Here is a 56408-nt window from a genome sequence, read left to right on the forward strand (position 1 = left end):
ATGACGTCGCCGGTGAGGTCGACGAACCAGGACACCTCCGGCGCCTGCAACACGATCGTCCGGCCCGGCCCGAGCAGTTCCCGCTTGCGCGGGTCGATCTCGAAGTGCTGGGGCAGGACGTCCAGCTCCATCCATTCGTCGAGGGAGGCTGCCGCGACGTCCTCGGCGACGGTGAACTCCACGCCGGCGGCGAGGCAGGCGTCGGCACGGTGGACGACCGTCTCGTGCGCGAAGCGGCGCGCGAGGAACTCCGACCGGTTGAAGTCGAACGGCCCCCAGGTGGGTGCGTCGGGGCCGGCGTCGCGCAGCGTTTCCGAGAGCCGGCGCGCTCCCTCCAGCAACCACTGCGTGGGCACTTCGCCGGCGTCGTCACCGTGGAGTTCGCGCAGCTGGTCGTCGGGCAGGTACTCGAGGCTGCGCGTCCGGACGATCTCCTCGGCCCAGCGGTGCCCGCCGCCGATGTGGCGCAGCAGCATGCCCAGCGTCCAGCCGGGGCACGACGGCACCGGCGCGCGCAGGTCCGCGCCTGCGATGCCGGCCGTGAGCAGCTCGGTCTGGGTGACGATCTCGGCGCGGAGCCGGTCGAAGTCCACGGTTTCCCCTTTCGTCGTCTGACACGGGGAGGTCGGAACCGCGACCGGCTTTTCGACATCGGGCCGCACTGGCTTCCGGCCGGTGGCGCGCCGACGTGCCCCCGACCGGGCACCGTGCACGGCGCACACCCACGAGGAAGCCGACCCTCAGCCCCGTTCCGCGTAGGCCCACGCCTCCAGCATCACGCGTGCGATCGACGAATTACCGGGCAGGATCAGTTCGCTCGTGCCGTCCAGGATGGGGACCGGGCGGCCCTTCGCCTCGAACGCCGCGCGCACCTCGGCCCGGGGCACCCACAGCGCGGCCTCGATCTCGCCGTCGGCCGGGACCAGTGGGCGGGACGCGTCCGCCTTCGCGGCGAAGCCGAGCATGATCGAGCGCGGGAACGGCCACGGCTGGCTGCCCAGGTACCGCACGTCGTGGACGTCCGCGCCGACCTCCTCGCGGATCTCCCGCACACAACAGCCCTCGAGCGACTCGCCGGCCTCGACGAAACCGGCCAGCACCGAGTACCGCCCCGGCGGCCACACCGGCTGCCGCGCCAGCAGGACGTGCGAGCCGTTGACGCCCTCCTCGTCGTGCACCAGGCAGATGATCGCCGGGTCCGTGCGCGGGTACTCCTCGCGGCCGCACGCCTCGCACTTCGACGCCCACCCGAACTGCACCAGGTGCGTCGGGCTGCCGTCGCGCACGCAGAACCGCGCCTGCCGGTGCCACACCCGCAACGCCTGCGCCGTGGTGAACAGCCCGGCGGCCGTGTCGTCCAGCTGGTCGCCGTGCGCCCGCAGCGTGACCCACAGCTCGCCGTCGACCCGCGGCGCCTCCTCGGGCATGCCCCAGCTGCCCGGGATCTCGACGATCTCCGGTTCGCCCTCCGGCTCGCCCGGCAGCGACCAGTAGTCGACGCCCTGCCACTCGCCGAGGAACACCGCGTCCGCGGGCGGTTCCTCGCCGAACGTCAGCGCCTTGCGGGTCGCCAGGACCGCCTCTCCCTCGCGCACCGGCGTGCGCAACTGCTTGTCCAGCAGCATGACCTGCGCGTCCGGCCACCGGGCGCGCAGGCGCTCCGGGTTGGTGCGCAACGTCTCCTGCCGGTCCACAGTGGACCGGGAGAGCGTCGGGAGGCGGCCCAGCGTGAACGGTGCGACGGTCACTTGCCGGGCTCCCCCACGGTGACCCCGCCGAGCGCGGTCAGCTGCGGCGCGAGCTTCTCGGCGTCGCCGACCACGACACCGGTGAACCGGGCCGGGGCGAAGAAGTCGAGCGCGGCCTGGGCGACCTCCTCCACGGTGACCGCGGCGACCCGCCGCGGGTGCTCGGCCAGCCACTCCACACCGAGGCCGGCCGCCGTCAGCGCGGCGAGCTGGCTGGCCAGCCCGGCCTGCGACGACGTCGCGGTGAGCAGCGAGCCGACGGCGTACTGGCGCACCGACTCGACCTCCTCGGCCGTCGGCGGCACGACCGCGAGCCTGCCCAGCTCGTAGCGGGTCTCCAGCAGCGCGGCCGCGGTGACCTCGTTCGCCGTGTCCGCGTCGACCCCGACGGTCGCCGTGGTGCCGGTGAACTCGAACCCGGAGTGCGCGCTGTAGGTGTAGCCCTTGTCCTCGCGGATGTTCTCCACCAGCCGCGAGGAGAAGTAGCCGCCGTAGGTCATGTTCGCCAGCTGCAGCGCGGCGTACCGCGGGTCCGTGCGCGGCAGCGACTGCGCGATGAGCCGGATCTGCGACTGCACCGCCCCGGCCCGCGGCACCAGCAGCAGGTCACCGCCGGTGACCTCGGGCAGGCCGGGCATCACGACCGCCGACGCGTCGGACGACCAGCCGCCCAGGACGCGCTCGACGTCGGCCGCGATCCGCTCCGGGTCGATGTCGCCGACGATCACCAGCACCGAACCACGCGGCAGCACCGCGGCGGTGTGCAGCGCGCGGACGGCCTCCGGCGTCACCTGTTCCACGTCGGCGGCCTGCGGCACCTCGCGGGTGGCCGGGTGGTCGCCGTAGACGTGCCTGAGCAGCGCCTCGCGGGCGATCACCCGCGGCTGCGTGCGCGACACCGCCAGCCGCTCGACCAGCCGGGCCGACTCGCGCGCCACCTCGTCATCCACATAGGACGCGCCGGTGAGCGCATCGGCGAGCACGTCCAGCAGCGTCGGCAGGCCGGTGGCCAGTCCGTTGCCGGAGATGGTCAGCCGCTCCGGGTCGACCACGGTGTCCAGCTCGCCGCCGATCAGCGCCAGCTCGGTGTCGATCTCGATCCGGTCCCGCCGCGCGGTGCCGGTGAGCATGGTCTCGGCGAGCACCTCGGCGGTGGCCGCGTGCAGCGGCGCGGTGCCGCCGAACGGGATCCGCAGCCGCAGCTCCACCAGCGGCACGGTCGGCTTGCGGACCGCGAGCAGGCGCAGGCCGTTGGACAGCGCGGTGTCCACGTGGGACAGATCCGCCGCGGCCTTCTGCGCGCCGAGCTCCGGGACCGGGCGCGGTCCGGTGGCGGTGCGGCCGATCTCCTCGGCGCTGCGGTGGTCGACGGAAGTCACTTCGCTCCCCCTTCGGGCTCGACGAGCAGGACCGCGCGCGAGTCGGGCCGCAGCGCCTTGGCGGCGGCGGCCACGTCCTCGCCGGTGACGGCCGCCATCCGGTCCGGCAGCCGGGACACCAGGGACGGGTCCCCGTAGAGCAGTTCGAACGCGCCGAGCGACAGCGTCCGGGACATCAGCCGGTCGTGCTCGGCGTGCAGGCTCGCGCTCCAGCGCGCGGTGACCTTGGCCAGTTCCTGGGCGTCGGGCGGCGTGGCGGCGAGCTTCTCCAGCTCCTCGTCGACCGCGGCCAGCACCCGGTCGGCCGGGACGTCCGGCGAGTGGATGGCGGTGATCGAGAAGGTGTCGGGGTCGCGCGCCTCGAACGGGCCGAACAGGCCCGCGCCCGCGCCGATGTCGGTGACCAGCGGCTCGCGGTGCACCAGCCGCTGCTGCAGCCGGGAGCCGTCGCCGTCGGTCAGCACACCGGCCAGCACCAGGTTCGCGAGGTAGGCGTCCAGCTCGCCGACCGGGTCCGGCATCCGGTAGCCCACCGCCAGCGCGGGCAGCGGCGCGTGCGGATCGGTGTGCTGGCCGCGGACCTCGCCGGCGGGCGGCGGCTCGGCGAACGAGCGCTTCGGCGGCGCCGGGCGGTGCGGCACGTCGCCGAAGTGCTTCTCGATCAGCTCGCGCGCCCGGTCCGGCTCGAAGTCGCCCGCGACGGTGAGCACCGCGTTGGCCGGCGAGTAGTAGGTGTCGAAGAAGGCCGCGCAGTCGTCCAGGCTGGCCTGCTCCAGGTCGGTGAAGTCGCCGTAGCCGTTGTGCGCGTTGGGGAACGTCGAGTAGAGCACCGGCGGCAGGAGGATCCACGGGAACCCGCCGTAGGGCCGGTTCAGCACGTTGAGGCGGATCTCCTCCTTCACCACGTCGATCTGGTTGGCGAGGTTCTCCTTCGTCAGCTTCGGCGCGCGCATGCGGTCGGCCTCGAGGAACAACGCGCGCTCCAGCGCCGCGGAGGGCAGCACCTCGTAGTAGTCGGTGTAGTCCGGGTGGGTCGACCCGTTGAAGGTGCCGCCGCTGGACTGCACGATCTTGAAGTGCGCGAGCTTCTCCAGGCTCTCGCTGCCCTGGAACATCAGGTGCTCGAACAGGTGCGCGAACCCGGTGCGCCCCTCCGGCTCGGAGCGGAAGCCCACGTCGTAGTGCACGGCGACGCCGACAACCGGAGCGGTCGGGTCCGGCGCGAGCATTACGCGCAGGCCGTTGTGCAGGGTGAAGCGGGAGGTCTCGGCCATGCGCCCCACCATACGGCCATCACGGGGACGGGGTCCGGCGACGGTCCTGCAGGGCAACGAGGAATTCACCGAGAGCGAACGCGGTGTCCGGCGCCGGCCGTCCGAGGGCCAGTGCGTAGGGCACGAAGCGGTCACCGGCGGGCAGTCCGGCCGGGTCGCGCAGGCGCCGGGCGAGGATGCGGCCGCGGCGGGTGCGATCCGGGAGGAACCGGGCGGCGAGCGCCAGTGCGAGCCCGGTGAGCGTGAGGATCACGCCGAGCTGCGCGTAGCCGGTGGTGAGCGCGAGGACGATCGTCAGGAACAGGCCGTAGCAGGTGATCCGGATGCCGGCCCGGCGCGCGCGGCCGGGTGGGCGGAGCCAGCCGCGGCGGATCGCGTCGGCTTCCAGGTCCTGGAGGGGGTCGTCGCCGGCGAGGACGCGGCGCTCGAAGCCGGTGAGCCGGTCGTCGGGCGGGTGGGCCGGTCCGGCGTCCGGCCCGAGGTAGCCGCGGATGGCCAGGTCGACGGCGGTGACGACCACCGGGTCCGTGCCGCGGAGCAGCGCGATGTGGCCGGGCAGGACGCCGTCCGGGGTGGCGAACGGTTCGGCGGTGAACCCGGCGGGCAGGGGCGGGCGTGGGCGGCGGGCGAGCAGGAGTGACACGGCCCCGGCGAGGAGCAGTAGCCCGAAGACGGCCCACGCCCACGCGACGGGTGCGGTGAGGACGAACGCGCCGGCCAGGGTCTTCGCCGGCTGGACGCGGGCGTTGGCGGGCACGGTGCCGGGTGGCAGGTCGACCGCGATGTCCAGCGTCTGCCCCGGTTCCAGGCGCTGGCCGGAGAAGCGGGTGAGGCCGGTCTGGTCGTTCTGCGCGGCCGTGCAGCCGGTGCAGCGGACGCCGATCGCGATGCGCGGCGCGGCGAAACTGGCGCGGACGAGGGTGCGGGCCGTGTCCCAGCCCTCCAGGGTCCAGGTCACCTCGAGGTGGTCACCCGCGTCCCGGACGGCACCGTCCACTGTGTACCGCAGGACGGAGGTGCCGGGGTTGAGGGTGACGGTGACGGCGTCCGCGCGCCGCTCGGCCGTGCCGGAGCCCTCGATGCCGAGGTCGCGGAGGGAGTGCACGCGGTCGCGGTGGTCGCCGGCCGGCGTGCGGAGCTCGATGGTCCGGGTGGTGCGCTGCTGCACGTCGACCGCCTCGACGACCGAGAGCGAGCCGTCGGGCTGGAGCCGCATCTCGATCTCGGCGCTGTCCGGCAGCGCCGGCAGCGGCGGGGTGACCAGCAGCAGGGCGGCGCACAGCCATCGCACTCGCGCAGGTTAGCGGGCGAGCAGTCGCGCGATGGCGGCGGTGATGTCGGCGGCGAGGCGGTCGTCGACCGGGGCGTGCCTGCTGAGCAGGCGGTACCACATGGTGCCGAACGCGAAGTCGACGACGAGCGGGAGCGGGACGTTCTCGGCGAGCTGTCCCGCCTCGACGCCCTGCCGCAGGAACCGGTGCAGGACGTCGCGCCGCGGGCCGATGACCGTGCCCTGCAACCGGTCCGACAGCGCCGGGTCGTTCTGGGCGTCGGCCATCAGGCCGACCAGCGCGCGCCCGGTCGACTCGTGGGTGAGCGCGAACGTGCGGGCGAGGATCCGCTCGATGTCGCGCAGGGCGTCGCCGGTGTCCTCGTCGAGCCGCGGTTCGCGTTCGCGGAGGTCGATGAGGGCGTCCAGCAGCACCTGCGCCTTGTCCGGCCACCAGCGGTAGACGGTCTGCCGCCCGACACCGGCCTCGTCGGCGATCGCCTTGATCGTGACCTGCGGGTAGCCGTCGCGGTGGCAGATGCGCAGCGCGGTGTCCAGGATCGCGCGCCGGGCCTCTTCGCTGCGGGGGCGTCCTCTCATGCGGGGCACTTTACAAGACACCGTGACTCGAATATGTTTTCAGTACACAGTGTCTCGAAATTGGAGGAGAGATCGTGACCGAACGAGTCGTGATCCTGGGTGGCACCTCGGGCATCGGGCTGGCGACCGCCCACCGCATGGCCGACAGCGGCCGGGAGGTGATCGTGACCGGGCGCGACGCCGGGAAGCTCGACGCCGCGCTGGCGAAGCTGGGCGACGCGCGGGGCGAGATTGTCGACGCGCGGGACTACGAGGCGCTGCAGTCGTTCTTCGCGTCGACCGGGCCGGTGGACCACCTGGTCGTCACAGTGACCGGGGCGCCGGGGACGACGGCCTTCCCCGACCTGACGATGGACGGCCTGCGCGAGGGCGTCGAGGGGAAGCTGGTGCCGCACACCGCCGCGGCGCGAGCGGCGCTGCCGGTGCTGCGGGGTTCGCTGACGTTCGTGACGGCGGCGTCGGCCGGAGCGGCGATGCCCGGGACGGCCGCGCTCGCCGCGGTGAACGCCGGGATCGAAGCGATGGTGCCGGTGCTGGCGGTGGAACTGGCGCCGGTACGGGTCAACGCGGTGTCGCCAGGCGTGATCGACACGGCCTGGTGGGATTTCCTGGACGCGGACGCCAAGGCGGAGACCTTCACCGCCATCGCGGCCGGGCTGCCGGCGCGCCGGGTGGGCACGCCGGACGACATCGCCTCGGCGATCGCGTTCCTGACGGACAACACCTACACGACCGGAGTGGTGCTCCGGGTGGACGGCGGCGGACGGCTGGCGTCGGCGGCCTGATCCGGGAGCGCGACGGTCGCCGCGGCGGTGGGATCGCCTGGCGCCTGCGGTGGCGGGACTGCCGTTGCCCCTGTGGGTTGGCGGCAGCTCGCGAAACCCGGCTTGATCCGGGATCACCGCGCGAATCGCCGCGGCAACGGCGAGAGCGCGCGGCAGCGGCGGGAGCGCGCGGCAGCGGCGGGAGCGCGCGGCAGCGGCGGGAGCGCGCGGCAGCGGCGGGAGCGCGTGGCAGCGGCGGGAGCGCGTGGCAGCGGCGGGAGCGCGTGGCAGCGGCGGCTGTGCCGGCAGCCCGATCCGGCCGGCGATCAGCTCGGCGGAGCGAACCCCCGCGGCGGCGTCGGCTCCCCCGGCTCCGCTGTCGGCGGCGGGGCCACCGGCGCAGCGGCGACCGGCGCACCCGGCGCACCCACCTGGGGTGCGCCCACCTGCCGCGCTGGCGCCTGTGGCGCCCCCACCTCCGGCGGGGGTGCCACCACCGGCGGCGCCGCCATTTGCTGTGCCCCCACCTGCGGCGAGGGTGGCGCCACCGGCGACGCGCCCGCCTGCTGCGCCGCCATCTGCTGCGCCCCCACCGGCGCCCAGCCGGGCGTGCCCACGTATCCCCCGGCCCGGCGCCGCCGCTCGGCCAGTACCGCTTGCAGGTACGCCCACGGCGGCACGCCCCACGGGGGCGGCGCGCCGATGCGAGCCGCGACGTCCTGCACCAGCTGGTGGCCCAACGGGTCCCGCGCGCGGTCGCTCAGTTCGGCGTACCGCGCCAGGTACTGGCGCGCCATCAGGGCCAGCTCGTCGCTCAGCCCGGTCAGGTCGAGCTGCGCCGCCCAGCCCGCCAGCGCCGGCGGCATCGTGATGTGCGGCGCGACCGTCCGCGGCGCCCGCTCCCTGATCACCACCGTGCCGGCCAGGTAGTCGCCGACCCGCTTGGACCGCGGCGAGAACAGCGACACGAACAACGCGACCGCGCTCCACGCCAGCACCGGTCCGAAGTCGACGATCGCGCCGGCCAGCGCCCGCGTCAGGGCCTGCCGGAAGCGGACCGGGCCGCCGTCGTCGCGCACCACGCGCAGCCCCATCGCCATCTTGCCGAGCGTGATCCCCCGGCCGAGCGTCTCGAACAGCACCGAGTACCCGACCCGCACCAGCACGAAGAAACTGAGCGCCAGCGCGGCCAGCAACGCCTCGTCGGTCACCCCGGACACGGTGAGCGCCAGCATGAACAGCAGGAGCGCCCCGGCCTGGACCGCAACGTCGATCGCGAACGCCGCGGCCCGGCTCGCGACCTGCGCTATCGGCAGCTCCAGCACGACGGCCTCGCCGGTCACCAGATCGGGTTCGCCTGTCACCGCCCCACTGTAATCTGCCCCCATGGACGTGGACCTGTTCGTCGCGGCCCACCGCGCCGAATGGGCCCGGCTGGACCAGCTGCTGGCCACCCGCAGGCTGACCGGTCCGGAGGCCGACGAGCTGGTCACCCTGTACCAGCGGGCCGCGACGCACCTGTCCGTGGTGCGGTCGTCGGCGCCGGACCCGGCGCTGCTGTCCTGGCTGTCGTCGCTGGTCACGCGTGCCCGCTCGGCCGTCACCGGGTCGCACAACCCGGCCTGGCGCGAGGTCGGGCTGTTCTTCGCGCAACGCTTCCCGGCCGCGGTCTACACGACGGTCCGGTGGTGGCTGCCCGCCGCGCTGGTGTCGGTACTCGTGGGCGGGCTGATCGGGGCGTGGATCGCGGGCGACCCGCAGGTGCAGGCGAGCATCGCCGCGCCGGAGGACATCCGGGCGCTCACCGAACCGGGCGGGCAGTTCGAGACCTACTACTCCAGCAACCCGGCCGCCTCGTTCGCCGCGCAGGTGTGGACGAACAACGCCTGGGTCGCGGCGACCTGCCTGTTCTTCGGGGTGCTGCTGGGGATCCCGGTGCTGGTCGCGTTGTGGCAGAACGTGCTCAACGTCGGCCTGTCGGCCGGGTTCATGGCGGCGGCCGGGCGGCTGGACGTCTTCTTCGGCCTGATCACCCCGCACGGGCTGCTGGAGCTGACCGCGGTGTTCGTCGCGGCGGGCACCGGGCTCCGTCTCGGTTGGACGGTCATCAACCCCGGTCGGCGGTCCCGAGCGGCGGCGCTCGCGCAGGAAGGCCGGGCGGCGGCGGGGATGGCGCTGGGGCTGGCGTGCGTGCTGCTGGTGTCGGGCGTGATCGAGGCGTTCGTGACGCCGTCCGGGCTGCCGACGTGGGCGCGGATCGCGATCGGGGTGGCCGCCGAGGTGCTGTTCCTGGTGTACGTGTTCGTGCTGGGGCGGCGCGCCGTCCGGGCCAGGGTCACCGGGGACGTGGACTTCCGGCATCGCGGTGACCTGCTGCCCGAGGCCGGTTGACACGCCGCTGCCCGGGATTGTCGGTGGCCGGCTCTATGGTGATGGGCATGCGGCTGGAGCTTTCCGATGACACGTACGCGCAGGTGACGGCCCTCGCCGAGGCGGCGGGGCAGTCCGTGGGCGAGTGGGTCCGGGCTGCCGTGGAGCGCGAGGCGTACCGGCAGCTGTGCGAGCAGCAGGCGCGGTGGAACGCCGAGCACCCCGAGCAGGTGCGCGCCGCCGCGGACGACTGGCGTGCCCGTGGCTCTTCGGCCGCGTAGAGGACAGATCTGGGCGGTGTCCGGCGGCTCGCGGCGGGTGCTGGTCTTCTCGGGCAACATGCTGAACGACATCGACGACGAGCACGTGGTGACGATGGAGGTCATCGAGCACGCCGTGCCGCTCAGCGTGGCCACCGGAGCGGGCGGCTGGGTGCGGTACACGTGGCTGGACCACGTGCCGAAGGAGTCGCTGACGCGGCAGCTCGGCGAGGTGCCGGAGGAGCTGATGCAGCGGCTGAGCACGCGCCTGTTCATGGTGATCGCCACCGACTGACGTCGCCGGCCGGCTCGCGCGCCTGGCGGTGGAACTTGCGCGGCTGAGCGAGCGTGGGACTCACGGCGAGCGCGATGCGGCGGGCGCGAGGCCGTGGGTGCCGGCGCGGGCGCGAAGCCGGCGGGTGCGAGGTCTGCGATCCCGGGGGCGCTTTCTGCGCTCGCGGACGCGAGTCCCGCGTTTACCGGCGCGAGGCCGGCGAGTGCGGGTGCGAGGCCGGCGGCCGCGAGGCGGGATCGGCGGGGGTGCGGCCCTACAACCGGCCCGCGGCCTTCAGGGCCAGGTACCGGTCCGCGAGCGCGGGAGCCAGCTCGTCCGGCACCGCGTCCACCACCTCGACCCCGCGCTGCGCCAGCAAACCAGTCACGTGGCGACGCTCCGCCAGCGTCCGTTCGGCGGCCGCCGCCTCGTAGACCGCTTCCGCGTCGCCGCGGGCGCGGGCCATCGCCGCGACCCGGGGGTCCGCCACGCCCGCCACCAGCAACTGGTGCCGCCCCACCACGGACGGCAGCACCGGCAACAGGCCCTCCTCCAGCGGCGCCGCGTCCAGCCCGGTCAGCAGCACCACCAGCGACCGCCGCCGGACGCGGCGCAGCACCTCGGCCACCATGCCGCGCGCGTCGGTCTCCACCAGGCTCGCTTCGAGTGGCGCCATCGCGTTCACCAGTCCCGGCAGCAACTCCCCCGCCGCCAGCCCGCGCACGTCCGCCCGCACCTGCCGGTCGTAGGCGAGGAAATCCACCCGGTCCCCCGCCCGCGAAGCCAGCACCGCCAGCAACAGCGCGGCGTCCATCGCGGCGTCGAGGCGTGGCGCGTCCCCGACCCGGCCCGCCGACGTCCGCCCCGTGTCCAGCACCAGCAGCACCCGCCGGTCCCGCTCGGGACGCCACGTCCGCACCATCACATCCGCCGCCCGCGCCGACGCGCGCCAGTCGATCGACCGCACGTCGTCGCCGATCACGTACTCCCGCAGCGAGTCGAACTCCGTGCCCTCGCCGCGCACCAGCGCCGCCTGCCGCCCGTCGAGCTGCTGCAGCCGCGCCAGCCGCGACGGCAGGTGCCTGCGGCTGCGGAACGGCGGCAGCACCCGGACACTGCCCGGCACCCGGTGCGAACCCTGCCGCCCGGCCAGCCCGAGCGGTCCCAGCGCGCGCACGGTCACCCGCGCCGAGGACCGGTCGCCGCGCCGCACCGGCGTCATCCGCACCACGACCGACCGCCGCTCCCCGGGCGGCACCGCGATCCGGAACCGGTCCTGCTCCACACCCGCGCTCGGCGGCCACGCGTCCCGCAGCAACCCGCGCAGCGCACGGGAACCGGGGTTGGTCACCGACAGCGTCACCTCGACCGGCTCGCCGAGCCGCACCGACGTCGCCCCGGACCGCGCGAACACCAGCCGCCGCACGGACGCCGCGAGCAGCAGGTCCACGGCCACCAGCAACGCGATCACGCCGAGCACCGCGAGCACACCGGTCCACGACGGCACCCCGAGCGCCACCACGACGATGCCCACGAGCGCCAGCAGGCCGGCCCGGCCGGTGATCGCCATGTCAGCGCGGGACGGGGACGGTGGCCAGCACGCGCTCGATGACGCCGTCCGCGGTCGCGCCCTCCAGCTCGGCCTCCGGCCGCAGGTCCAGCCGGTGCCGCAGCGCGGGCCGCGCAAGCGCTTTCACGTCGTCCGGCGTCGCGAACCCGCGGCCGGACAGCCAGGCCCACGCCCGCGTCGCGGCGAGCAGCGCCGTGGCGCCACGCGGGGACACGCCGATCCGCACCGACGGCATCGCGCGCGTCGCCCGGCACAGGTCGACGATGTAGCCGAGCACCTCCGGCCCGACCGTCACCCCGGCGACCGCGGCTCGCGCGACGGCGAGCTGCTCCGCACCCGCGACCGGCCGCACCCCGGCGGCGGACAGGTCGCGCGGGTCGAACCCCTGCGCGTGCCGGGCCAGCACGCCGATCTCGTCCTCGCGCGTCGGCAGCGGCACGGTGAGCTTGAGCAGGAACCGGTCCAGCTGCGCCTCCGGCAGCGGGTAGGTGCCCTCGTACTCCACCGGGTTCTGGGTGGCGATGACGGTGAACGGGTCCGGCAGCGGTCGCGGCCGCCCGTCGACCGACACCTGCCGCTCCTCCATCGCCTCCAGCAGCGCGGACTGGGTCTTCGGCGGGGTGCGGTTGATCTCGTCGGCGAGCAGCAGGTTCGTGAACACCGGCCCCTCGCGGAAGGAGAACTCGGCCGAGCGCGAGTCGTAGACGATCGAGCCGGTGACGTCGCCCGGCATCAGGTCGGGAGTGAACTGGATGCGCGTGGTGTCCAGGTCCAGCGCGGTCGCCAGGGCCCGCACCAGCAGCGTCTTCGCCACCCCCGGCACGCCCTCGACGAGCACGTGCCCGCGGCACAGCAGCGCGATGATGAGCCCGGTGACCGCGGCGTCGTTGCCGACCACCGCCTTCCCGACCTCGGCGCGCAACGCGACCAACGCGTTCCGGGCGTCCGAAGTGGTGTCCGTGCTGGTCAACTGATCTCCCTCTCGATGCGGTCCAGCTCGTCGGCGAGGCGGACCAGACCGGCGTCGTCCCCCGGCGCCGGACCGTACAGAAGCTCCCCGACGGCCGCGGCGGGCCGTCCGGTGCGGGCCGCGACCGCGGCGACGACGGCCGCCGGTTCCGCGCCCGCGCCGAGGCCGAGCAGCGGGCGCACGCGGTCGATCGCCGCCTGCCGCAGCGTAGCCGCGGCATGGTCGGCCGCACCGGCGCGGCGGTAGAGCCGGGCGCGGCCCTCGGTGGTTTCGGCGGCGCGGACGACGACCGGCAGCCGTTCCGCCACGACCGGCCCGAGCCGCCGGGCCCGCCACAGCGCGAACAGCACCGCGGCCACGCCGAGCTGGACCGCGCCGAACAGCCACGGGCGCGGAATGAGGTCGGTGAACGACCGCGCCACGATCCCGGCGCCCGCGTCACCCGGCGTCGGCACATACCAGACCAGCGTCGCGTGTCGGCCGAGCAGGCGCATGGTCAGCGCCGCGTCGCCGGCCTCGTCGAGCCGGTCGTTGGTCATCGGCGCGCCGCCACCCAGGACCGTGGTGGTGCCGCGGTCGCCGGGCAGCTGCAGCAGCGTGCCGTCGTAGCAGCCGCGCGCCCGGCCGTGCGCCTCGTAGGTGAAACCGCCCAGCACCGCGTTGCCCGCGGCGACCGCGCCGGCCACCGTGCACCCCGGCTCGCGCGCGTCGGGCTCGACCTCACCGCTGACAACCACGCCGGGCGCCAGGATGTCGAGCACCGGATCGTCGGGGCCGACCAGCACCGCGTCCGTGGCGCGGGACCGCAGCGCGGCGAGCCGGCCCGGTTCGACGCGGCCGGGGGCGGTCACGAGCAGGGTGGCGTCGCCCTGCAGCGCCGCCTCGGCCTCGGCGTAGGTCCGCGCGGGGACGATCCGCACGCCTTCCCGTTCGAGCAGCCGCGCCAGCGCGCGCGAGCCGCCGGGGGCGGCCGAGTCCGGGTCGAGCGACCCGCGCTGCTCGCCTGCCGAGCTCAGCAGCACGATCACCGCGCCGATGAACACGATCACCGCGATCACCAGGGGCGCGCGAGCCGCCCGCCAGATCCGGCGGGAGTCGGGGGACACGCTGGTCACGCCGGCACCTCAGGACGGGTCCGGCGGACCAGCTCGTCGAGCTCGGCCAGATGCCGGTAGCCCTCGGCGGTGGCCGGGCGGCCGCCGTAGTGCACGGCGTCGAACAGCTCCGCGCCCTTCCGCAGGGCCTCGCGGGCGGTCGGCAGTGGACCGGCCGCCTCGCGGGCCGCCTCGTCCGCGGTGCGCCCGGCCCGTTCGTCGAGCACCCCGCGCTCCTCCAGCGTCCGGACCACGGCGCGGAACCGGTCGCGGACCGCCGCGTCCAGCTCGCCCGCCGCGAAGGCCCGCTCGGCCCCGTCGCGGTAGTCCTGCGCGGTGCGCGACCGGTCCGCGAAGACCACGGCGGGCCGTCGCGCGGACCGGGCGAGCGGCCCGACCCGCAGCCGCACCACCACGATCACCAGCACCAGCACCGCGATGAGCACCAGCACGCCGAAGCCGCCGCCGGGCACCAGACCCGACGCGCTGGTGAACAGGTCGGATATGCGTTCGGCGAGCCACCCGATCGCCCGGTCGAACCAGCTCGGCTGCGCCAGGGCGTAGGCGGGGTCGGACAGCTCGGCCTCGGCGGCGCGGCGCGCGTCGTCGGCGTCGACGACGACCGGGACGTCGGCGAGCCGGATCAAGCGGTGCCCGCCGCCCGCGCCAGCTGGAGGTCCATGCCCTCCTTGCGCATGCGCTGGTCGATGTAGAGCAGGGCGGTGGTGTTCGCGACGAACGGCTGCACGATCGTCTGGGCGATCACCTGTCCGACCGCGACGAGCAGCAGGGCGCCCCAGCCGGCCGGGACGGCCTCACCGGTCAGCACGTCGGTGCCGCCGGCGCCGAGGCTGAACGGGATGTCCACGAGGTACTGCAGCACGGTCGCGATCACGCCGGCCAGCAGCAGGATGCCGAAGCACCGCCACCACGAGCCGGACACCAGCTGCCGGGACCGGGACAGCGCCTGCCCGACCTTGGCGCGCTCCAGCACGAGCGCGGGCGTGGTGAGGCCGAACAGCGTGTAGAGCCAGATGCCCGGGATCAGGCACAGCACCGAACCGGCGGCGACCAGCAGGACGTAGACGATCGTGGCGCCGAGCAGCGGCAGGAACCGGGGCTTCGCCTCGGCCATCGCCTCCGCGAAGGTCACCGGCTTGCCCAGCACCGCCTTGCCGATGACCACGGTCAGGAAACCGGACAGGAAGGTCTGGGTGAGCACGGTGATGATCACCGCGACGCCGGTGATCAGCGCCGTGTCGCCGAGCACGTCCAGCGCGGCGTCCTGGATCTGCTGGTCGGTGGCGGCCGGGCCGAGGTTCTGCAGCGTCTGGACGTCCGGCAGCAGGTAGCGGCTGGCCAGCAGCTGCAGCACCGCGCCGATCACCGCGACGACCGCCGACGAGCCGAACACCAGCGCCGGGTGGCGGCGCATGGTCGTGATGGCGCCGTCGAGGATCTCGCCGACCGTCAGCGGGCGCAGCGGGATCACGCCGGGCTTGCCGTAGCCGGGGCGCGGTCCCCAGCCCTGCTGCTGGTAGGGCGCGCCCGGCGGGGGCGGCGCGGGCGGCATCGGGTTGCCGGCGGGAGGCGTCGGGTCTTCGGGCCGGTCCTTGGGATCGGGGCCGGTCCAGCCTCCGGTGTCGCTCATCGGGTGTTCTCCAACTCGCTGCGGGTCGCTTCGCCGCCCACTCTCGCAGAGCGGTCCGGCACCGGCCACGGGTGGCACGCGGCCGCCGCCGAGTCGTGATCTCACTCGCGCGGCACGCGCGCTGACTATGCTGGCGCCCGATGACGCCTCCGCCGCAGCGCCCACGGGAACCGTTGCCGCCGCCCTCCTCCGCGCCGCGGCACCGGGCACAGCGTCGTTCCTCGCGACCGGTCACGGCGTTCGTGCTGAGCGCGGTCGCGGTGCTGCTGGCCGGGCTGGTGGTGTTCATCGCGGTCGGCAACGGCACGGACCCGTCGTCGCCGACCGTGGCGGCGCCGACGACCACCGCGGTGAGCGGCGGCAACGCGGCGGGCGCGGCGACCGGCTCGGTGGACGGCGAGAAGATCCTGGAGCTGGCGAACCACCCGATCCTGCGCAACCCGGACGACGGCCTGCAGAACTTCGCCTGCGACCTGCCCGAGTGGCACAGCGACCAGGCGTCCGCCGAGGCCTTCTTCACCGCCGCCGACCAGTGCCTCAACGAGGCGTGGGGCCAGTTCCTGGAGCGGTACAACCTGCCGTTCACGCCGCCGAACCTGCACTTCCCGACCGGCACCCACTTCACCACCGCGTGCGGCACGATCGCGGTGAGCGTGGCGACGGCGGCCTACTACTGCGACGACAACCTGTACGTGCCGTTCCGCGGGCTGCAGACCGACCAGTACGGCGACAACCCGGGGGTTTACCTGGCGCTGTTCGCGCACGAGTACGGCCACCACGTGCAGGAGGTCGCCGGGATCATGGACGCGGTGTGGCAGCAGATCTACGCCGTCGGGCAGAACACCCCGGCCGGCTTGGAACTGTCGCGGCGCAAGGAGCTGCAGGCGCAGTGCTTCTCCGGGATGTTCCTGGGCGCCGTGGTCGACCGGGGCGGCTCGGTGACGCGCGACATGTACGCCAAGGCCTGGCGGGACCAGGACACCCGCGGCGACAACACCTCGGGCAGCTCCGACCACGGCAGCAACGCGCACTACGCGCAGTGGTGGCGGACGGGCGCGCAGTTCAACCGGATCGCGAAGTGCAACACGTTCGCCGCACCGGCGTCCGAGGTCAGCTGACTCGCCTGGCGGCCGCGCTTCGGGCCTGCTCCGCCGCACGGTGCCTCGACGAGAGCGTCGCCCAGCGCGGCGGCCGAGGAGGGTGACGCGAAACGAGATGTCGACCGGGCCTTGGGAAGCGGCGGTTCGCGTTGTTGCACGCGCCCGCGGATTCTGGCACTCCCGCCCAACTCCCTGCGGTCGGTCGACGCTCGACATCGCACCCGCGTCCGAGGTCAGCTGACGCGCTTGGCCGCGCGACGGGTCCGAAGTCAGCCCCCGCGAGCCACCTCGCGCGACGCCCCAGAATCAGCTGACCGTCGCTGCCCGCCGGGGGCCGCGGTGGACCAGGAACGCGTACGTGCCTCCGCCGAGGCAGCTGAGCGCCAGCAGCGCCAGCCCGATCGGGCGGCGCAGGTCGTCGTGGCCGGTGACGACGTCGGCCAGGTGCACCTGGATGTCCCCGTCCCCCACCGAGGCAGGCACGGTGACGTCGACGCGGTCGTTCTGGTCGTGCCCGCACGCGTCCAGGGTCCCGGTGCGCACCTGCCCGCCGACCGTGATCTCCACCGCCTCCTGCGGGTTCGGCTCGGAGCACTCGGCGCCCTTGGTGACCGTGGCCTGCGCGACCGTGCCCTGCGCGGCGGCCGCGGTGCCCAGCATCCCCGGCCCCGCCCACCACACGGCGGTCACGATGGCGATGCCGACCAGCACGGCGACGGCGAGGGTGTTCCAGCGCAGCACGATCCCCATGCTTCCAGAAGCGCCGGGTGAAGCACAGCCGCCGACGGGCTGCCGAGATCTATCACTCAACCCGGTCGGCCGGGGTCACTTTCTTCACGTAGAGCAACCGGTCCCCGGGTTCGATGGCGTCCACGGCGGCCGCATCCACCCGGTACAGCTCCCCGTCGCGCACCACGCCGAGCACGATGTCCGGCAGGTGCCGCGGCGAACCGCCCTCCTCGGACTTCTCCGCGGGGCGCTCGGCGATCGCCAGCCCCGACTCGGGCGTCAGCAGGTCCTCGAACATGTCAACGACGACCGGCGTGGACGTCGCCATGCCGAGCAGCCGTCCCGCGGTCTCGCTCGACACCACCACCTGGTTCGCCCCGGACTGCTTGAGCAGGTGGACGTTCTCCGCCTCCCGCACCGAGACCACGATGTGGGCCTTGGGGGCCAGCTCCCGCGCGGTGAGCGTGGCCAGCACCGCCGAGTCGTCCCGGTCCGCGGCGACGACGACCGCGCGCGCCCGCTGCACGGCCGCCACCCGCAGCACGTCCGACCGGGTGGCCGACCCGTGCACGGTGACCAGGCCGAGCGCGGCGGCCGCGTCCAGCGCCTGCTGGTCGGTGTCCACCACGACGATCTTGTTGGGCTCGATCGCCTCGTCCCCGAGCAGGGTCTTGACCGCGGCCCGGCCCTTGGTCCCGAACCCGACGACCACCACGTGGTCCCGCACCTTGGTCCTCCACTTCTGGATCCGGAACGCCTGCCGCGACCGCTCGGTCAGCACCTCGAGCGTGGTGCCGACCAGGACGATGAGGAACAGCACCCGCAGCGGCGTGATCACCAGCACGTTGATCAGCCGGGCCGAGTTCGTGACCGGGGTGATGTCACCGTAGCCGGTGGTCGACAGCGACACCGTGGCGTAGTAGAACGCGTCGAGCAGCGACAGGCCGTCCTCGTTGACGTCCCGGTAGCCGTCCCGCCCCAGGTAGACGATGAACACCGCGGCGACCAGCGCCAGCAGTGCACCGAGGATCCGTCTGCCGATCGACCGGATCGGGCTGAGGGCCGGCTCCGGCATCCGGACGACGCCGACGAGCGAGTGGTCCGGTTCGTCCGCGACACGCACCCGCGGATCGTAAGCGATCATGTGAGGCCTCGCTAGGGCTGTGGCACGCTGCGGAGCAGATCACGCAGACCGTCCGCGTCGAGCAGGTCCACCGGGCGCAGCGTGTGGTCTTCGCGCACGTAGTGGAAGGCGGCCCGCACCTTCTCCAACGGCGTTCCGGACAGCGACGCCCAAGCCAGACGGTACGCCGCCAGCTGCACGGCGAGCGAGGCCATCCGGCCCTCCTCCGGCACGGCGCCGGTCTTCCAGTCCACGACCGTCCAGCCGCCGTCCGGGTCGGCGAACACCGCGTCCATCCGCCCGCGCACGGTCACGCCGTCGACCTCGGTGGAGAACGGCACCTCCACCTCGTGCGGGGTGCGCGCGGCCCACGCGCTGCGGTCGAAGGCCTCCTGCAGCGCTTCGAGTTCGTCGTCGCCGGCCTCGTCGGGGTCGGCGGCGCCGGGCAGCTCGTCGAGGTCGAACAGGCGGTCGCCGGCGAAGCGGCGCTCCAGCCAGCCGTGGAAGGCGGTGCCGCGACGCGCGAACGTGTTGGGGGGCACCGGCAGCGGGCGGCGCAGGCGGCGGGCCAGCCCGGCTGGGTCCGCGGCGAGCTCGACGAGCTGGCTCACCGACAGGTGGTCGGGCAGCACGACCTGCTCGGCCGTGCCGCTGCGCCGGGCGAACTCGGCGAGCAGGACGTCGGTGTCGGCGATCCAGCCGTCCGGGTCGTCCTCGTCCTCTTCGTCGACCTCGCCCTCGGCCAGCGCGGTGCGCACCAGGTCGGCGCCCTCGTGCACGGCGTCGCGGCGGCCGGTCAGCGGGTCGGACGGCCACTGCGCCGACCGGGCCTGGCTGACCAGCGGGTTTTCCTCGTCCGCAGGCGGTTCCTCGGCCCAGGCGGCGACCTTGCCGACGCCCTCCTTCGCCAGTTCGCCGACCTCCAGCAGGAAGTCCGACGGGCCCTTGGGGCGGGTGCTGGTCTCGTTCCACCAGTGCCCGGACACGATGAGCGCGCGCTCGGAGCGGGTCAGCGCCACGTAGCAGAGGCGGCGTTCCTCGTCGGCCTCGCGCTCGGCGAAGTCCTGCTCGTGGATCTCGAAGGCCTCGATGACCTCCTTGCGGTCCATGCCGTCGGACACGCGCAGCTTCGGCAGGTCCGCGGAGTCGCCGCGCAGCGCCGCAGGCAGCGACGTGACCGTGCGCAGCCACGACGAGGACCGGCGCTTGTTCGGGAAGACCTCGCGCGCCAGGTGCGGCACGGCGACGACCTCCCACTCCAGGCCCTTCGCGGAGTGGACGGTCAGCACCTGCACCCGGTCCGGCACCACCTCGACCTCGCCCGGGGTGAGGCCGTCCTCGGCGTGCGCGGCGGTGGCGAGGTAGTCCACGAAGGACATCAGCGTGGCGGTGGGCGAGGTCTCCGCGAAGTCCGTGACCACGTCGGCGAACGCGTCCAGGTGCGCGCGGCGGGCGCTGCCGGGGCGGGCCTGCGCTTCGACGTCCAGCAGCATGGTCCGCTCCACGTCGGCGACCAGCTCGGGCAGCGACTGGTCCAGCCGACGGCGCAGCGCGGCGAGTTCGTGGCCCAGTTCCCGGATCCGGCGGTAGCCCTCCGGCGAGTAGCGCTTGGGGTCACCCGGGTCGTCGAGGGCGTCGATCAGCCCGGTCTGCTCGGCGCGTTCGGCGAACAGATCGTCCACCTTGGACTCTTCCGTGGGCGGGGGCGCGGAGATTTCGTTGGCGCGCCGCCACAACGCGGCCAGGTCGGCGGCCGCCAGACGCCAGCGGGCGCCGGTGAGCAGGCGGGCGGCGGCGGTGCCCGCCAGCGGGTCGGCGAGGACGCGCAGGGTGGCGACGAGGTCGGCCACCTCGGGTTCGTCGAGCAGCCCGCCGAGTCCGACGACCTCGACCGGCAGTCCGCGTGCCCGCAGCTCGGCGGCGATCGGGGCCATGTCGGCGCGGCGGCGGACGAGGACGGCGGCGGTGGGCGGGACGCCGTGCTCGGCCTGGTGGGCGAACCACCTGTGCGCCAGGGCGTCGGCGACCCACTCGCGTTCGGTCCGGATGTCGGGCAGCAGGGCGACTTCGATGTCGGCGGGCGGCGCGCCGTCGCGGGCGCGGAGCCGTTCGACGCCGAGGCCGCGCTGCCGCAGTGGTTCGGCGATGCCGTTGGCGAGAACCAGGACTTCGGCGGGATTGCGGAAGCTGGTGAGCAGGCCGTACTCGCGGGCGGGTTCCAGGCCGGGGCGCGGGAAGTCGGTGGTGAAGCGGGGCAGGTTGGCCGCGCTGGCGCCGCGCCAGCCGTAGATGGCCTGCGCGGGGTCGCCGACCGCGGTGACCGGCAGTGGTTCGTTCTCGACGCCGCCGAAGAGGGCGCGCAGCAGGATGCGCTGCGCGTGGCCGGTGTCCTGGTACTCGTCGAGGAGGACGGCGCCGTAGCGGGCGCGTTCGCCCTCGGCGACGGCCGGGTGGTTGTCGGCGAGCGTCGCGGCCAGTGACATCTGGTCGGCGAAGTCGAGTGCGCCCTCGGCCCGCTTGCGGCGCTGGTACTCCTCGATCAGCGGGATGAGCGCGAGGCGGAACTTCTGCGCGGCCACGATGTCGGTGAGCGACTTCGGCATGGCGGCGCGCTGGCCCTTGGCGCGCGGGGCCCGTTCGATGAGGTCGCAGAGCCAGCGCGTGTACTCGGCGAGTTTTTCTTCGGTGACCAGGTGTTCGCCGAGTTCGCCGGTGAGGGCGAGCAGTTGCGCGGTGACCGAGGCCGGGACGCGGTCGGTGTCCAGGTCCTCGTCCCAGGTGGAGACCACACGGTGGGCGAGCTGCCAGGAGCTGGTCTCGGAGAGGAGGCGGACGCCGGGCTGGACGGGCAGGCGGAGGCCGTGCTCGGCGAGGAGGCGGCCGGCGTAGGCGTGGTAGGTGAGGACGGTGGGCTCCCCGGCGACGACCGCGGCCCGGCGCGCGCCGCCCGGGTCGAGGCGGTCGAGGAGGCCCGAGCCGGCGAGGCGGCGCAGGCGGGCGCGGACACGGTCGGCGAGCTGGCGGGCGGCCTTGCGGGTGAACGTGAGGCCCAGGACGCGCTCCGGGGTGACGAACCCGTTGGCGACCAGCCAGACGACGCGGGCGGCCATGGTCTCGGTCTTGCCGGCCCCAGCCCCCGCGACGACCAGCGCGGGCTCGATGGGCGCCGCGATGACCGCCGCTTGCTCCGGGGTGGGCGGGTGGAGGCCGAGCGCGTGGGCGACTTCAGCTGGGGAGGCGATCTCGGTCATGGGTTGGCGGGCTCGGCTCGGGTGGCGGGTTCGGCCCGGGTGGCGGGCTCGACTCGGGCGGCGGGCTCGGCCCGGGCGGCGGGCTCGACTCGGGCGGCGGGCTCGACTCGGGCGGCAGGCTCGGCCCGGCCGGCCCGGGCGGCAAGCTCAGCCCGGCCAGCAAGCTCGGCCCGGCCAGCAAGCTCGCCCCGGGCGACAAGCTCGGCCCGACCAGCAAGCTCGCCCCGGCCGGCAAGCTCGCCCCGGCCGGCAGGCTTGACCCGGCCAGCGAGCTCGGCCCGGGCGACAAGCTCAGCCCGGCCAGCAAGCTCAGCCCGGCCAGCAAGCTCAGCCCGGCCAGCAAGCTCAGCCCGGCCAGCAAGCTCAGCCCGGCCAGCAAGCTCAGCCCGGCCAGCAAGCTCGACCCGACCAGCAAGCTCGCCCCGGCCGGCCCGGGCGGCGGGTTCGGTCATGGGTCGGCTCCCGGGTCGGTGGGCGCCGGCGATTCTCCTCATGGGCCCGTCACCTGCCTGCCCTCCGGGCGCAGCGGGCACGATCCCTTCGCCGGGCAGCGGTCGCAGTCCGGGTTTTCCGTCGCGTCGTACTCCGGGCCCGTCGCTGACGCCGCGACCTTCCGCACCAGCTCCAGCCACTCGCGGCCGCTCTCGTCGTCCAGCGGGGGCTGCTCCCGCACCGTCGCGCCGGTCTTGTTGTGCGCCTTCGCCAGGTACACCAGCTTCGCGCCGCCCGGGCGCTTCCCCCCGCCGAACGCGCCCAGCAGCACCGACAGCTGGTACGCCGCCAGCTGCGGGTTCAGCTCGGCGTCCGCGGCGCTCACCGCGGTCTTCCCCGTCTTCAGGTCGACGATCACCGGCCGGCCCTCGGCGTCGTGCTCCAGGCGGTCCACCCGGCCGCGCAGCTTGACCAGCAGACCGTCACCACCGACCGGCAGCTCCACCTCGATGTCCTGCTCGATCCCCATCTGCTGCAGCTCGTGCCGCGAATTGTGCAGCCACGCCAGGAAGTTGCGCACCATCTGCTCGACCCGGTTGCGCTCCCGCCGCGAGAACCACGGCGCGCCGGCGTCGACCTTCGCCCACGCGTCGTCCAGCGCGCGGCGCAGCCCCTCGTCGTCCATGCCGTCCGCGGCGGCCTGCGCCAGCTCGTGCACCAGCGTCCCGGTGATCGCCGCCAGCTGGGCCGGGTCGGAGCCACCGTGCCGTTCGATCAGCCACCGCAACGGGCACTTCTTCAGCGTGTCCACAGTGGACGGCGAGATCCGGATCACGTCGCCTTCGCCGTAGAGCGGGGTGTCCGTCGACGTCTCCACCAGGCCGTACCAGGAATCCGGGTGCGCGCCGGGCACCCCGGCCCGCGCCAGCCGCGCCAGCTGCCGCGCCGCCCGCGCCCGCCGGTCCGGCGGCACCTCCGGGTCGCACACCGCGCGCCGCAGGTCGCCGACCAGCTCGGCCAGCACCAGCGACCGGCCCGGCGGCTTGACCCGCGAGTCCAGCCCGGACTCGTCCGCGCTGTTGGCCTCCAGGTCGTCGACGAACCGCGACGGTTGCTCGTCCTCCCCGATCACCGCGCTCACCAGCAGCGTCCGCTTCGCCCGGCCGAGCGCCAGGTAGAACAGCCGCCGCTCCTCGGCGAGGATCGGCGCCGTCGCGGACACCGTCTCCTCCTCCAGTCCGGACAGCAGGTCCACCAGCCGCTCGACGCCGAGCAGCGAACCACGCAGCCGCAGGTCCGGCCAGCTGCCCTCCTGCACGTTCGCCACCGCGACGACCGTCCACTCGCGACCGGCCGCGCCGTGCGCGGTCAGCATCGACACGCCCTCGCCGCGCATCGCCACCGGGGCGAGGCTGTCGCCCGCGATGTTCTGCGACGACAGGTAGTCCGCGAACGCGGCCACGCTCGCCTTCGGCAACCGGTCGACGTAGTTGCCCGCGGCGTGGAACAGCGCCACCACCGCGTCCAGGTCGCGGTCGGCCTGCGCGCCCAGCGTCCCGCCGCGCCCGGACAGCCGCACCCACCGCTTCTGCAGGCCGCTCTCCCGCCACACGTCCCAGAGGACCTGCTCGACACCGGCGCCTCGGGCGATCGCCTCGCGCGCGACCGCGATCAGCCCACCGACCCGGCGGATCGGCGCCGCCTCGGCCTCGGCCAGCCCGCCGAGCTTGTCGTTGTCCCGCAACACTTCCACGAGCAGCTCGTCGCTCGACCGCTCGCCGCCGCCTGCCAGCTCCAGCCGCCGCAGACCGCGCCGCATCCGGCGCAGCGCCAGCGGGTCGGCGCCACCGAGCGGGGACGCCAGCAGCATCTCGGCGGTGTCGACGTCGAGCAGCTCCGGATCACCGGCGACGCGCAGGACGGCGAGCAGCGGCCGGACCGCGGGCTGACGGGCCAGCGGCAGCTCGTCGGCCGCCGACGCGATCGGCACGCCCGCCGCGCGCAATGCCCGCTGCAGCACGGGGAACGACCGTCCCGGCGAACGCACCAGCACGGCCATCTCCGACCACGGCACGCCGTCGATGAGGTGCGCGCGGCGCAGCTGGTCGGCGACCCAGCTCGCCTCGGCGGACGGGGTCGGCAGCAGCCGGACCTTGACCTCGCCCTCCTCGGACGACGGGTCGACCTCGATCGCGCGGTGCCGCTGCGCGCCCGGCAGGGTCGCACCGAGCTTCGTCACCGCCTCGTGCACGGCGAGACTCAGCCGGTGGGTCCTGGTCAGGGTCACCGTCCGGCCGCCGTCGGCGTCGGCCCGCGTGAGCAGGCCGGGGTCGGCGCCGCGGAAGGAGAAGATCGCCTGGTCCGGGTCGCCGGTCACGACGAAGTCCTCGGCCGCCGTGCCGAGCAGCCGCAGCAGGCGGAACTGCAGGTGGTCCAGGTGCTGGGCGTCGTCGACGAACACGTGCCGGATGCGCGCCTGCTCGCGTGCCAGCAGGTCGGGGTCGCCCTCCAGCTCGACGAGCGCGCTCGCGACCAGCTCGGCGGCGTCCAGCGCGGGCGAACCGGGCGCGCCGAGCGCGTTGCCTCCCGCACCCTGCAGGACGGTGACCTCCTCGTACTGCCGCCAGAACACCCCGGCCGCGACCCACTCCGGACGGTCCTTGCGCCGACCCAGCTTGACCAGGTCCTCCGGGCCCAGACCGCGCTCGGCGGCCCGCAGCAGCAGGTCGCGCAGCTCCTCGGCGAACCCCGGCACGGCCAGGGCGGGCCGCAGTTGCTCGGGCCAGTCCGGTGCGCCCTCGGCGAGGTCGCCTGCCAGCAGGTCACGGACCACCACGTCCTGCTCCGGACTGGACAGCAGCCGCGGCGCCGGCACGTCCTGCAGCCCGGCCTGCAGGCGAAGCAGGGAGAACGCGTACGAGTGGACGGTGCGCACGATCGGCTCGCGGATCGTGCGGGGCACGCCGTCACCCGCGGTGACGCGGCGGGTGATCTCGGCACGCAGGGCGTTGGCGGCGCGGCGGGACGCGGTGAGCACCAGCAGGCTCTCCGGATCGGCGCCGCCGGAGATGCGGGCCGCCGCCGCGCTCGTGATCAGGGTGGTCTTGCCGGTGCCCGGTCCACCGAGGACGCGGACGAACCCGCGGGGCGCCGCCAGCACCGCCCGCGCGTCGGCGTCCCAGCGCTCCGGGCGCGGCTCGGGGACGGGCAGCCGAACCAGCCGCGCGCCCGCCCGGGGCCGGGTCCCCTCTCCGCTCACGTCTGGCATGGAATCACGACCGCCCGACAGAACCGGGGACCGGCACACCTTGGCGGTAGTTTGGTCACGTGGACGAGGAGCTGCACGAGCGGGTGCGCGAGGTGGTCGCGACCGTGCCGCCGGGGAAGGTCGCCACGTACGGTGACATCGCGGCGATCGCCGGCGCCCCGTCACCCCGGATGATCGGCCGGATCCTGTCCGAGGACGGCGCGGACCTGCCGTGGCACCGGATCCTGCGCGCCAACGGCACGCCCGCGCCGCACCTCGTGCACCGGCAGCTGGAGCTGCTCCGGGCCGAAGGCGTGCTGGCGGACGGTCAGAAGGTGAACCTCAAGACCTACCGCTGGCAGCCGTAGAGCCGCTGGTCGAAGAACTCGACGAGGCCCGTCCGCTGGAAGTCCAGGCTGTGGGCGGCCTCCACGTCGCCGATCCAGGGCGCGGTGACCGCCGGGTCGACGCCGAGCCGGGGCAGCAGGAACTGGTAGTCGGTGTAGCTGAAGTGCTCCCCGCCCGCCAGGTGCCGCTGCTCGACGGAACCGCGCTGGTTGCTCAGGAACTCCTGCCAGGACCCGTCCGTGTCTGCGCTGTGGTCACCGGCGCTCATCAGCAGGAACGGCTGGTCCAGGCCCTGCTCGACGGCCTGTCCGAAGATCCGGTCGCGCTGCGAGTAGGCCATGCTGCCGTCCAGGTTGGCGCCCGCGTCGATCCGCGGATCGGCCAGCATCGTCTCGGCCGTGGTGAACCCGCCTGCCGAATGCCCGAACATGCCGATCCGGGTCAGGTCGAGCGAGCGGCCCAGCCGGGCGGGCAACGCTCGCCGCGCGACGTCCGGGTTGCCGCCCCGCGCGAGGACTTCGAGCTGGTCGAGGACGAACCGGGCGTCCGCGACGCGGGTGGCGATCATCCGGCGGCCGACCTCGACGCTCTGCGGTGGCAGGGAGCCGTGCACCAGGCGGCCGTCCGGGAACTCCACCACGGACGTCTCGCCGGGGTGGTCGAACGCGACGGTGACGTAGCCCCGGCTCGCGAGCTCCTCCAGCTGGGTGGTCGCCAGCGCGCGGGGCTGCTCGGCGCCCGGTGTGTAGAGCACGACGGGCAGCCGCCCCGCGGCGACGGGCGCGCCGGAACGCGCGTTGGTGGTGAAGCCGTAGTCCAGCCGGGCCGGGTCCATGCCGAGCCGGGCGGCGTCGGCCTCGGCGATCACGGCGGCGGCGCCCGGTGTCAGGAACGGCGCGCGCGGGCCGCGGTCGTGGACGGCGGGGTACCGCACCGTCGCCATCAGCTCGCGGTCGCGGGCCTGGTCGGCCAGGTGCAACTCGGTGACGCCGACGGCGAACGGGCCGGACGGTTCCGGCAGGGCGAGTGCCGTCTCGGCCGACGCCGGGACCACGGTGAGCGCGAAGGCGGCGGCGGTGAGCAGCGCGAGACGGCGGGTTAGCGATCTTGGTTCAACCATGCACCGAACCTAGGAACGGGCCCGGCCGGGCACATCCGGATGATCACCGGGAACGGCCCGGAGGTCGGCCCCCTAGGTGCCCAGCTCCGCGACCAGCAGCTTGACCAGCGCGCCGAGCCGCTGCCGCTCCGGCTGCAGGGTCGGCACCCCGGCGTCGGTGAACGGCGCGGCCGTCACCGGGCCGACGCAGGCGCACACGACGTCGCCCCGCAGGGCGCGCACCAAGTCGTCGTAGGCGCCGCGCTCCCGGGCCAGGTTCAGCATGTTCGCGCTCGCCGGGGCGCTGGTGAACGCGAGCGCGTCGACCCGGCCGTCGAGCACGCCGTCGAGCAGCTCGTGCGCCGGGTGCAGGTCGGCGGGCCACTCCCACCGGTACGGCTGCACCTCGATCACCCGCGCGCCGGCCTCACGCAGCGGCGCGGTGTGCTCGGGCAGCGGCGAGCCGTGCAGCTGGACCGCCAGCCGCGCGCCGGCGACACCGGCCTCCAGCAGGTGCCCGAACAGCTGCCGGTTGCTCTCCTCGGGCGCGGCCCACTCCTCGGTGAGCCCGACGCCCCGCACCGCGCCCTTGCCCTTCGGTCCGCGGACGAACACGCGCGCCCTGGTCAGCGACGCGAGCAGGTCGTCGCGCAGTCCCCACCCCTCGGCGGCCTCGATCCAGCCGCGGAATCCGGCGCCGGTGGTGACCGCGAGGACGTCCAGCGGCTCGGCGAGGACCTCCTCGGTCGCGGCACGCAGCCGGGCGTCGTCGGGCAGCGGCACGATGTGGATCAACGGCGCGTGCCGCACCGTGGCGCCGTTGCGTTCCAGCGCGCCGATGAACTCCTCGGCCCGCCGCTCGGCGGTCACCCCGATCGTGACTCCGCTCAGGTCACCCATAGAACGCACCCATCCGGCCCACCGCGGCCGCCACCCGGTCACGCAAGTCCGCGGGCTCGAGCACCTGCAGCTCGGGCCCGAACCGCAACAGCTCCCCGAGCGCCGGGGCGCCGGGTTCCACCGGTAACTCCACGCGCAACCACCCGTCTTCGTCCGGAACCGCACGGCACTCCCGCAGCGCGCGAGCGCCCACCGCTCCCAGGTAGAACGGTACGAGTTCGCGGCCCAGCGGGGAAAGCCGGACGACGGCGACCCGCGGGTACATCCGCCGCTCGAACTGCTCCGACCACTCCCGCCAGTAGGCGGCGAGGTCGAACCCGGCAGGGCGCTCGAACGCGGCGCCGGGTTCGAGCGAGAGGATCCGCGACACCCGGTAGGTCCGGATCGCACCGTCGCAGTGGGCAGCAAGGTACCAGTTCCCGGCCTTGAGGATCAGGCCCAGCGGCTCCAGCAGCCGGTTCGTCTCGCTGTTGTCCCACCGCCGGTACCGGACCGAAACACGCCGCGAGTCCCACACCGCCTGGGCCACCTCGGCCAGGTGCGGCAGGCTCTCGATGCCGCGGAACCAGCCGGGCACGTCGAGCACGAACCGCTCGGCGACCTTGCCCGCGCGGCCGCGCAGCTCGTCCGGCAGCGCGGCGTACAGCTTGAGCTGCGCGGCGGTCAGCACGGTGCCAAGGCCCAGCTCGGCGGCGGCGTCCGGCAGCCCGGCCAGCGGGAGCGACTGCGCCTCCTCCCCGGTCAGCCCGGTCAGGCGGGTGCGGTAGCCGTCGAGCAGCCGGTAGCCGCCGGACCGGCCGCGTTCGGCGTAGACCGGCACCCCGGCGGCGGACAGCGACTCGATGTCCCGGTACACCGTCCGCACCGACACTTCGAGCTCCTCCGCCAGCTCCTCGGCGGTCATCCGGCCCCGGTTCTGCAGGAGCAGCAGCACCGACAGCAACCTGCTCGCGCGCATGGCTCCAGTATCGCCGGAAAACCTGACAGAAGGTGTCAGGCAAGGGCGTCAGACTAGGGCCCATGACCAACACTTTCACCATGCGGACCTGGGACGAGAAGGTCGTGAGCGGCCCCGAGGACGGGCCCCGGTACGCGCACGCGCACGCCACGTTCACCTACTCCGGGCTGATCGAGGGCGAATCGGCTTGCGACTACCTGCTGTACTACCCGGGAGAGGGCTACACCGGCAGCCCGCAGACCGCGCCGGGGTTCGAGCGGATCGAGGGCAGCGTGAACGGCCGGAAGGGCAGCTTCGTCATCCGGCACGACGTGGCCTACGGTGCGGACGGCATCCGGGGCACGTTCACCGTCGTCGAAGGCTCGGGCACCGGTGAGCTGACCGGGCTGACCGGGACGGGCACGATCGGCGGGGCGAGCGAGACCGTGAACTACACCTTCGACCACCGGCTGTGATGATCGAGGTCGATCGCGAGCAGGTGCTCGCCCACCGGATCGCGGCGCAGGGGCTGCACCGCGACGTCGCGGACCCGGCCGGGCTGGCCGTCTTCGACCTCGGCCTGCAGAGCACACAGCGGGACACGGCGGCGATCGCCCTCGCGGCACGGCTGCCCGGACCGGTCACCGAGGAGTCCTTTGTGGAGGACCCGCGGTTCGTGCTGGCGTGGACGCACCGCGGCGCGCCGCACTTCCACCGCGCGGACGAGATCGGCCGGGTCACCGCCGCGCTGGTGCCGCTCGACGAGGACGACGCGATGGCGCGGATGGGCTGGCAGCGCAAGCAGGTCGAGGCGGCCGGGATGGGCGCGCTGGACGGGTTGTTCACGGCGGCGCGGGCGATCCGCAAGGTCGTGACGCGGGTGATGACCAAGGGCGCGGTGAGCGAGGCCGTCACGAAGATCATCCCGGACGGGTTGTCGTACTGGTGCCGCGGCTGCCAGGCCACCCACATCCTGGAGCAGGTCATGCGGCTGGCGACGATCCACGGCGGGGTGCGCCTGGAGGCCGGTGCGCAGCCCGCGACGCTCGCGCCACTGGCGGGCCGGCCGCGGATGCGCACCGCGCCGGATCCCGTGGCCGCGACGGCCGTCGTCCGGGACTACCTGCACCTGCACGGCCCGGCGACCCCCAAGGAGGCGGCCGATTTCGTCGGCACGAAGACGGCGATCGCGAAGCGGATGTGGCCGGACGACCTGACGCCGGTGCGCTTCGCGGGCCGCGAGGTGTGGTTGCCGTCGAGCGATGTGGCCGCCCTGGAGAACCCGCCGGAGCCCGACCTCGTGCGGTTGCTGCCGCCGTGGGACCCGTTCCTGCAGTCGCGCGACCGGGCGGTGCTGGTGCCGGACCGGGCGCGGCAGAAGGAGGTGTGGAAGATCCTGGGCAACCCCGGAGCGCTCCTCGCGGGCGGCGAGGTGGCAGGCGTGTGGCGGACGAAGGGCAGCGGCCGGAAGCGTCTGGACTTCACGATCACCGCCTTCGATCCGCTGCCGCCCGCCGCCCGGAAGGCGGCGGAAGAGGAGGCCGAGCGGGTGGCGCGAGCGCGGGGGTTCGCGGATCTGCGGGTGAGCTGGGGCTGACGCGCAGGGCCGGGCGCGGGACCGCTGGGCGGTGCGCAGGGCCGCGCGGGCGCCGATCGGCAAAGCCGTGGCGCCGCGGTGATCGCAGGAATCGCCGGGCGGCCGCGCGGTGCCTGGCGCCCCAGGCCCTCCGGGCGGTGGTCCCGCCCGCGCGGCACCGGCGCCTCCCGGGCGGGACCGCCGCACACCAACCGCAGGCGGGTCCCACCTCCCCGGGGCGCGTCAGAACCAGTCGCCCAGCCCGTCGAAGCCCGGGCCGCCGAAGAAGTCACCGTGGTGGTGGAAACCGTCGAGGAGCTCGTCGGCCAGGATCGCCCCGCCGATGCCCGCCGCGCCGGCCACCAGCGCCGTCTTCCACCAGGACGTGCTGTACCACCCGGCGGGCACCGCGCGCCCGCCGACCGTGCCGCCCGGGTAGTAGTACGGCGTGGCGTCACCGGGCCGGGGCGAGGCCTGGTGCTCCTGCCCGCCGACGGTCATCCGCTGCGGCGCGGTCACCGCCTCCGCGCCCAGCACCGGCACTTCGGGCCCCGGGTCGAGGCCGAGTGCGGTCCGCGCGGCGCGGATGTAGTGCAGGCCCTCGATCGCGGTCTGCCCGGCCAGCGCGAACTGCGTCGGTGTGGCGGCCCGCGACAGCTGCGACCACGCGGCCGTGTGGCGTTCGGACGCGTCGGCTAGCGCCTGCTTCGCCGCGGTGTTCGCACCGGCGTCGAGCGCGGTGATCTGCCCGCCGAGCCGCTCGACCCAGCGCCGGGCCCGCGCCTCGGCGTCGGCGAGTTCGCCCGGCCGGCCGGACCGCTTGGTGAACGCCGCGATCAGGCAGCCGCCGATCACGGCCAGGACGACGAAGGTGAGGAGCCCCATGAGTACCTCCAGTGCTCGGGCCGCTGAGGATCAGGACGACTGGGTCTGCCCCTGCCCGGAGCCGGTGCCCAGATCGGGTGGGGTGCCGCCGTTCAGGTCGCCCATCGGGCCGTACCCGCCCAGCTGCCCCATGCCTGGCGGCGTCTGACTCGAACTGCTCGAATGGCCGATCACGAAACCCGCGCCGCCACCGACGACGAGCGCCGCGGCGGCCACGATGCTCGCGATGCCCAGGGACAGCTGACGCCCGCCCGTGCGCTTGGCCGGCGGGGTGCCGCCCCACGTCGCGGGAGCGCCCGGGCCGGAGCCGGTGGGCGGAACACCGGCGGACACGCCGCCCGGGTGCGCGGCCGCCGGAACCGCCTGGTGCACGGCGGTCTGCCCGTCATCGGCCGGGATCCGCGGGTGCACCGCGGTCTCGTCGTCGACGGGCCAGCCCGTCGCGGGGTCGGCGGGCGGGGCGGGCGTCACCGTGGGGGCGGTGGTGGCGCCCGGCCCGCCCTGCCCGGCCGGACCGGAGGCCGGCCTGCCTGGGGTGGGGAAACCGTCGGTAGTCATCGCGCCTTCTCTCGCCGGGAGTCCGTACGGGAACGACTGTCGTCCCGGCGGCTGGGCGCGCGATGAGCGGACGCTACGAACCACCTGTGAGATCAGCGCAACGCGCTGCCGATGCTGATCCCGCCGTCGACGTCGAGCACGACTCCCGTCACGTAGCCGGCCGCCTCGGAGCACAGGTACGCCGCGGCCTCCGCGATGTCCGCCGGGTCGCCGATGTGCCCGGCGGGCACCCGGGCGGCGAGCTTCGCCCGCGCCCGGTCGTCCATCGACGCCAGCATCGGGGTCGCGATCAGCCCGGGCGCGATCGCGTTCGACGTCACGCCGTGGCGGGCTCCTTCGAGCGCGATCGTGCGCGCCATCCCCACCACACCGGCCTTCGCCGCGGCGTAGTTGGCCTGCCCGAAGTTGCCGCGCCAGCACATCGACGAGAACGACAGCACCCGCCCGTACTCCTGCCGCTTCATCACCGGGAACACCGCGCGGCTGCAGTTGAACATCCCGCGCAGGCTGACGTTCAGCACCGCGTCCCACTCGTCGTCGGTCATCCGCTCCAGCCGGTTGTCGCGGATCACGCCGGCGTTGTTGACCAGCACGTCCACCCGCCCGAACTCGAACAGCGCCTCCGCGACCCACGAGTCGACCTGCTCGGGATCGGACACGTCGACCACCGACGTGCGCACGTCGATGCAGTCGACCGCCGTTTCCTTCAGCGCACCCTCGTTGACGTCGCACAACGCCAGCGACGCCCCCTCGTCGGCGAACCTGTGCGCCATGGCCCGGCCGAGCCCCTGCCCGGCACCGGTGATCAGAACGACCCTGTTCGTGTAACGCATCACAAAACAGAAACTACTGTTTCATCAAGCGAACCACAAGGGTCAGGCGGCGACCGCGAGCTGCCGCTGCGCCTGCTGGTACCTGGCCAGCACCAGGTCGACCACGTCCGGGTGCACGCCGAGCGGGTCCGCCACCACGTCCGCGCCCGCCTCCAGCACCTTCCGCTGGAACAGCCCCGGCGCGAGCAGCCACGACGCCACTGCCACCCGGCGTCCGCGGCCCCGCGCGCGGGCGACCGCGTCCGCGATCGAGGGCCGCGCCGTCGCGACGTAACCGACCTGCACGGACACACCCAGCAGGACACCGAGCGCATCCGCGGCGACGCGCACCTCGGCCAGCGCGCGCGGATCACTGGACCCCGCCGCGGCCAGCACGACCGCGTCGCCCGCGCGGTAGCCCGCCCACTCCAGCCGGTCGCGCATCACGCCGACCAGCTCCGGCGCCGGGCCGAACGGGTCGGCCAGCAGGACGTTGCGGTGCCCGCTCGCCGCGATCTGCGCCGGGACGTCGGTGCGCACGTGGTACCCGGCCGCCAGGAACGCCGGCACGACGATCGCCTGGTAGCCGCGCACCGAGTCGAGCACCGTCGTGACGTCCGGCTGCCGCACGTCGGCGTAGGCCACCCGCACCGGCACCGGCGTCTCGGCCCGCACCCGCTCGGCCAGTTCCTCGATCACCCGCGCGCCCTGCGGGTCCCGCGTTCCATGCGCTGCCAGCACGATCATCGTTCCACCGCCAACCGGTATCCGCGCTTCACCACGGTCTGCACGAGCTTCCCCTCGCCGAGCGACGTGCGCAGCCGCCCGATCGCGGTCTCCACCGCGTGTTCCTCACCGCCGCTGGGCAACGCGGACGTCAGCTCCCGCCGCGAGACCACCCGGCCCGGCTCGCGGGCCAGCGCCCGCAGCACCGCCATCGGCGCCGGCGCCACCTCGCACAGCTGACCGTCCACAATGGCCGCCTGACCGCGCAGCTCGATGAGCCGCCCGGCCGCGCACAGCTTCGGCGACCGCTCGACCAGCGCCTGCGCCACCGTCCGCGCCAGCGCGCCGATCCGCGCCCGCTCCGGCTGCACCGTGGGGATCCCGACGGCGGCCAGCGGCGCCGCGGTGATCGGCCCGACGCACGCGACCAGCACCCGGTGCGTCAACGCGTCGACCAGCGCCGCGAGGCGTCCGGTGCGCTTGGCCATCGCCAGCGTGCTCGCCGCGGCAGGCGCGCTGGTGAACGGCAACGCGTCCACCGAACCGTCCAGCACCGCGTCGATCAGCCGGTCCAGCGGCCCCGGGTCGGACGGCCCGACCCAGCGGTACACCGGCACCTCGATGACCTCGGCCCCGGCCTCCCGCAACGACTCCACGAAGTACGGCAGCGGCTCGCCGTGCAGCTGCACCGCGATCCGCTGACCCTCCACACCGGACTCCAGCAGGTGCTGGAGCAGCTCGGCACTGCTTTCCGAAGCGGGCGAGTAGCTCTCCGACAACCCGGCCGCGCGGATCGCACCCCGCGCCTTCGGGCCGCGAGCCAGCAGCGACGCCTTGCCGAGCTGGTCGACCAGCGCATCGCCGAGACCCCAGCCCTCGGCCGCCTCGACCCACCCGCGGAACCCGATGCCGGTGGTCGCCACGACCACGTCGACCGGCTCCTCCAGCATCCGCACGGTCGCGGCGTGCAGCTCGGTGTCGTCGGCGAGCGGCACGATCCGGATCGCCGGCCCGTACCGCACGGTCGCACCCTTGCGCACCAGCAGCGCGCCGAGCTCGTCCGCGCGGCGCGCGGCCGTGATGCCCACCGCGAAACCGGCGAGCGGGAGGATTCCGGAGGAATCGATCATGGTTGGATGTACACCACGCCCTCGATCACCCGCACGGGATACGTCCGCACAGCCACCGTTTCGTCCTCCAGAGAGTAGCCCGTGGCCAGCTCGAAACGGTGTTTCAGCATGGGCGATGCGACGTGCGGCACACCCTTGACGTCGCCGATGATCCCCCGCGACAGCACGGCCGCCTTGGTGAACGGGTCCACATTGGACAGGGCGTAGATATCGTCGGTCACGGTGCGGAAGATCGCCACCTGCCGCCCGTCCGGCAGCAGCGCGGCCACTCCGCGACCGGGAATCAACCGGTCGAACCGGCAGATCTCGACCACCTCCGTGGCGCGCTTCTCCTCCACCGCGGTCATCGCGAAACCACCTCCGGGACACCCAGCAGGACGGGGACTTTCTGCTCTCGCTCCGCGCGGAACGAGATGGTCGGGTCGGGCGTGCCCGGCGCGTTGACGAACGACGTGAACCGGGCCAGCTTCTCCGGGTCCTCCAGCACGCCGCGCCACTCGTCGGCGTAGTTCTCCACGTGCTTGGCCATCGCGGCGTCCAGCTCCTCGCAGATGCCGAGCTTGTCGTCGACGATCACCGCGCGCAGGTGGTCCAGCCCGCCGTCCATCTCCTCGACCCACGGCGCGGTGCGCTGCAGGCGGTCGGCGGTGCGGACGTAGAACATCAGGAACCGGTCGATGTAGGTGATCAGCGTGTCCTTGTCCAGGTCGGACGCCAGCAGCTCGGCGTGGCGCGGCAGGGCCCCGCCGTTGCCGCCGACGTAGAGGTTCCAGCCCTTCTCGGTGGCGATCACACCGAAGTCCTTGCCGCGGGCCTCCGCGCACTCGCGGGCGCACCCGGAGACACCGGCCTTGAGCTTGTGCGGCGACCGCAGGCCGCGGTAGCGCAGCTCCAGCTCGACGGCCAGTCCGACGCTGTCCTGCACGCCGTAGCGGCACCACGTCGATCCGACGCACGACTTCACCGTGCGCAGCGACTTGCCGTACGCGTGGCCGGACTCCATGCCCGCGTCCACCAGCCGCCTCCAGATGTGCGGCAGCTGGTCCACGGTCGCGCCGAACAGGTCGATCCGCTGCCCGCCGGTGATCTTGGTGTAGAGCCCGAACTCCTCGGCGACCTCGGCGATGACCTTGAGCTTCGCCGGGGTGATCTCGCCGCCGGGGATCCGCGGCACCACCGAGTAGGTGCCGTTGCGCTGCATGTTCGCCAGGAAGTGGTCGTTGGTGTCCTGCAGCGTGGCCTGCTCGCCGGCCAGGACGTGCCCGCCGTCGCGGTCGGTCGTGTCCAGCGTGGCGAGGATCGAGGCCACGGCCGGCTTGCAGATCTCGCAGCCGGCGCCGGTGCCGTGCTTGGCGATCAGCTCGCCGAACGTGGTGATGCGGGTGGCGCTGAGGATCTGGAACAGCTCCTGGCGCGAGTAGGCGAAGTGCTCGCACAGCGCCTTGGACTGCTCGACCCCGCAGGCGTCCAGCATCTTGGCCAGCATCGGCACGCACGAACCACACGTCGTGCCCGCCTTGGTGCAGCCCTTGATCTTCGCGACGCTGTCGCAGCCCTCGTCGTGGATGGCGCTGGTGATGGCGCCCTTGCTGACCGCGTTGCACGAGCAGATCTGCGCCTCGTCCGGCAGCGCGTCCACGCCCACGGCGCTGGAACCGCCCTCGGGAGCCAGCATCGCGGCCGGGTCGGCCGGCAGCGGGCTGCCGACCAGCGGGCGGAGCAGGTTGTAGGCGCTCGCGTCGCCGACCAGCACACCACCCAGCAGCAGCCGCTTGCCGTCGCTGTCCTCTTCGGACACCACGAGCTTCTTGTAGTAGCCGCCGACGGCGTCGGAGAGCACGACCTCGACCGAGTTCTCCGTGGTGGCGTGCGCGTCGCCGAAGCTGGCGACGTCCACACCCATCAGCTTGAGCTTGGTGGACAGGTCCGCGCCCGGGAACTCGCCGGTCTTGCCGAGCAGCTGCGCGGCGACGATCTCGGCCATCGTGTAGCCGGGCGCCACCAGGCCGTAGCAGCGGCCCTCGACCGCGGCGCACTCGCCGACCGCCCAGATGTCCGGATCACTGGTGCGGCAGGCCAGGTCCGTGATGATGCCGCCGCGCTCGCCGACCTCCAGCCCGGACGAGCGGGCCAGGTCGTCGCGCGGGCGGACACCGGCGGAGAACACCACCAGGTCCAGGTCCAGCTCGGTGCCGTTGGTGAGCTTGGTGAACAGACGGTCGCCGTCCTGCTCGATCTTCTCCGCCGACGTTCCGGTGTGTACGGTCAGGTCGAGGTCGGTGACCAGCTTGCGCAACAGCCGGCCACCGCCGTCGTCGACCTGGATCGGCATGAGCCGCGGCGCCATCTCGACCACGTGCGGCGACAGGCCCATGTCGCGCAGGGCCTTCGCCGCCTCCAGCCCGAGCAGCCCGCCGCCGACGACCATCGCCGCGGCGCGGCCGCGCTTGGTCGCCTTCGCGTGCTCGACCGCGGCCCGGATCGCGTCCAGGTCCTCGATCGTGCGGTAGACGAAGCAGCCCGGCAGGTCGTGGCCCGGCACCGGCGGCACGAACGGCCGCGAGCCCGTGGCCAGCACGAGCGCGTCGTAGGCCTGCACGTGGCCGGACGCCGTGGTGACCTTCCTGGCCGCGCGGTCGATCGCGGTGACCGGGTCGCCCAGCCGCAGCTCGACCAGGTCGTCACCCGCGTAGTCCGAACCGGACAGGGTGAGCGCCTGGACGTCCCAGCCATCCACGTAGGAGGTCAGGGCCACCCGGTCGTAGGCCGGGCGCGGCTCCTCGGCGAGCACGACCACCCGCCAGGCGCCCTCGGTGTCCTCGGCCCGCAGTGCCTCCACCAGTCGATGGCTCACCATGCCGTTCCCGACGACGACGAGTGTGCGCATTACCGAAACCTCCTGCTTTCTCTTGCTTCAGACCCGGGCGCCGGCCAGAGCCAGCCCGCGCTCGCTCACCGGTGCGTCCGACTTGCGGAGGTACACGGCCCAGGTGAGGACGAAGCAGATCCCGTAGAAGACGAGGAACCCGACGAACGCCGGCACGCCGCTCTTGGTGTCCAGGAAGGACTGCCGGAACGCCAGGTTGATGAACAGACCGCCGAGCGCGCCGACCGCGCCGGCCAGGCCGATGAGTGCGCCGGAGCGCTTGCGGGCCTTGAGCAGCTCGGCCGCCTCGTCCGCGCCGGCCGCGATCGCCGCCTTGGCCTTGGTGCGGAAGATGGCCGGGATGCTCTTGTAGGTGGAGCCGTTGCCGACCCCGGTCAGCACGAACAACACGATGAACGCGGTGGTGAACAACGCCAGCGACTGCGTGTTCGACGCGATGATCAGGATGACGGTCATCACCGCCATGCCGACGAACGTGGTGAACGTGACCCGCGAGCCGCCGAGCTTGTCCGCCAGCCAGCCACCGACCGGTCGCGAGAACGAGCCGAGCAGCGGGCCGAGGAAGGTGACCGCGGCGGCCTGCAGCGGGGTGCGGCCGAACTGGTTCTGCAGCACCAGGCCGAAGGCGAAGCTGTAGCCGATGAACGAGCCGAAGGTGCCGATGTAGAGGAACGACATCACCCAGGTGTGGGCGTCGCCGATGATCTCGCGCATCGCCTTCTTGTCGTTCTTGACGGACGCGATGTTGTCCATGAACAACGCCGAGCACAGCGCCGCGACGACGATCAGCGGGATGTAGATGAAGAGGATGATCCGCGGCGCGCCGGTGCCCGCCGTGGCGATGATCAGCAGGCCGAGCAGCTGGATCACGGCGACGCCCAGGTTGCCGCCGCCCGCGTTCAGGCCGAGCGCCATGCCCTTGGCCTTCTCCGGGAAGAACGCGTTGATGTTGGTCATCGACGACGCGAAGTTGCCGCCGCCGACACCACCCAGCGCCGCCACGATCAGGAAGCCCCACAGCGGGGTGCCGGGCTCCATCACGATCGCCGCGCCGACGCTCGGGATCAGCAGCAGCATCGCGCTGACGATCGTCCAGTTGCGACCGCCGAACTTCGCCACCGCCCAGCTGTAGGGCAGCCGCGCGATCGCACCGACCAGCGTCGGCGTGGAGGTCAGCAGGAACTTGTCGGCGGCCGAGAACCCGTACTGCGGCCCCATGAACAGGACCATGACCGACCACAGTGTCCAGATGGAGAAGCCGATGTGCTCGGAGAAGATCGAGAACCACAGGTTGCGGTTGGCGATCTTCTTGCCGGTGGACTCCCAGAACGACTCGTTCTCGGGCTCCCAGTGCTCGATCCAGTGCTTGCGCCCAGCGGGCGCGTTCGTCGTTGTCGTCATGTCACTCCTCAGGCGGTGGTGGCGAGCCAGTCGGCGATGCCGCAGACGGCGTCGCGACAGCTGCCACATCCGGTTGTCGCTCGGGTCACGGAAGCGAGCTCGGTGACGTCGGTGGCACCGGCGCGGAACGCCTCGACCAGCCGGCCCTTCGTCACCGAGTTGCACCGGCAGACGACGGCGGCCGCCGGGATGTCGGCGGGGCTCGACGCGACGGTCGCCCCGCCCGGCAGCGCGCGCCCGAGCAGGACGGCGAGCCGGTCTTCGGGAACCGGGACACCCCGGTCGAACAGGTGCGTGATGTTCGCGGCGGCGTCCGGCGCACCCAGCAGGATCGCCCCGGCCACCCGCTCGCCGCGGACGACGAGCTTCGCGTAGCGGCCACGGGTCGGGTCGGTCAGGCACACGACCTCGGCGTCCGGGTCGGCGGCGTCGGTGTGCACGTCGCCGAGCGCGGTGAGGTCGATGCCGCGCGCCTTCAGCTTCGTGATCACCTGCGTGCCGCGGTACCGCGCGGACACGTCGGCGCCGGTCAGCAGGTCGGCCAGCACCTTGGCCTGCTGCCAGGCCGGCTCGACCAGGCCGGACACCGTGCCGGGGTGCTGCGCGCAGTCGCCGATCGCGTGGATGCGGCCGTCGCTGGTGCGCAACGCGTCGTCGACCACGATGCCGCGGTCCACCTCCAGGCCGGCCTCGACGGCGAGCGTGGTTTCGGCCCGCACGCCGGTGCTGACGACGACCAGGTCGGCGTGGACCTTGCTGCCGTCGTCGAGCTTGAGCCCGTCCCCAGGCAGGTACCGGGCCGCGCCCGCGCCGAGCTTGAAGTCGATGCCCAGCTCGCCCAGCGCCTTGGCCAGCACGCCACCGGCGCCTGCGTCGAGCTGGCGTTCCATCACGTGCCCGACCGGGTGCACGACCGTCACCAGGTTGCCGCGCCCCGCCAGGCCGCGGGCGGCCTCCAGGCCGAGCAGCCCGCCGCCCAGCACCGCGACCGGCGCGCCGGCCTTGGCGGCGTCCAGGATGCGGTCGCAGTCGTCCAGCGTGCGGAAGGTGACCACGCCCGGCGCGGGCGTGCCGTCCTCCAGGGTCAGGCCCTCGACCGGCGGCAGCCACGGGCGGCTGCCGGTGGCCAGCACCAGCGCGTCGTAGTCCACAGTGGACCGGTCGCTGAGCCGGATCCGCCGAGCGGCGCGGTCGATGTGCTCGGCCTTGACGTCCGTGCGCAGGTCGACGTTGTGCGCGTCCGCCCACCCGGCGTCGTGCAGGCGGACCATCTCCGGGCGCATCGTGCCTGCGACGACGGCGGAGAGCAGCACGCGGTTGTACGCGGCGTGCGGCTCCTCGCCGATGACGGTCAGCGTGACGCGCGTGCCTTCCGGATCGCGGGCCCGGATCTCGTCGGCGAGCCGGGCCCCGGCCATGCCGTAGCCCAGCACCACCACCTTGCGGGTCATTCCGCACCGTCCTTCGTGGTCAGGCGAACCGCGCACACCTTGAACTCGGGCATGCGGCTCGTCGGGTCCAGGGCGGGGTTGGTCAGCAGGTTCGCCCGCTGCGCGCCGGGGAAGTGGAACGGCAGGAACACCGTGTCCGGCCGCATCGAGGCGATGCAGCGCACCCGCGCGGTGGTCTCCCCGCGCCGGGAGACCACCGCCGCCCAGTCGCCGTCGGCCAGTCCGGCGCGGGCGGCGGTGTCCGGGTGCACCTCGACGTAGGCCTCGGGCACCACGTCGTTCAGCTCGCCGACCAGCCGGGTCTGCGCCCCGGACTGGTAGTGCTGCAGCACCCGGCCGGTGGTCGCGATCAGCGGGAACTCGTCGTCGGTCGGCTCGGCGGGGCCGCGGTGCTCGACCGGGACGAACCGGGCGCGGCCGTCCGGGTGGGCGAAGGAGTCCAGGAACATCCGCGGCGTCCCGGCGTGCTCGGTGCCGGGCACCGGCCAGTACAGGGCCTCGCCGTCGTGCAGGCGCTCGTAGGTGACGCCGGAGTAGTCCGCGAGCCCGCCCCTCGAAGCCTCGCGGAGTTCGGCGAACACGGTCTTCGCCTCGACCGGGAAACGTCCTGACGGCTGCCCGAGGCGCCGTGCGAGTCCACTGAGGACCTCCAGGTCGCTGCGGACGCCCGCGGGCGGGTCGATCGCCTTCTGCCGCAACAGGATGCGGCCCTCCAGGTTCGTCATCGTGCCGCTCTCCTCGGCCCACTGCGTGACCGGGAGTACGACGTCGGCCATCGCGGCGGTCTCGGACAGCACGAAGTCCGCGACGACGAGGAGGTCCAGGCTGCGCAACCGGTCCGCGACGTGCGCCGAGCGCGGCGCGGACACCACGACGTTGCTGCCGAACACGAGCATCGCCTTGGGGCCGGTCTCGGTGCCCAGAGCGTCGAGCAGTTCGTAGGCCGAGCGGCCGGGTCCGGGCAGCTCGGCGGGGTCGACTCCCCACACGCGCGCGACGTGCTCGCGGGCGGCCGGGTCGTCGATCTTGCGGTAGCCGGGCAGCTGGTCGGCCTTCTGGCCGTGCTCCCGCCCGCCCTGGCCGTTGCCCTGTCCGGTGAGGCAGCCGTACCCGGAGCCTTCGCGGCCGGGCAGGCCGAGCGCCAGCGCCAGGTTGATCCAGGCGCTCACGGTGTCCGAACCGCTGGCGTGCTGCTCGGTGCCGCGCGCGGTGAGGATGTAGGCGTTGCGGGCGTTGGCCAGCAGGGTGGCGACGCGACGCTGGTCGGCGGCGGCGACACCGGTGATCCGCTCGACGCGCTCGGGCCACCAGCGGGCCGCGATCTGCCACACCGCGTCGAAGCCGCGGGTGCGCTGCTCGACGTAGTCGCGGTCGAACAGGCCCTCGGCGACCAGCGCGTGCAGGATGCCCAGCGCCAAGGCGAGATCGGTGCCCGGCGCGGGCGCGAGGTGCAGGCTCGCCTGGTCCGCGGTCGGGGTGCGGCGCGGGTCGACCACGACCAGCCCGCCGGTGTCGATGGCCCTGCGCAGGTGCTGCATGAACGGCGGCATGGTCTCGGCCGGGTTCGAGCCGATCAGCAGGACCGCGTCCGCGCCGCCGACGTCGGTCAGCGGGAACGGCAGGCCGCGGTCGAGGCCGAACGCCTTGTTGCCTGCCGCCGCGGCGGACGACATGCAGAACCGGCCGTTGTAGTCGACCTGCGAGGTGCCCAGCGCGACGCGGGCGAACTTGCCGAGCAGGTAGCTCTTTTCGTTGGTGAGGCCGCCGCCGCCGAACAGGGCGACTCCGTCCCGGCCGTGCTCGGCCTGGACCTCGGCGATCCGGCGCGCGACGAGGTCGAGCGCGTCGTCCCAGGTCGCGGGCACCAGCTCGCCGTCGACCCGGACCAGCGGCGTGGTCAGCCGCGCCGGGGTGGTGAGCAGGCTGCCCGACGTCCAGCCCTTCTGGCACAGGCCGCCGCCGTTGGTGGGGAACTCGCGGGGTGCGACGGCGGTGCCGGACAGGCTCATCCCGCACTGCAGGGCGCAGTAGGGACAGTGGGTGGCCACTTTGACCTGGGGTTCCGCGGTGAGCGTCACGCGCACCTCCTTCCGCCTCTGCCCAGAGACGGTAGGAACGGCGTGTTACCTGAAAACTCCCAAATGTTTCAGGCGTTTGACATTGCTACGGCATTTCGGGCGATGCCCGGTGAGAAGTGACGGGCGCTACAGGATCTCACTCACCGCGGCCGCGGCGGCACGCAAACCGTCCAGGGAAGCGGCCGTGGCACGCGGGCTGAGGGCGTTGCCTGCCAGCCGGAACAGCACGGCGCGCAGCAGGAGCTGGGGCCATTCCGGCAGGTGGGACCAGCGCTGGAGGAAGTCGGGGGCGGCGTCACCCCAGGCGACCGCGTCGACGGCGGCGACCGCGGCGCCCCATTCGGCGGGCCGGTAGAACGGGTCGAAGTCGACGATGCCGGGCGGGGCGTCGCCGTCGAAGAGGACGGCGCCGAAGAGGTCACCCGGCACGACCTGGTCCGGCAGCCCCACGGGTCTTCGCGCCACCGCGAGGACCTCGAACCAGCGGCCGCCCTTGGCCTCATCGACCGGCACCTCGGCCTCACCCCAGGCGACGCGGTCGGCGATCGCGTCGGGGTCGGTCCGGGCGGCGAGGTGTCGCGGGCGCGGCAAGCCGGTGAGGGCGTGGGCCAGTTTGAGGGCGGCGAGCATGATCTCGTCGTGCCGGTGCTCGGGCGCGCCGTCGAGGTAGCGGCGGGCCGCCCAACCCGCGACGATCCACCGCCCGTCCCGGGCGCGCTGCGGCCGGGCGATGCGCAGGTCGGGGACGTCGAGGGCGTGCATGGTGCCGGCGAGCCAGAGCGCCTTCGGCCGGTCCCGCACGGGGGTCAGGACGACGTCGCCGCAGCGGTGCGCCCGCCCACCCGGCAGCGCTTCCGGGGTGGTGTGCTGGAGGCCGAACGCCATCAGAACAGTCGCCGGTGGCTGACCTGCTCTCGGACCGTCGGGCACCGCCCGAGATTACCGCGTGGCGACGACGTTTTTCCCGCGTTCAAGCAGGCGGTTCCGCGGCCGGGAAGAGGATCGGGCTGAGCAGGTAGCGCGCGTTGCGCGGTGGGCTCGTTCGCCGGCCACCGGGATGGTGCTGCTGGCCGCAACCGCCCAGCCGATGCACGAGGCCGCGGTCCGCGCCGCGCGGCACCTCGACTCCCTCGGCGCGCCGCCTGGCGGGCTCCCGGGCACCATCGTCCGGCAGGCCACGCTGGTCGGCGGCCCGGGCCGGACCCCGTCGGCGACCTGGCCCGCGGGCGCACCGGAACGCCGCGGTGATCGACGACATCGCCGGGTGGTCGAAGTGACGAAAAAAGCCCGCCGCGGCAAACACCGCGACGGGCCTTTTTCAGTCAGAAACCGCTCAGTACGTCGGCAGGCTCTGGTCGATCTGCCGCGCCCAGGCGAGCACACCGCCGCCGAGGTGCGTGGCGTCCTTGAACCCGGCCCGGTGCAGCGCCGCCAGCGCCTCCGCCGACCGGGCGCCCGACTTGCAGTGCAGCACGATCGGCTTGTCCTGCGGCAGCTCCGCCAGCGCCTCGCCCGACAGGATGCGGTCCTTCGGGATCAGCTTGGCGCCCTTGATGTTCACGATCTCGTACTCGTGCGGCTCGCGGACGTCGATGAGCTCGAAGTTCTCGCCCGCGTCGAACTTGGCCTTCAGCTCCGCCGGGGTGATGGTGCTGCCCGACGCGGCCTGCTGCGCCTCGTCCGAAACGACACCACAGAACGCCTCGTAGTCGATCAGTTCGGTGATCTTCGGCGTCTCCGGGTCCTTGCGGATCTTGACCTCGCGGTACTTCATCTCCAGCGCGTCGTAGCTGATCAGGCGGCCGAGCAGCGGCTCACCGATACCGGTGATCAGCTTGATCGCCTCGGTCACCATGATCGAGCCGATCGAGGCGCACAGCACGCCCAGCACGCCACCCTCGGCGCACGAGGGGACCATGCCCGGAGGCGGCGGCTCGGGGTAGAGGTCGCGGTAGTTCAGGCCCTGACCGTTCGGCGCGTCCTCCCAGAACACGCTGACCTGGCCCTCGAACCGGAAGATCGAACCCCACACGTACGGCTTGCCCAGCAGCACGGCAGCGTCGTTGACCAGGTACCGGGTCGCGAAGTTGTCCGTGCCGTCCAGGATCAGGTCGTAGCCGCGGAAGACGTCCAGCGCGTTCGCGGTGGTCAGCTGCTCGGTGTGCAGGATGACGTTGACGAACGGGTTGATCTCGGCGATCGACTCCTTGGCCGAGACGGCCTTGGGCTTGCCGATGTCGGACTGGCCGTGGATGACCTGGCGCTGCAGGTTCGACTCGTCGACGACGTCGAAGTCGATGACACCGAGCGTCCCGACCCCCGCGGCGGCGAGGTACAGCAGCGCCGGGCTGCCGAGGCCGCCCGCACCGATGACCAGGACCTTCGCGTTCTTCAGCCGCTTCTGCCCGTCCATCCCGACATCCGGGATGATCAGGTGCCGACTGTAGCGGGCCACCTCTTCCTTGGTGAGTTCGGCCGCCGGCTCCACGAGCGGCGGCAGCGTGCCTGCCATCGGTCCTCCAAGTTCGCGCGGCTGTCGTTGTCGCTTCCCCAAGTATCCACAACACGGAGCGCGACCGGACTCTTCCCGCCGTCCCAGGATGTGGAACGCGTCAGCCCGCGGGGGCCGAATCGCCGAACTGCAGCACCGGCCAGGCGTTCGGGACACAGGTCTTGCCGTCGGCCGGCACGGCCTTCGAGTTGTACTGGTCGACCGCGTTCAGCTGGGCCACGTAGTTGTTCGACACGCCGAAGGTCTGCTGCATCATCACGGGCGCCAGCGCGCCGTTCTCCTGGCAGCCCACGTGCGATTTCCCCAGCGCGTGCCCCACCTCGTGGTTGATCGCGTACTGCCGGTACATCCCGAGGTCGGTGAACGCGAGCCCGCCGCGCACCCACCTGGCGAGGTTGATCACCACGCGGTGGTCGAACGCCCGCGAGTAGCAGGAGGTCGGAAAGGGGATGCTGAACCCGCACACGTCCGGCCGCTTGGCAGTGTCCGGCGTGGTGAGGCTCACGCGGAAGTCGATGTCCGGGTAGTCCGCGCCGACCCGCTGCAGCTTGACCTTGCCGGTGCCGATCCAGCTGCGCACGTCCGACAGCGTCCGCTCGACGGCGCTGGCGAAGGCGTCGTCACCGGCGTAACTGGCGGCGTCGATGCCGTTTTCGACCTCGATCGTGTAGTGGTACAGCTTCCCGCCGCTGCCGGCCTCCTTGCCGCTCACGCCGTCGTTCGGCACCGGGACGACGTGGTAGGCCATGGAGCCGCTCTGCGTGAAATCACCGCCGGTCGGCAGCTCGGCGGTGGGGATGTTGAGGTCGCGCGGCGCGGCCGGCTGTTCGGAGAGCGCGTTGTCCCCGCCTTGCCCGGCGCCGCCGTCGAGGGTCTGCGCCGCGGAGTTCGTCTGCGGCGGGGCCGGCTCGGTCGCGGTGTTGAACACCACCAGGACGGTGATCACGACGAGGACCGGCAACGCGTACACGCGCCAGCCGTAGGCGCCGACGAGACGGCCGACCTTGCCCTTGCGGCGCCGTGCCCGGCGGGCTTCCTCCGGGTCCTGCTCGAGCTGCGCCTGCGGCGGCTTCCACGACGCGGCCAGCGGCTCGGCCTGCACGCGCCGCGCGCGCGGCCGGTAGCGGTCCTCGCTCAGGCGCACCGACGACCGGCCCGACGGGGGCGCGTACTGTGCTCGCCGTCCTTCGCCACGCTCGCCGCTGCTCGCCCGCTTCACGGGTCCCAGATTGCCACATGCGCAGAGTTACGCAACGCGCGACCAAGCCGTCACGGAGCGAGCTCGGATTAACTCGAATGGGCTACCACGAACCGGCAGCGACCGCCTCCCACATACCCAGAACGGCCTTCGCTACGACAACCGGGCGTTCCATCTGCGCCACGTGACCGGTCCGCGGCAGCACGAGGAGCCGCCCGCGCGGCAGCAACTTCGCGGTCCGCGCGGCCCGGCGGACCGAGATCACCTTGTCCTCGGTGCCCCACACCACCAGCGTGGGAACCGTCACGTTGGGCGTCACCCGCCACAGCGATGCCGCGCCCCGCGCGAACCAGGTGCGGAAGATCCCGAACGTGCTGCGGGACATCGCCACGTTCGCCCAGGCCAGCTCGGCGCGCGCGCTGTGCTCCTCGACCAGCTCGGCCATCCGGTGCTCGGGGAAGGAGTCCGGGTCGGCGAAGCACAGCTTGATGACCATCTTGGCGCGCTGGTGCGCGGTGTAGGCGGCGAGCTTGCGCCGGGCGCGGCGGCCGACGAACGGCAGGTAGGCCAGCGCCATCAGCGGATCGGACAGCCGGCGCGGGTCCGGCCGCCGGTCCGGCATCGCCGGCGAGATCAACGTCAGCGTCTTGACCAGCTCGGGGTGCCGCGCCGCGACGAGGAGCGAGACCGCGCCGCCCATCGAGTTGCCGATGAGGTGCACCGGGCCCGCGCCGAGCCCCTCCGCGAACCTGGCGACCACCTCGGCGTGCGCGTCGAGGCTGAAATCGAAGGCGCGTTCCGGCTCGGAGAACCCGAAGCCGGGCAGGTCGATCGCCGCTCCCCCTGCCGTCGGCGCCAGCAGGGCGGCCAGGTCGGTCCAGTTCGTCGACGACCCGCCGAGGCCGTGCACGTAGAGGACGGTCTCCTCCGCCGCGCCCGGCGTGCGCCGGACGTGCAGCGAGACGCCGCCGACCTGCTCGGTTTTCCCCGGCCACGGCGGGAGTTTCGGGTCGAGTTCGGGTAACTCACGAGTGGACAGCGGTACGTGCGTGACGGGCACCCTGGGCGCCCCGGGATCCGGGGACGGCCGGGAAGCCGGGACGGTGTCGGTCATCAATCCAGGATGCCTACCCACCCGGCCCTTGGCGACTCGGCGATACCGGCGAGTAATCTCGAACGGGTTCTTTGGGAGGAAAGCATGACGGAGACTGCGGCGGCGCAACAGCGGGGAGTCCGGCTACCCCGGACCGAGCGGCGCGCTCAGCTTCTGGCCGCGGCGCAGCGGGTCTTCTCGGCAAACGGGTACCACGCGGCGGCCATGGACGAGATCGCCGAGCAGGCGGGAGTCAGCAAGCCGGTGCTGTACCAGCACTTCCCGGGCAAGCTGGACCTCTACACCGCGCTGCTGGAGAACCACGTCGACGAGCTGGTCGCGCGCGTGAACGAGGCGCTCGCCTCGACCACCGACAACAAGCTCCGCGTGCGGGCCGCCGTCGGCGCGTTCTTCGACTTCGTCGCCAGCGAGACCGGCGCCTTCCGGATGATCTTCGAGTCCGACCTGCGGGGCGAGCCCGTCGTGCAGGAGGCCGTCGACCGCGCCACCACCGAGTGCGTCAACGCGATCACGGACACCATCACCGCCGACGCGGGCCTGGACGAGGGCCGGGCGCGCCTGCTGGCGGTCGGCCTGGTCGGGTTGAGCCAGGTCAGCGCCCGGTTCTGGCTGGCCCACCACAGCACGATGAGCCGCGAGGAGGCGGTGTCGCTGACCGCGACGCTCGCCTGGCGCGGCATCGGCGGCGGCTTCCCGCTCCAGCACACGCCAGGCGAGCCAGCCTAGTTCTCCAGCAGGCGGCTCAGCCGCTTCGCGACCTCGCGCGTCCGCTCGTAGGTCAGCTCGTGGCCGGCGCCGGGGAAGAGCACGAACTCCGCCTCCGGCAACTCCTCGGCGATCACGCGCGCGTGGTGCACCGGTGTGATCCGGTCCCGGTCGCCGACCATCACCACCGTCGGCGTGCCGCGCAGGCTCGCGAGCGCCTTGCGCCGGTCGTGGTCGGACATCGAGTCGCGGAAGCCGCCGACGCTGCGCGGGTGCGCGCGCAGGAACTGCTCCGTCATCGCCCGCACGTCGGCCCGCCGCACCTTCTTCCCGAACGCCAGCCACTTCACCGACGGCCGGGCCAGCGGCGCCGGGATCGGCACGTGCTCGGCGCCCCAGCGGTTGAGCAGCCGCCCGAACGTCTTGTCGACGCGCGCCGCCACCCGTCCGGCCCGCCCGTTCAGCCCGAGCGTGAGCCGGTCCATGTCGCAGCACGAGGTGGCGATGAACGCGACCCCGTCCACCCGCGATTCGACCAGCTCCGGGTGCCGCTCGGCCAGCGCCATCACGGTCATCCCGCCCATCGAATGCCCGGCCAGTACGAGCCTGCCCTCCGGCGCCAGCTCCGCGATCAGCTCGGCGAGGTCGTCGGCCAGCTGCGCGACCGTCGCCGTCCCCGGCTTCGCCGGCTCCGACCAGCCGTGCCCGCGGTGGTCGTAGCGCAAGACCTGGACCCCGGTCGGCAGCAGCGGCAGGACCGGGTCCCACTCCAGGTGGTCCTGCGTCCACGCGTGCACCAGCACCAGGGTGACCGCGGCGTCGCGCGGTCCGGACAGCTCGACGTGGAGGGCGGTGCCGTCGCTCGTCGTGAAGCGACGGTCCGTCCCCCTCCGACGGACCGTCGCCGTCATCGGGCCCCCAGCAGGAAGGACTTGCGCCACCAGTACGTGCCCGGCTGGCCGACGAGCCCGGCGTCGTCGAGGAACGCCATGATGCGCTCGCCGGACCAGCGCAGGGTCTCGTGCCAGTGCGGGTTGTTCATGGCCGCCTCCCACGCCTCCCGCGGATTGAGGCCGACCGCCTTGTAGACGCGCGGGTTGATCAGGCTGCGGGTGATCGCGAAGCTGACGACGGCGATGAGCCAGCGCTGGTAGAACAGCTCGGCCTTGTTCAGCTTCGCCATGCCGCGGGTGACCTCCTCGCGGGCGAAGGTCACGTGCCGCGCCTCTTCGAGCACGTGGATGCGGTTGACCATGCGCACGAGCGGCTGGATGTCCTCGTCGGCCATGCTCTCCCGCTGGATCCGGTCGAGGATCTCCTCGGCGACCAGGATCGAGCCGTACAGCGCGGGCCCGTAGCCGATGAACGGCAGCAGCTTGCCCAGCCGGTGCACGATCTTCACCGGGCCGTACGCCGGCGCGCCGACGGCCTCGACCGAGCGCGCGAACATCGTCGAGTGGCGGCACTCGTCGGCGATCTCGGCGAGCGCGTACTGCACGTGCCGCGTGGTCGGGTCGGAGTTGTAGACCTCCTTGAGCAGCAGCTGCATCAACAGCACCTCGAAGAAGATGCCGTTGCTGGCGATGCTGGCGAGCTCGTGCTTGCCCAGTTCGAGCCGCTGTTCCTCGGTGAGCCGGTCCCACAGGTGGGTGCCGTAGAGCGAGCTGCGGCGCTCCAGCTGGAAGGGCTTGCCCTCGGCCAGCGGGGCGGACCAGTCGATGTCGACGTCGGGGTCGTAGAACTTGTTGGCCGAGGACTTCAGCAACCGGTCGGCGGTCTTCTCGCGGCCGTGGTCGTCCAGCGTTCGCGTCATCGCGTGCTCCCCACATTGTGTAACCCGTGGTAACAGTTACCTCTGGTAGCATGAGGCGCGTGACGGATCGTGTCAAGCGCAGCGGCAAGCACCCTTCGGCAGGCGAGCCGGCGACCGGCGACGCGCGCCGGGACCGGTGGCGCAAGCACCGGGTCGAGCGCCGGGCCGAGTTCGTCGAGGCGGCGCTGAAGGCGCTGGACGAGCGCGGTCCCGACCTGGCGATGGACGACGTGGCGGTCGCCGCCGGGGTCACCAAACCGGTGCTGTACCGGCACTTCGCGGACAAGGCCGACCTGTACGACGCGCTCGGCCAGCGGGGCACCGAGCTGCTGTTCTCGCGGCTGGTCCCGGCGATCAACGCGGAGCTGGCGCCGGTGCCGCGGATCCGCATGGCGCTGGACGCGTTCTTCACCGTCATCGAGGAGCACCCGAACCTGTACCGGCTGCTGGTGCGCGGCTCGTTCGCGGGCAAGCCGGCCGACGCCGACGTGGTGGCCGAGGACAAGGAACTGATCGCGACCGCGCTGACCGCCCTGCTCGGCGACTACATGCGGATGTTCAACATGGACTCCGGCGCGGCCGAGCCGTGGGCGTACGGGATCGTCGGGATGGTCCAGAACACCGGTGAGTGGTGGTTGGAGCGCCGGTCGATGAGCCGGGACAGCGTCGTGGAGTACCTGACGCAGATCATCTGGGCCGCGATCGACGGGCTGGCCCGCCAGCACGGGGTCACGATCGACCCGAACAAGCCGCTGGAGGAGAACAAGATCGTCCAGCTCGGACGGGTGCGCCCGAAGGAGGAGACGGATGTCGGCTGACGACGAAGACGGCTACACCGGTCCCGCGACGGTGGTGGTGGACGGCGCCGAGGTGCCGGTCGAGGTGGAGCTGAGGGGCCACTTCCAGCCCATCGACGGCTACTACCGCTGGTACGGCCGCATCGCGCCGAGCGCCCGGCTGGACGAGCTGTGCGGCGGCCGGAAGAAGAAGGGCGAGATCCGCACCCCGGACGGCTCCGCGACGGGCGAGCTGTCGGACCCCGACCCGTGGGGCCGCTACCGCATCCTGGGGACGAGCACGCCGCCGTTCACGGTGCCGAAAACGCTCGCCGAACTGGCCGACTGACGCGTCACGGAGTGGTCGAGGAGCGCGGGGCGCCGCGCTCCTTGGCCGCGGCGTAGAGGTGGCAGCCGGTGGTCGCGCCGAGCAGGGCTCGCTTGGCGGAACCCGAAGACCAGCTCACCGCCGTAAGCGTCGCTGAACCGGATTTCGATCCCCGTGTCCGGGCCCGCGCGCTCGGTCTTGATCCGGTCGAAGCCGTTGCTCGGCTCCCGCCATTCCTCGGGGCGCGCAGCCGCAACATCACTGGAGTAACAAGCTCGACGGCTTTGCCGGTACGCGGCGCGGAACCCGCGAGCAGCTCGCCGGCCGGGATCAACGCGCACTCTACGAAACGACGAAAGGGGCGTCCACCACCTCGTGGTGAACGCCCCTTCTGCGAGAAGACTTACGAACCGACGGCGAACCCGACCCGGCGTACGTCCGAGGGCGCGATCTCCACGTAGGCGATCCGGTCCGACGGGACCAGGAACTTGCGGCCCTTCTCGTCGGTGAGGCTGAACAGGCCGTCCTCGGTCTTCAGCGCGTCGGCGACCAGCTTCTCGACCTCCTCGGCGGACTGGCCACTGGACACCACCAGCTCACGCGGGGTGTCCTTGATGCCGATCTTGACCTCCACCTGCTACCTCCGACTGGTTCTGCCACGTACTCCACCGCCCAGGCTAGCCCAGCCCGAGCACCTGCATCCGTTTGGTGTGCCCCTGCTGCAACCGCCGGAAGAGCCCGGCGATTCCCGACAGGTCGCCCGAGCCGGACACGATCAGCTCGGCCAGCGGGTCCCGCTCGGCCACCACGTACTGCGCCTGGGTCAGCGCCTCGCCGAGCAGCCGCCGTCCCCACAGCGCCAGCTTGTCCCGCGTCTTGGGGTCGGCCTCGATGCCCGCGGCGACCTCCCGCTCGGCGAACGCCGAGTGCCCGGTGTCGGCGAGCACCGTGACCACGAGGTCCTTGGTCTCCGGGTCCAGCCAGCTGCCCACCTCGCGGTAGAGGTCCGCCGCCAGCCCGTCCCCGACGTAGGCCTTGACCAGCGATTCCAGCCACGACTTGGGCGCGGTGGACGCGTGCCAGGCGTCGAACCGGGCCACGAACGGCGCCATCGCGTCCTCGACGCGCCTGCCGTGCTCGGCGAGGAACTTCGCCAGCATCTCGTAGTGCCCGATCTCGGCGGCCGCCATCGCCGACAGCGCGGCGCGCCCGGACAGGGTGGGCGCCTTCCGCGCGTCCTCCGCCATCCGGTCGAACGCGGACAATTCGCCGTAGGCGATGACCCCGAGCAGGTCGACGACGCCTTCGCTGATCTCTCGTGTCACGGCCGTGAGCGTACCGCCGTCGCGGGGAGACGAATCTAACGTGGACACACCGGGCCGAAATGCCGAGGCCGGGGCCGTACCGGTTACAATTGGACGGGAAAGCTACCGCATCCGCAGTAGCGCGCCCCACCCGAGGCACACCCGCCTCGACTCGCCGGAGGACGAGCAGACCCCGGGCGCCACTGTGAGCGGCAGGTAATGCGCGTGCACGCCGTCCAGGCATTCCCGGTGGACCTTCCCGCCGGTTGAGTGCCGAATCTCGACCAGGCCGTGCGCGCTGGTAGAGAGAGGCGATCACACTGACCGCGAACATTCCCGACAACAACGAGATCGACCCGGTGGCCCTCGAGCACAGCGAGACGGGCGTCCCGGACACCGACACCTCCCACCCGTTGCAGGCCGACCACGTCGAACCGGCCACCCCCACCTTCGCCGAGCTGGGCGTCCGCCCCGAGATCGTGCGCGCGCTCGCCGAGGCGGGCATCGAGCACACCTTCGCCATCCAGGCCCTCACGCTGCCGCTCGCGCTGGCCGGCGACGACCTGATCGGCCAGGCCCGCACCGGCATGGGCAAGACGCTGGGCTTCGGCGTCCCGCTGCTGCAGCGCGTGGTCTCCCCCGGCGACGGCACCCCGCAGGCCCTCGTGGTCGTCCCGACCCGCGAGCTGTGCCTGCAGGTCACCCGCGACCTCACCGACGCGGGCAAGCACCTGAACGTGCGCACGCTGGCGATCTACGGCGGCCGCCCGTACGAGCAGCAGATCAGCGCCCTGCGCAAGGGCGTCGACGTGGTCGTCGGCACCCCGGGCCGCCTGCTGGACCTGGCCGAGCAGAAGGCGCTGGTCCTCGGCAAGGTCCGCGCGCTGGTGCTGGACGAGGCCGACGAGATGCTCGACCTGGGCTTCCTGCCCGACATCGAGCGCATCCTCGGCATGGTGCCCGACCAGCGGCAGACCATGCTGTTCTCGGCCACGATGCCGGACCCGATCATCAAGCTGGCCCGCACCTTCCTCAACCGCCCGACGCACGTGCGGGCCGAGGAGAACGACTCCAGCGCGGTGCACGAGCGCACCACCCAGTTCGCCTACCGGGCGCACTCGCTCGACAAGCCCGAGCTGATCGCCCGCGTGCTGCAGGCCAAGGACCGCGGCCTGACGATGATCTTCACCCGCACCAAGCGCACCGCGCAGAAGGTGGCCGACGACCTCGCCGAGCGCGGGTTCGCCGCCGCGGCGGTGCACGGTGACCTCGGCCAGGGCGCTCGCGAGCAGGCGCTGCGCGCGTTCCGCTCCGGCAAGGTCGACGTGCTGGTCGCCACCGACGTTGCCGCCCGCGGCATCGACGTCACCGACGTGACGCACGTGATCAACTACCAGACGCCCGAGGACGAGAGCACGTACGTGCACCGCATCGGCCGCACCGGCCGCGCGGGCAAGACCGGTGTCGCGATCACGCTGGTCGACTGGGACGACATGCACCGCTGGCAGGCCATCAACGACGCGCTCAAGCTCGACATGGCCGAGCCGGTCGAGACGTACTCGACGTCGAAGCACCTGTTCAGCGACCTGGACATCCCGGAGGACGCCACCGGGCGGCTGCCGCTGTCCAAGCGCACCCGCGCCGGCCTGGCCGCCGAGCCGGAGGAGCAGATGGGCGGCCGTCGCCGGAGCGGCGGCGCGACCACCCGCAACCGTCGCCGCACCCGCGGTGCCGCGAAGGCCGAGGGCGAGCAGCCCGAGGCCACCGGCGAGCCGTCGGGTGAGGAGCGCCGTCCGCGCCGCCGCACCCGCGGTGGCAAGGCGGTCGGCGACACCTCGGGCCCGGCGGAGAAGGGCCCGACCGAGCGTGAAGGCGGCGAGGCCGCGGAGCGTCCCGCCCGTCGCCGCCGCCGTCGCCGTTCGGGCTCGGCCAGCGCGACGGCGAACACGTCTGATACACCGGGTTCGGCAGACTGAGGCCGACCGGCGCCGCGGGGGCGCCGGCGAACACCGGGAGCAGGAACGTGAGCGAGCCCGAGGCGGGTGGACGGCACCGCCGTCCCGACGGGGGCGAGGTCGCCGGGCCGATCGGCGCGGAGGACGTGCTGGCCGGCGCTCCCGCCCCGGCGCCGGCTCCGGAACGGCCGCGACGCGAGCGGCCGTCCCCGTGGAACCGGCCTCGTGACCGGGTGGTCGCGGTCCTGATCGTCGTCGTCGTGGTCGTCACCGGTGTCGTGATCTGGGCAGGCAGCGCGAGCCGGGCGACGATCCAGGAGACGTCCGCGCCGGGCGCTCCCCTGCCGCCCGCGCCGGCGACCGTGCCGGCGACGCTGCGCGAGCTGTGGCAGGCGCCCAGCGACTCGGCCCCGGTCCCGATCGCCGAGGGCACGGCCGTGGCCACCGCGAACGGCGGCGAGATCGCCGGACGCGACCCGCTGACCGGCGAGGTGCGCTGGCGCTACGCCCGCGACCTGACGCTGTGCACCGCCGCCGAGGCCTGGGGCCGGGTGCTGGCGGTGTACCGCAAGGACGGCGTGAACGGCGAGTCCGGCTGTTCCGAAGTGATCGGGCTCGGCATCGACACGGGCCTGCGCAAGGCGCAGCGCACCGGCAGCGCGCCGTTGGGCACGCGGCTGGTGACCGACGGCAGCCAGGTCACCGCGACCGGGCCCGAACTGCTCGTGACCTGGCGGGACGACCTCGTGGAGACCAACGAGTACGGCAAGGTCCCCGCCCTGGTGAACCCGAACAAGCAGCCGCGCACGGGCTGCACCTACGGCTCGGTCGCGATGGCGTCGGGCCGGCTCGGCGTGATCGAGCGGTGCCCCGGCGACCCCGGCGACCGGCTGACGGTGATGAAGTCCGTGCCCAAGGAGTCGGACGAGCCGCAGGTGTCGTTCAGCGCCATCGTGGCCGGGCACAACGCGAAGATGGTCGCGATGTCGGGTGATCACACGGCGGTCGCGTTGCCGGACCAGAGGCTGCTGGTGCTCTACGACGCCGACGGCGAGCAGACCGCGGCCTACCCGCTGGACCTGCCCGCGTCGGACTTGGCGCAGGACCCGGCCGGGCTGGCGCCGGTCACGTCGACGACGTCGGCGAACGTGTACTGGTTCACCGGGTCGAAGATGATGGCGCTGTCCCGGGACAACCTGACTCCACTGTGGACGTTGAACAGCGCGCTGGGCCCCGGGATCACCTTCGCGCACCAGCTGGTCGTGCCGATCCAGGGCGGGCTGGCGGTGCTGAACGAGTCGGACGGGTCGACGATCCGCACGATCGCGGTGGACCGGCACGGCTACACCGGGCCGGTGCGCCTGGCCGCGCTGGGGCCGGTGCTGCTCGAACAGCGTGGGAACACGCTGGTCGCGTTGTCGTGACGGCACAGCTGACCCCGCACGGGGCGGAGAAGGTGCGCCTGCGGGGCCTGGCCGCGCTGCGCACGACCGCTCCGGCGAAGGCGACCGCGGTGCTGGTTCCCGGGTACACCGGGTCCAAAGAGGACTTCGCGCCGCTGCTGGACGGCTTGGCGGACGGCGGTTTCCGCGCGATCGCGATCGACCTGCCGGGCCAGTTCGAGTCGCCGGGCCCGCCCGACGAGGAGGCTTACCTGCCTGCCGCGCTGGGCTCCGTGGTGGCCGGGCTGATCTCGGACATCGACGGGCCGGTGGTGCTGCTCGGCCACTCCTACGGTGGGCTGGTGGCGCGGGCGGCGGTGCTGGCGGGCGCACCGGTCGCGGGGTTGACGTTGCTGGACAGCGGACCCGGCGAGTTGCCGGAAGGCGCCCGGCGGCAGGCGTTGGGCGCGGGCGAGCCGGTGTTGCGGCAGTCCGGTTTGGACGAGGTGTACCGGGTGCGGGAGCAGGTGAGCGCGCGGTCGCCGTTGTGGACCGCGATGCCCGAGGACCTGAAGGACTTCCTGCGACTGCGTTTCCTGGCCTCGAACCCGGCCGGGCTGCTCGGAATGGCGCGCGGCCTGCGCACGGAGCCGGACCGGGTGCCCGAACTCGCCGCGACGGGCGTGCCAACGCAGGTGATAGCCGGCGAACGCGACGACGCCTGGAGCGTCCCGGCACAGCGCGAAATGGCGGCCCGCCTGGGAGCGCCCTTCGAACTCATCCCCGGCGCGGCACACTCACCGAACACCGAAAACCCGGCTGTGTTGTTGAAGGTGCTGCTGACCAAGTGGCGGGAGTGGGTGGCCTAGGCCCACCAGAAGGTCCACAGCGCGGTCAGGGCCACCGCGAGCACCACCACTCCGGCAACCGCCGCCACAACCCCCCGGCTGCGATCCGCGACGCGCTGCGCGAGTAGAGCCAGCACGGCGGCGATGGGGTGCCCGATCATCGGCGCCGCGCCCGGGCCGGGGACGTCGAGGAAGGCGCACAGCAGACCCGCGCCCAGGACGAGCACCGCCAGCGCGACGAGGCCGGCCGCGAGCGAGCCGGTGAAGCCGCGCCACCACCGCGCCACCCGGGTGCGACCACGCGCCGGGGCCAGCGGCAGCTCTTCGGTGTCCGTCATGTCCTCGCTCACCCTGTTCCACTCCTCGACCGGGAACTCCGAGGATTCCACCATGCCCGCGACGGGCAGAAGCGGGACCACCCGCACCGGGGATCCCGGTCAGACGCGCGGTCCGAGGAACAGCCCGCCACTCGCGTCGATGACCTGACCGGTGATCCAGCGCGCGGCGTCGGAAGCGAGGAACGCGACCACGTCGGCGATGTCGCCCGGTTCGCCCAGGCGGTTCATCGCGGTGGAGGCG

General features: G+C 73.2%; 53 protein-coding genes (2 of these 53 running past the window's edge). 14 read left to right on the top strand and 39 right to left on the bottom strand.

Annotated features, from left to right (window positions below; genetic code table 11):
- From AMY39116_RS0321740 to AMY39116_RS0321765, 6 genes are all read right to left on the bottom strand, one after another.
- Positions 1-593, bottom strand: partial view of a maleylpyruvate isomerase family mycothiol-dependent enzyme gene (locus AMY39116_RS0321740; RefSeq protein ID WP_020419742.1) — the 5' portion only. 160 nt of this gene lie to the left of the window's left edge; 593 of the gene's 753 nt are visible here — the first part of the coding sequence; the start codon lies at positions 591-593; its stop codon lies beyond the left edge, outside the window.
- A 147-nt stretch (positions 594-740) separates the two neighbouring features.
- Positions 741-1748 carry an NAD(+) diphosphatase gene (gene nudC, locus AMY39116_RS0321745; RefSeq protein ID WP_020419743.1) on the bottom strand — a complete coding sequence of 336 codons (1008 nt, stop codon included), beginning with the start codon at positions 1746-1748 and terminating at the stop codon, positions 741-743.
- Positions 1745-3127 carry a pitrilysin family protein gene (locus AMY39116_RS0321750; RefSeq protein WP_020419744.1) on the bottom strand — a complete coding sequence of 461 codons (1383 nt, stop codon included), beginning with the start codon at positions 3125-3127 and terminating at the stop codon, positions 1745-1747. The genes nudC and AMY39116_RS0321750 overlap by 4 nt, the downstream gene beginning before the upstream one ends.
- Positions 3124-4401 (bottom strand): pitrilysin family protein, encoded by a 1278-nt coding sequence (locus AMY39116_RS0321755; RefSeq protein WP_027936124.1) that lies wholly within the window; start codon positions 4399-4401, stop codon positions 3124-3126. Before AMY39116_RS0321755 ends, AMY39116_RS0321750 begins: the two co-directional genes overlap by 4 nt.
- A gap of 19 nt (positions 4402-4420) precedes the next feature.
- Positions 4421-5692, bottom strand: a complete 1272-nt coding sequence (locus AMY39116_RS0321760) for a DUF2207 domain-containing protein (protein ID WP_020419746.1) — start codon at positions 5690-5692, stop codon at positions 4421-4423.
- Between the two features lie 9 nt (positions 5693-5701).
- Positions 5702-6271 (bottom strand): TetR/AcrR family transcriptional regulator, encoded by a 570-nt coding sequence (locus AMY39116_RS0321765; protein WP_020419747.1) that lies wholly within the window; start codon positions 6269-6271, stop codon positions 5702-5704.
- Between the two features lie 74 nt (positions 6272-6345).
- Here AMY39116_RS0321765 and AMY39116_RS0321770 point away from each other — a divergent pair, with 74 nt between their 5' ends.
- Positions 6346-7056, top strand: coding sequence for an SDR family oxidoreductase (locus AMY39116_RS0321770; protein ID WP_020419748.1), 711 nt, complete (start codon positions 6346-6348; stop codon positions 7054-7056).
- Between the two features lie 305 nt (positions 7057-7361).
- Here the strand turns inward: AMY39116_RS0321770 and AMY39116_RS0321775 are convergent, their stop codons facing one another.
- Positions 7362-8399: an RDD family protein gene (locus AMY39116_RS0321775; protein ID WP_235716188.1), complete on the bottom strand. Its 1038-nt coding sequence runs from the start codon at positions 8397-8399 to the stop codon at positions 7362-7364.
- 22 nt (positions 8400-8421) lie between these two features.
- On the opposite strand from AMY39116_RS0321775, the gene AMY39116_RS0321780 reads away from it, so the two are divergent.
- From AMY39116_RS0321780 to AMY39116_RS0321790, 3 genes are read left to right on the top strand one after another with little or no spacing between them, the layout of a single operon-like run.
- Positions 8422-9426, top strand: coding sequence for a stage II sporulation protein M (locus tag AMY39116_RS0321780; protein ID WP_020419750.1), 1005 nt, complete (start codon positions 8422-8424; stop codon positions 9424-9426).
- Between the two features lie 47 nt (positions 9427-9473).
- Positions 9474-9686 carry a ribbon-helix-helix protein, CopG family gene (locus AMY39116_RS0321785; protein ID WP_157360654.1) on the top strand — a complete coding sequence of 71 codons (213 nt, stop codon included), beginning with the start codon at positions 9474-9476 and terminating at the stop codon, positions 9684-9686.
- 16 nt (positions 9687-9702) lie between these two features.
- Positions 9703-9960: a hypothetical protein gene (locus AMY39116_RS0321790; protein ID WP_017986992.1), complete on the top strand. Its 258-nt coding sequence runs from the start codon at positions 9703-9705 to the stop codon at positions 9958-9960.
- A gap of 253 nt (positions 9961-10213) precedes the next feature.
- Here the strand turns inward: AMY39116_RS0321790 and AMY39116_RS0321795 are convergent, their stop codons facing one another.
- The 5 genes from AMY39116_RS0321795 to AMY39116_RS0321815 are packed head-to-tail and all read right to left on the bottom strand — an operon-like array spanning position 10214 to position 15224.
- Complete coding sequence (locus tag AMY39116_RS0321795; RefSeq protein ID WP_020419751.1) at positions 10214-11509, bottom strand: DUF58 domain-containing protein; 1296 nt, start codon at positions 11507-11509, stop codon at positions 10214-10216.
- Between the two features lies 1 nt (position 11510).
- Entirely contained in the window at positions 11511-12479 is a 969-nt protein-coding gene (locus AMY39116_RS0321800; RefSeq protein ID WP_027936125.1) for a MoxR family ATPase, read from the bottom strand.
- Positions 12476-13594 (bottom strand): DUF4350 domain-containing protein, encoded by a 1119-nt coding sequence (locus AMY39116_RS0321805; RefSeq protein ID WP_020419754.1) that lies wholly within the window; start codon positions 13592-13594, stop codon positions 12476-12478. The genes AMY39116_RS0321800 and AMY39116_RS0321805 overlap by 4 nt, the downstream gene beginning before the upstream one ends.
- Positions 13591-14220, bottom strand: coding sequence for a DUF4129 domain-containing protein (locus tag AMY39116_RS0321810; RefSeq protein ID WP_020419755.1), 630 nt, complete (start codon positions 14218-14220; stop codon positions 13591-13593). Before AMY39116_RS0321810 ends, AMY39116_RS0321805 begins: the two co-directional genes overlap by 4 nt.
- On the bottom strand, positions 14217-15224 hold the full coding sequence (locus AMY39116_RS0321815) for a hypothetical protein (protein WP_020419756.1): 1008 nt from the start codon (positions 15222-15224) through the stop codon (positions 14217-14219). The genes AMY39116_RS0321810 and AMY39116_RS0321815 overlap by 4 nt, the downstream gene beginning before the upstream one ends.
- 242 nt (positions 15225-15466) lie before the next feature.
- On the opposite strand from AMY39116_RS0321815, the gene AMY39116_RS0321820 reads away from it, so the two are divergent.
- A complete protein-coding gene (locus AMY39116_RS0321820) occupies positions 15467-16342 on the top strand; it encodes a neutral zinc metallopeptidase (protein ID WP_020419757.1) in 876 nt (291 codons plus the stop codon).
- Positions 16343-16630: 288 nt separating this feature from the next.
- Here the strand turns inward: AMY39116_RS0321820 and AMY39116_RS0321825 are convergent, their stop codons facing one another.
- The 4 genes from AMY39116_RS0321825 to AMY39116_RS0321845 all read right to left on the bottom strand — a co-directional run bounded on the left by AMY39116_RS0321825 (position 16631) and on the right by AMY39116_RS0321845 (position 25127).
- Positions 16631-17074: a hypothetical protein gene (locus tag AMY39116_RS0321825; RefSeq protein ID WP_020419758.1), complete on the bottom strand. Its 444-nt coding sequence runs from the start codon at positions 17072-17074 to the stop codon at positions 16631-16633.
- 52 nt (positions 17075-17126) lie between these two features.
- Positions 17127-18197, bottom strand: a complete 1071-nt coding sequence (locus AMY39116_RS0321830; protein ID WP_020419759.1) for a TrkA family potassium uptake protein — start codon at positions 18195-18197, stop codon at positions 17127-17129.
- An 11-nt stretch (positions 18198-18208) separates the two neighbouring features.
- Positions 18209-21427, bottom strand: a complete 3219-nt coding sequence (locus AMY39116_RS0321835; protein WP_020419760.1) for an ATP-dependent helicase — start codon at positions 21425-21427, stop codon at positions 18209-18211.
- A 490-nt stretch (positions 21428-21917) separates the two neighbouring features.
- Positions 21918-25127 (bottom strand): ATP-dependent DNA helicase, encoded by a 3210-nt coding sequence (locus tag AMY39116_RS0321845; RefSeq protein WP_051123578.1) that lies wholly within the window; start codon positions 25125-25127, stop codon positions 21918-21920.
- A 59-nt stretch (positions 25128-25186) separates the two neighbouring features.
- Here AMY39116_RS0321845 and AMY39116_RS0321850 point away from each other — a divergent pair, with 59 nt between their 5' ends.
- On the top strand, positions 25187-25474 hold the full coding sequence (locus AMY39116_RS0321850; RefSeq protein ID WP_020419763.1) for an MGMT family protein: 288 nt from the start codon (positions 25187-25189) through the stop codon (positions 25472-25474).
- On the opposite strand, the gene AMY39116_RS0321855 is transcribed toward AMY39116_RS0321850, so the two are convergent.
- The 3 genes from AMY39116_RS0321855 to AMY39116_RS0321865 form a co-directional block, all read right to left on the bottom strand.
- Positions 25456-26574 carry a lipase gene (locus AMY39116_RS0321855; protein WP_020419764.1) on the bottom strand — a complete coding sequence of 373 codons (1119 nt, stop codon included), beginning with the start codon at positions 26572-26574 and terminating at the stop codon, positions 25456-25458. The two genes, AMY39116_RS0321850 and AMY39116_RS0321855, sit on opposite strands and share 19 nt — an antisense overlap.
- 72 nt (positions 26575-26646) lie before the next feature.
- Complete coding sequence (locus AMY39116_RS0321860) at positions 26647-27453, bottom strand: uroporphyrinogen-III synthase (protein WP_020419765.1); 807 nt, start codon at positions 27451-27453, stop codon at positions 26647-26649.
- Positions 27446-28411, bottom strand: a complete 966-nt coding sequence (locus AMY39116_RS0321865; protein WP_020419766.1) for a YafY family protein — start codon at positions 28409-28411, stop codon at positions 27446-27448. Before AMY39116_RS0321865 ends, AMY39116_RS0321860 begins: the two co-directional genes overlap by 8 nt.
- 62 nt (positions 28412-28473) lie before the next feature.
- Between AMY39116_RS0321865 and AMY39116_RS0321870 the strand changes: the two genes are divergently transcribed.
- Both AMY39116_RS0321870 and AMY39116_RS0321875 read left to right on the top strand, forming a co-directional pair.
- Positions 28474-28866 (top strand): DUF3224 domain-containing protein, encoded by a 393-nt coding sequence (locus AMY39116_RS0321870; RefSeq protein WP_020419767.1) that lies wholly within the window; start codon positions 28474-28476, stop codon positions 28864-28866.
- Positions 28866-29987 (top strand): DNA glycosylase AlkZ-like family protein, encoded by a 1122-nt coding sequence (locus tag AMY39116_RS0321875; protein WP_020419768.1) that lies wholly within the window; start codon positions 28866-28868, stop codon positions 29985-29987. The genes AMY39116_RS0321870 and AMY39116_RS0321875 overlap by 1 nt, the downstream gene beginning before the upstream one ends.
- A 222-nt stretch (positions 29988-30209) precedes the next feature.
- Here the strand turns inward: AMY39116_RS0321875 and AMY39116_RS0321880 are convergent, their stop codons facing one another.
- From AMY39116_RS0321880 to AMY39116_RS0321945, 14 genes are all read right to left on the bottom strand, one after another.
- Positions 30210-30851, bottom strand: coding sequence for a hypothetical protein (locus AMY39116_RS0321880; RefSeq protein ID WP_020419769.1), 642 nt, complete (start codon positions 30849-30851; stop codon positions 30210-30212).
- 30 nt (positions 30852-30881) lie between these two features.
- Positions 30882-31409 carry a hypothetical protein gene (locus AMY39116_RS0321885; RefSeq protein ID WP_020419770.1) on the bottom strand — a complete coding sequence of 176 codons (528 nt, stop codon included), beginning with the start codon at positions 31407-31409 and terminating at the stop codon, positions 30882-30884.
- A gap of 92 nt (positions 31410-31501) precedes the next feature.
- Positions 31502-32242 (bottom strand): 3-oxoacyl-ACP reductase FabG, encoded by a 741-nt coding sequence (gene fabG / locus AMY39116_RS0321890; RefSeq protein ID WP_020419771.1) that lies wholly within the window; start codon positions 32240-32242, stop codon positions 31502-31504.
- Between the two features lie 42 nt (positions 32243-32284).
- Positions 32285-32968 (bottom strand): sirohydrochlorin chelatase, encoded by a 684-nt coding sequence (locus AMY39116_RS0321895; RefSeq protein ID WP_020419772.1) that lies wholly within the window; start codon positions 32966-32968, stop codon positions 32285-32287.
- On the bottom strand, positions 32965-34077 hold the full coding sequence (locus AMY39116_RS0321900; RefSeq protein ID WP_020419773.1) for a uroporphyrinogen-III synthase: 1113 nt from the start codon (positions 34075-34077) through the stop codon (positions 32965-32967). The genes AMY39116_RS0321895 and AMY39116_RS0321900 overlap by 4 nt, the downstream gene beginning before the upstream one ends.
- A complete protein-coding gene (nirD, locus tag AMY39116_RS0321905) occupies positions 34074-34424 on the bottom strand; it encodes a nitrite reductase small subunit NirD (RefSeq protein ID WP_020419774.1) in 351 nt (116 codons plus the stop codon). The genes AMY39116_RS0321900 and nirD overlap by 4 nt, the downstream gene beginning before the upstream one ends.
- Positions 34421-36964 (bottom strand): nitrite reductase large subunit NirB, encoded by a 2544-nt coding sequence (nirB, locus tag AMY39116_RS0321910; RefSeq protein ID WP_020419775.1) that lies wholly within the window; start codon positions 36962-36964, stop codon positions 34421-34423. Before nirB ends, nirD begins: the two co-directional genes overlap by 4 nt.
- Positions 36965-36991: 27 nt before the next feature.
- Positions 36992-38365: a NarK/NasA family nitrate transporter gene (locus AMY39116_RS0321915; RefSeq protein ID WP_020419776.1), complete on the bottom strand. Its 1374-nt coding sequence runs from the start codon at positions 38363-38365 to the stop codon at positions 36992-36994.
- Positions 38366-38373: 8 nt separating this feature from the next.
- On the bottom strand, positions 38374-39816 hold the full coding sequence (locus AMY39116_RS0321920; RefSeq protein WP_020419777.1) for an FAD-dependent oxidoreductase: 1443 nt from the start codon (positions 39814-39816) through the stop codon (positions 38374-38376).
- Complete coding sequence (locus AMY39116_RS0321925; protein ID WP_157358649.1) at positions 39813-41825, bottom strand: molybdopterin oxidoreductase family protein; 2013 nt, start codon at positions 41823-41825, stop codon at positions 39813-39815. Before AMY39116_RS0321925 ends, AMY39116_RS0321920 begins: the two co-directional genes overlap by 4 nt.
- A gap of 195 nt (positions 41826-42020) precedes the next feature.
- Positions 42021-42824 (bottom strand): TIGR02569 family protein, encoded by an 804-nt coding sequence (locus AMY39116_RS0321930; RefSeq protein WP_255346857.1) that lies wholly within the window; start codon positions 42822-42824, stop codon positions 42021-42023.
- Between the two features lie 403 nt (positions 42825-43227).
- A complete protein-coding gene (gene moeZ / locus AMY39116_RS0321935; protein WP_017986964.1) occupies positions 43228-44406 on the bottom strand; it encodes an adenylyltransferase/sulfurtransferase MoeZ in 1179 nt (392 codons plus the stop codon).
- Positions 44407-44506: 100 nt separating this feature from the next.
- The gene (locus AMY39116_RS0321940; RefSeq protein WP_157358642.1) at positions 44507-45625 is read right to left on the bottom strand and encodes a DUF3152 domain-containing protein; all 1119 of its coding nucleotides are present in this window, start codon (positions 45623-45625) and stop codon (positions 44507-44509) included.
- Positions 45626-45707: 82 nt separating this feature from the next.
- Positions 45708-46718: an alpha/beta fold hydrolase gene (locus tag AMY39116_RS0321945; protein WP_027936127.1), complete on the bottom strand. Its 1011-nt coding sequence runs from the start codon at positions 46716-46718 to the stop codon at positions 45708-45710.
- Between the two features lie 84 nt (positions 46719-46802).
- Between AMY39116_RS0321945 and AMY39116_RS0321950 the strand changes: the two genes are divergently transcribed.
- Entirely contained in the window at positions 46803-47444 is a 642-nt protein-coding gene (locus tag AMY39116_RS0321950; RefSeq protein ID WP_027936128.1) for a TetR/AcrR family transcriptional regulator, read from the top strand.
- Here AMY39116_RS0321950 and AMY39116_RS0321955 read toward each other — a convergent pair.
- Together AMY39116_RS0321955 and AMY39116_RS0321960 are read right to left on the bottom strand one after the other, a co-directional pair.
- Positions 47441-48334 (bottom strand): alpha/beta fold hydrolase, encoded by an 894-nt coding sequence (locus tag AMY39116_RS0321955; protein ID WP_020419783.1) that lies wholly within the window; start codon positions 48332-48334, stop codon positions 47441-47443. The genes AMY39116_RS0321950 and AMY39116_RS0321955 overlap by 4 nt on opposite strands.
- Entirely contained in the window at positions 48331-49236 is a 906-nt protein-coding gene (locus AMY39116_RS0321960) for a diiron oxygenase (protein WP_017986959.1), read from the bottom strand. The genes AMY39116_RS0321955 and AMY39116_RS0321960 overlap by 4 nt, the downstream gene beginning before the upstream one ends.
- A 50-nt stretch (positions 49237-49286) precedes the next feature.
- Between AMY39116_RS0321960 and AMY39116_RS0321965 the strand changes: the two genes are divergently transcribed.
- Positions 49287-50054 carry a TetR/AcrR family transcriptional regulator gene (locus AMY39116_RS0321965; RefSeq protein ID WP_027936129.1) on the top strand — a complete coding sequence of 256 codons (768 nt, stop codon included), beginning with the start codon at positions 49287-49289 and terminating at the stop codon, positions 50052-50054.
- Positions 50044-50361: a DUF4873 domain-containing protein gene (locus AMY39116_RS0321970; protein ID WP_020419785.1), complete on the top strand. Its 318-nt coding sequence runs from the start codon at positions 50044-50046 to the stop codon at positions 50359-50361. Before AMY39116_RS0321965 ends, AMY39116_RS0321970 begins: the two co-directional genes overlap by 11 nt.
- Positions 50362-50743: 382 nt before the next feature.
- Here the strand turns inward: AMY39116_RS0321970 and AMY39116_RS0321975 are convergent, their stop codons facing one another.
- Positions 50744-50974: a DUF3107 domain-containing protein gene (locus AMY39116_RS0321975; protein WP_017986956.1), complete on the bottom strand. Its 231-nt coding sequence runs from the start codon at positions 50972-50974 to the stop codon at positions 50744-50746.
- A 43-nt stretch (positions 50975-51017) separates the two neighbouring features.
- A complete protein-coding gene (locus AMY39116_RS0321980) occupies positions 51018-51665 on the bottom strand; it encodes a ferritin-like fold-containing protein (protein WP_017986955.1) in 648 nt (215 codons plus the stop codon).
- 338 nt (positions 51666-52003) lie between these two features.
- On the opposite strand from AMY39116_RS0321980, the gene AMY39116_RS0321985 reads away from it, so the two are divergent.
- Genes AMY39116_RS0321985 through AMY39116_RS0321995 form a run of 3 tightly spaced genes read left to right on the top strand, consistent with a single transcriptional unit; the run spans position 52004 to position 55850 of the window.
- Entirely contained in the window at positions 52004-53620 is a 1617-nt protein-coding gene (locus tag AMY39116_RS0321985; RefSeq protein WP_020419786.1) for a DEAD/DEAH box helicase, read from the top strand.
- Positions 53621-53667: 47 nt separating this feature from the next.
- Positions 53668-55023 (top strand): hypothetical protein, encoded by a 1356-nt coding sequence (locus AMY39116_RS0321990; protein ID WP_020419787.1) that lies wholly within the window; start codon positions 53668-53670, stop codon positions 55021-55023.
- A complete protein-coding gene (locus AMY39116_RS0321995) occupies positions 55020-55850 on the top strand; it encodes an alpha/beta fold hydrolase (protein WP_020419788.1) in 831 nt (276 codons plus the stop codon). Before AMY39116_RS0321990 ends, AMY39116_RS0321995 begins: the two co-directional genes overlap by 4 nt.
- Here AMY39116_RS0321995 and AMY39116_RS43370 read toward each other — a convergent pair.
- Both AMY39116_RS43370 and AMY39116_RS0322005 read right to left on the bottom strand, forming a co-directional pair.
- On the bottom strand, positions 55847-56167 hold the full coding sequence (locus AMY39116_RS43370; RefSeq protein WP_039791691.1) for a hypothetical protein: 321 nt from the start codon (positions 56165-56167) through the stop codon (positions 55847-55849). The genes AMY39116_RS0321995 and AMY39116_RS43370 overlap by 4 nt on opposite strands.
- Before the next feature lie 99 nt (positions 56168-56266).
- Positions 56267-56408: the 3' portion of an SDR family oxidoreductase gene (locus AMY39116_RS0322005; protein WP_020419790.1), read on the bottom strand. 617 nt of this gene lie beyond the right edge of the window; the window shows 142 of its 759 coding nt (coding positions 618-759); its start codon lies beyond the right edge, outside the window; it ends in the stop codon at positions 56267-56269.

The sequence above is a fragment of the Amycolatopsis sp. ATCC 39116 genome (assembly GCF_000231075.2).
Lineage (GTDB): Bacteria > Actinomycetota > Actinomycetes > Mycobacteriales > Pseudonocardiaceae > Amycolatopsis_E > Amycolatopsis_E tucumanensis.

Excerpts from the sequence above, each read along its gene's own strand:
- AMY39116_RS0321755 (WP_027936124.1), bottom strand. The coding sequence starts at position 4,401 with ATGGCCGAGACCTCCCGCTTCACCCTGCACAACGGCCTGCGCGTAATG.
- AMY39116_RS0321765 (WP_020419747.1), bottom strand. The coding sequence starts at position 6,271 with ATGAGAGGACGCCCCCGCAGCGAAGAGGCCCGGCGCGCGATCCTGGAC.
- AMY39116_RS0321780 (WP_020419750.1), top strand. The coding sequence starts at position 8,422 with ATGGACGTGGACCTGTTCGTCGCGGCCCACCGCGCCGAATGGGCCCGG.
- AMY39116_RS0321785 (WP_157360654.1), top strand. The coding sequence starts at position 9,474 with ATGCGGCTGGAGCTTTCCGATGACACGTACGCGCAGGTGACGGCCCTC.
- AMY39116_RS0321795 (WP_020419751.1), bottom strand. The coding sequence starts at position 11,509 with ATGGCGATCACCGGCCGGGCCGGCCTGCTGGCGCTCGTGGGCATCGTC.
- AMY39116_RS0321815 (WP_020419756.1), bottom strand. The coding sequence starts at position 15,224 with ATGAGCGACACCGGAGGCTGGACCGGCCCCGATCCCAAGGACCGGCCC.
- AMY39116_RS0321825 (WP_020419758.1), bottom strand. The coding sequence starts at position 17,074 with ATGGGGATCGTGCTGCGCTGGAACACCCTCGCCGTCGCCGTGCTGGTC.
- AMY39116_RS0321830 (WP_020419759.1), bottom strand. The coding sequence starts at position 18,197 with ATGATCGCTTACGATCCGCGGGTGCGTGTCGCGGACGAACCGGACCAC.
- AMY39116_RS0321835 (WP_020419760.1), bottom strand. The coding sequence starts at position 21,427 with ATGACCGAGATCGCCTCCCCAGCTGAAGTCGCCCACGCGCTCGGCCTC.
- AMY39116_RS0321845 (WP_051123578.1), bottom strand. The coding sequence starts at position 25,127 with ATGCCAGACGTGAGCGGAGAGGGGACCCGGCCCCGGGCGGGCGCGCGG.
- AMY39116_RS0321855 (WP_020419764.1), bottom strand. The coding sequence starts at position 26,574 with ATGGTTGAACCAAGATCGCTAACCCGCCGTCTCGCGCTGCTCACCGCC.
- AMY39116_RS0321860 (WP_020419765.1), bottom strand. The coding sequence starts at position 27,453 with ATGGGTGACCTGAGCGGAGTCACGATCGGGGTGACCGCCGAGCGGCGG.
- AMY39116_RS0321865 (WP_020419766.1), bottom strand. The coding sequence starts at position 28,411 with ATGCGCGCGAGCAGGTTGCTGTCGGTGCTGCTGCTCCTGCAGAACCGG.
- AMY39116_RS0321870 (WP_020419767.1), top strand. The coding sequence starts at position 28,474 with ATGACCAACACTTTCACCATGCGGACCTGGGACGAGAAGGTCGTGAGC.
- AMY39116_RS0321875 (WP_020419768.1), top strand. The coding sequence starts at position 28,866 with ATGATCGAGGTCGATCGCGAGCAGGTGCTCGCCCACCGGATCGCGGCG.
- AMY39116_RS0321880 (WP_020419769.1), bottom strand. The coding sequence starts at position 30,851 with ATGGGGCTCCTCACCTTCGTCGTCCTGGCCGTGATCGGCGGCTGCCTG.
- AMY39116_RS0321885 (WP_020419770.1), bottom strand. The coding sequence starts at position 31,409 with ATGACTACCGACGGTTTCCCCACCCCAGGCAGGCCGGCCTCCGGTCCG.
- fabG (WP_020419771.1), bottom strand. The coding sequence starts at position 32,242 with ATGCGTTACACGAACAGGGTCGTTCTGATCACCGGTGCCGGGCAGGGG.
- AMY39116_RS0321895 (WP_020419772.1), bottom strand. The coding sequence starts at position 32,968 with ATGATCGTGCTGGCAGCGCATGGAACGCGGGACCCGCAGGGCGCGCGG.
- AMY39116_RS0321900 (WP_020419773.1), bottom strand. The coding sequence starts at position 34,077 with ATGATCGATTCCTCCGGAATCCTCCCGCTCGCCGGTTTCGCGGTGGGC.
- nirD (WP_020419774.1), bottom strand. The coding sequence starts at position 34,424 with ATGACCGCGGTGGAGGAGAAGCGCGCCACGGAGGTGGTCGAGATCTGC.
- nirB (WP_020419775.1), bottom strand. The coding sequence starts at position 36,964 with ATGCGCACACTCGTCGTCGTCGGGAACGGCATGGTGAGCCATCGACTG.
- AMY39116_RS0321915 (WP_020419776.1), bottom strand. The coding sequence starts at position 38,365 with ATGACGACAACGACGAACGCGCCCGCTGGGCGCAAGCACTGGATCGAG.
- AMY39116_RS0321920 (WP_020419777.1), bottom strand. The coding sequence starts at position 39,816 with ATGACCCGCAAGGTGGTGGTGCTGGGCTACGGCATGGCCGGGGCCCGG.
- AMY39116_RS0321925 (WP_157358649.1), bottom strand. The coding sequence starts at position 41,825 with ATGAGCCTGTCCGGCACCGCCGTCGCACCCCGCGAGTTCCCCACCAAC.
- moeZ (WP_017986964.1), bottom strand. The coding sequence starts at position 44,406 with ATGGCAGGCACGCTGCCGCCGCTCGTGGAGCCGGCGGCCGAACTCACC.
- AMY39116_RS0321945 (WP_027936127.1), bottom strand. The coding sequence starts at position 46,718 with ATGACCGACACCGTCCCGGCTTCCCGGCCGTCCCCGGATCCCGGGGCG.
- AMY39116_RS0321950 (WP_027936128.1), top strand. The coding sequence starts at position 46,803 with ATGACGGAGACTGCGGCGGCGCAACAGCGGGGAGTCCGGCTACCCCGG.
- AMY39116_RS0321955 (WP_020419783.1), bottom strand. The coding sequence starts at position 48,334 with ATGACGGCGACGGTCCGTCGGAGGGGGACGGACCGTCGCTTCACGACG.
- AMY39116_RS0321960 (WP_017986959.1), bottom strand. The coding sequence starts at position 49,236 with ATGACGCGAACGCTGGACGACCACGGCCGCGAGAAGACCGCCGACCGG.
- AMY39116_RS0321965 (WP_027936129.1), top strand. The coding sequence starts at position 49,287 with ATGAGGCGCGTGACGGATCGTGTCAAGCGCAGCGGCAAGCACCCTTCG.
- AMY39116_RS0321970 (WP_020419785.1), top strand. The coding sequence starts at position 50,044 with ATGTCGGCTGACGACGAAGACGGCTACACCGGTCCCGCGACGGTGGTG.
- AMY39116_RS43370 (WP_039791691.1), bottom strand. The coding sequence starts at position 56,167 with ATGACGGACACCGAAGAGCTGCCGCTGGCCCCGGCGCGTGGTCGCACC.